Origin of the sequence: Xenorhabdus sp. SGI246 (assembly GCF_040838225.1) — a bacterium.
Taxonomy (GTDB): domain Bacteria; phylum Pseudomonadota; class Gammaproteobacteria; order Enterobacterales; family Enterobacteriaceae; genus Xenorhabdus; species Xenorhabdus indica.
The window spans coordinates 1-57,671 of the sequence record NZ_JBFPEZ010000067.1; the positions used below are offsets into that span (position 1 = coordinate 1).

Consider the following 57,671-nt stretch of genomic DNA (forward strand, 5'->3'; position numbering starts at 1 on the left):
CTTAAGCGAGCGGTATTACAGCCTAGCTGGGGGTTTTCTATATACAATAATCAGACGGCGGCTGTGCCGCTCTGGTGGGCGGTGGTGCACCGGTTATCCAAGGGGTTGACACAGGCGGCAGTCGCTTCCATTCCCTGCCGCCCAGATCTGCGGCAACTGCGCTTTGAAGTGCAGCATACCCGCATCAGTCACCCGGCACTGGCCGCAGAGTTGCAGGATTTTACCCACGATTGCTATGCGTTGGCGCTTTATCAGTGGAAACAACGTGATCAGGAACACACCACCGATCCGATTATCCTGAATGATATTGCTTGGCTGGGCAGCCGCACGTTTTTAGCCGGGGATCACCAGACGTTGCAACTCCGCATACCCCGGGTGGACTTTCCGTGGCGGGAGAGCCGGGACAATGGGCGGCCTTATACCGGGCCGAATGGTTACCCGACCTGTAAAGCCTGGTGGTCAACCGCTAAAACCGGCCTGAAAGACCGGGTACTGGCGCAGGCCGATCCGGGATTATGGTTACGCCTGTCTGCGACACTGAAAATAAATATTGGGGAAAAATACGCAAGCTTATCAGGAAGCGGTGATCCGCCGTCTGGTCAGTCCGGTGAATCTGACGATTTCTCAGGAGGGCTATGTCTACGCAGGCTATGGCGGCAATGCCGATCCCAGCTTGTTGGATGGCGCTAACCGCATCGGTACTTCCGCAGGGGCGTTGTTGGGGGGATTACTCAGTATGCCGATGTTCGATGCGGTACGCTAGGCTCTGTCGATGATGCAGGCGGTGATCCTGATGGCGCTGTATATCTTAATCCCGTTGATCCTGCTGTTTGCGGCGTATGAGTTTAAGACCGTCTTCACGCTGACGTTTGTGATTTTTGCGCTGAATTTCCTGACTTTCTGGTGGGAAACCGCCCGCTGGCTGGACAGCTATTTGCTGGAAGCCCTGTACGGCTCAGACACCCACAGCCTGTTTAATCTGGCGGGCATTCAGAATACCTCGGACGATTTAATTATGGAGCTGGTAATGGGGACGCTGTTTATCGTCCTGCCGATGGTCTGGCTGGGGGCATTAGCGTGGGCCGGTGTACGCATGGACGATATGGCAGGCATGATGAGTCAGGGTGTAGGGCAGGTCAGGCAATCAGCCGGGATGTTCGGACAGCTGGTGATGCAGAAGATGATGTCCAAAGGAAAGTAGGCAAACCGGGATAGGGCGAGAGCGTGAAAGCCTAAATTTCATTCAGATAGAGTCATACTCAAACAGTGTCGATAAAATGCTCATTAATCTGTTTAAGATAGCAGCTTGGGCTGGGTGATTTCTAATCTCATTTTGTTCATAAAATAATCTAACTTAGTCGATGGATAATAACTTATCTTTCATGCTCTCACTCTGTGAGTGTTACATTAGCAAATAAGTTTTAAATAACCTTTTTCAACCATATTTTGTGCCTTCTTTATTCTGTATCTAATATTTGAACGGATAGAGCTATCTGGATTCCATAAATTTTCGACAGGAATATCTTTAAATATTAAACTAGCTAATTCTCTCTGTGAGGCCCCTTTTTTTTTATAATCAAGAATATCCAGAAGGTCTAATTTAGAGTAGTCAATGTTTTTCTTACTTGATTTGCTGTCTAATATTTCTTCAATTTCGGATATTTTTGATTTTACGTTTTTTAATTTTGTACAAAGAGGAAAGAATAGCATTAAACTAATATTTTTCTCATGACTATAATTTTCAACAAAAAACTGAAAATATTTATTTCCCCTTGATATTTTTATGCAATGTTTATTATCTAATAATTTCATCACTACATAGCTAATGCTGTTGTCTATAAATAAATTTATTGCACTATTATTGTTACTTGAGGCTTGTACAATAAAGGCATTAATCCATTTCTCGCTGTATTTTGGAGACCAAAATATATAGGCAGGAATTGTATTTTTGGGGTCTGCATATTTTAATAATCCCCATTTTTTTTCTGCGACTTTATCAATAGGATGTTGTATTAAATAGTATTCTTGGTTACCTATTATGGAATGTGTTTTTTTCACTCTATCCCAATCTTCGATATATTTATCATTACGCCTTAAAAATTCCCAAGCCAGATCAAATATATCATTTCTATTACCAAATTTCATAATTCAACAATCCACATTTTGTTATGTTTATAGACAGGTGTGTTTTTATTTAAAATTAATTGTATCCATTGAGTTACTGTAACTTTCGGCCATTAATTGTTGCCTTTACATTAACTTATTGTGATTATTTTGTTGTGATTGATTAATTGATTGATTAATTATTTTGATGCTAATTAAATTAAATTAAACAAGGAAGGGTGAATTTTCTGAAACAAAATTTTCACCATTTCGAAGGAATTTCAGATTTGTGATAATAAATGAAAAGAGAGAATGAAGGGATATAACGTCCCCTCTTTATAATGGTTACTCAGCTATCAATCAGCCAATAAGGAAATGTCATGAATACTGGTATAACTCATCGCTGGTCGAAGTTTGTTAATAAAAAAAATGGTCGCTCGTTAATTATTCCAATAGATCATGGTTTAACTAGTGGGCCAATGGCGGGAATAAATAACTTCTCTGCCGTTGAGAGCTGGATAAATAGCTCACATATTGATGGTATCGTCGTTCATCCAGGCTTCTTATATCACCTTGTTAAGCATAATTTGTTACTCGGTACAGCTGTGTGTTTACAAATTAATGGTAATAGTCACCTAGCCCAAGACGCAAGTTTTAAGCCACTGCTGTCAAATGCAGATCTTGCTATGCAGTTAGGTGCCGATGCTATTAGCTTAGATTTACCCTTTAGTCAGCATAATACAGCCCAGAATTTAATCCAACTCGGTCAGGTTATGCAACACACCATACCCCGTGGTATACCAGTATTAGTGATGTTCAGTTTAATTGAGTCGGATTTGAGTGATAAAGAGTACGTGACACGTCACCGAAAATATATCAGAACTTTTAGTGAAATGGGGGTAACGGCACTTAAATTGCGTAAACCAGCCAGATCAGAACTGTTGTTCGAGATTACTGACGGTCTCACTCAGGATATTAACTTACTGTTTGCCGGGGGAGAGCCGAGCAGTGATGATGAAATCGTTGATTTTACCTCTGTCATTATGGCAGCAAAAGCGCAGGGATTGTGCATCGGGCGCAATGTTTTCCAGAGTGAGAATCCGGCACAGCTTTTGAATCGGCTGCAACAAGTGCTATCCACGCAGGAAGCTTATTCTCTGAATGGGGTTTTCTAAGGGGATAGTAATGACGACAATTATGACCGATGAACAACGAAAATCTTTACAACTAAATCCAACGTTGGGCGCGGGTAATTTCTTGCCTATTGCGCAGGCTTTTTATTCTGCAAACGACGAGGCAAGCATCATTATCCCTGAGGGAACACAAATCGCGGCTGAGGAACACGTCTATCAGTTAACCATTCAACAGCTTTATCAATTGGCTCTCCGCTGGGCTCGTTGGTATCAGGTCAGAGGCGTCAAACCTTTTGATGTGGTTGGGGTTTACTGTGGTGATGGCATTAATTACATTCTACATTATGCCGCTTTAAATGCGCTCGGAGCCGTACCCGCGTTGACCAACGGAGCAATGCCTATCGCTACCGCAGGCGCACACTTTTCTAATATTGGAGCGTGCCTCGTTGTCTCAGCAGGAAAGCAGGGAAGTGTCCTGAAAAATCATCTAAAAAAGCGGATTGAGGTGGTGATGATTGAAAAAGTCTCTTTAGCGTCAGAATTGCTGAAAGAAGCCGATTTTTATCAGCATGAAGTCGATTCTCCTGTCATGATCACGCACAGTTCTGGGACAACAGGGACACCGAAGGCTGTGATCCTGGCTCATCAACAGTGGTTTCACGGTATACGCGACTTATTGAACAAGCCTCAGGCGCAAGGCAGTGACTATTATCTGAATGCGCTACCGTCATCACATAATTCATCTATTGCGTTTCTGATCCACTGTGCGTTGAGTGGCAGCAAAATCGTTATGGCTTGTTCACGAGAGGGGCAGAATGTCGCGGAATTAATTGAGAAATGGCATCCTTCTACGGTGGTGGCTTTCCCTCAAACTTACGTAGAGCTGGCGACAAACTATGCAGAACGTTGTGATTTTTCTTCGGTGAACACGTGGATAAACAGCGGTGATGCAGCGCATGAACCACACATCCGCCGTTTGGTTCGTCAGGGATGGCACTATAGGGGAAAGGTCCGAGTGGAAGGATCCCAGTTTGTCGACGGGCTGGGTTCCTCAGAAATGGGGCACATCAGCATCCGAATTATCCATACGCCCTATACAAACAACTATGGCCGATGTGTTGGCCTACCACAAGAATGGGTGCAGGTACGCATTTTTCGAGCTGACGGGAGTGAAGCCACAGCAGGTGAAGTTGGTTGTTTAGGCATTAAATCTCCCAGTATTACGCCAGGGTATTGGAATAATTCAGCGTTAACTTACCAGAGCCGAATTAAAGGGTACTGGCTAACAGGTGACTTGGCTTACCAAGATGAGAATGGGTTGGTCTTCCACGTTGATCGTATTTCTGACGTAGTGATGACCTCTGGCGGCCCCTGTTATAGCTTGCTGAGTGAAGAAATTATTTTATCGAATTTTGCAGAACTGGAAGATTGTTCTATTGTGGGAGAGTCTTTTGATTCTAAATTTGCTCAGCCAGTGCTATTTGCCGTTGTACAGCCACAGGCTGAAGTAATAGATGAAGAGGCTTTACTACAACGTATCAACCAGTGTTTGACGGATAGAAAATTGGTTGAATTATCCCAACTGGTTCTTTTGCAGCACAGGGATATCCCGAAAGGAATAACCGGTAAGGTGCTCAAAAGGCAACTGCGCGACGAAATGCGGCGAATGCCATTATTGGCTAAGTTACGGCAGCATACGAGCGCTAACTGAATCAATTAGGAGATAAAAGAGTGCAGATTCAAACTTTTCACGCAGAAGGTAATTGGCAAGGAACCCTGGCTACCGGCAAGGGAATGTTAAATGTGGGGAGCTTAGCGAGCATTATTTCAGTTCCGCAGGATTTAGGTGGATTGGGGAAAGGAACCAACCCAGAAGATTTAATTGTCGGCGCTTCGACTTCTTGCTTTATTATTACATTGAGTGCTATTTTTCAATTTAATAAAATAGAGTATGAAAATATTAGTGTTAATAGTGAAGCTGATTTTTCCATTACTCCAATGGGACCTAAATTAAAAGAAATTAGACATTTTGTTTCTATTCAATCCTCTCATGATTTACCGCGTGAAACTGTGGATAAATATATTAAACAAGCTGAAAAAGGGTGTATGATTAGTATTGCACTAAGCGGTAATGTAGAGGTTACAGCTCAGCTAAATTAAATCATTGAAAAATTATTTTTATTATAAATTCTCTGCACATTTCAAATAAATGTGCAGCATTGGGTTTTACTATTTATTAATCATTAAAGGCCTTATTAGGTCAGGATTGCTCCTGAGGAAATTCTATGTCCAGTGAGTTGCATAATAATATTATTTTAGAGAATGGATTGAATGCGATAAATAAAGGAGTTTCCTTGCCTGCGTTATTTGAAAAAGTAACTCAGATATTCTCTCGGGAAGTGGCAATTTATTATGGTAATAAGGCACAAAATAAAGCGACATATAATGAAATTGCTTTGCTTATCCAAAAAGTCATTGTAAAAATTGAGCAGGCAGGATTACCTCCTGGATCGCATATTGGAGTGAATTGTAATAAATCCCCCCTATTATTTGCCAGCATGTTTGCGATTTGGCACTGCGGATACGTTTACACCCCGCTAGAACCCACTTGGCCTGCGGATTATCTTCGTCGGTTAGCGGAATATGCCGATGTGCGCTTGATTCTTCACGATACGGAAGATGGCAAAGTGCCTGCCTGGGCGGCGAATTCCACGGTGCTATCCGCCCATGACATTGAGGCTGTTAGCCAGTTTCAATATCAACCCTTAAATGAGGGAAATATTTCTGCTCCGGCGATCCTGATGTTTACCTCAGGGTCAACAGGGGAACCTAAAGGCGTACTCCACGCTCAGCATCAGGTACTTAATCGTTTAGCGTGGATGTGGTCTGAGCTAGAGCAGCATGCTCCTACTATTGCGGCATCCCGTTCATATATCAGTGTTATGCCATCCATGTGGGAGCTATTGGGGGCACTGTTACTGGGGCAGCCCACCATCATGCTTCCTCACGCATTGCTTAGCGATCCACACTCTTTAAAAGATTTTCTTGTTCAACGTCGTGTTAATTGGATCACGCTCACTCCATCGCTATTACGCTTGTTGCTTGCGGCCTGCGACAGACCATTACAGCGATCTGAATGTGCACTGGAGCTCATCACACTGGGGGGAGAAATTTATGATGCTTCGTTGATTGAACAGTGCCAACAATTGTTCCCCGACTGCCGGATTATAGAGGATTACGGTGCCACAGAAGTTAATACTATTGCAGCAGGTATCAGGCAGGCGGGAGAAGCATTAACGTTTAGAGCGATTAAGAATTTACGGGTGACGCTGTGTGATGACCTGTTGCAGGAGGTTGCTGACGGCGAAGTGGGAGAAATTTGCGTCAGCGGCATCGGTGTTGCTTTAAGTTATCACCGGCAAGAGCAGCGGACAGCCCGTGCGTTTCCCACTATCAACATCGATCAGCAGCCAGTACGTGTATACCGTACTGGCGATCTGGGCGTAAAGTTGCCTAACGGTGAGTTTCTTCTGAAAGGCAGGAAAGATGACCGTGTCAAAATTAATGGTCAATCGCTGGATCTGAGTGCCGTCGAGAATGAGCTTAAACGGTTGCCAGAAGTAAAAGATGCCGTTGTGTTGTATGACAAAACCCCTACTGGCTATGATCATCTCTATGCTTGGGTGGTCACCGCGAATTCGCTTGCCGATCCTCAGCACCAGAAGATAAGAGAGCTGCTACAGCAACGCGTACCGGCATTTATGCTGCCACATCACATTCAGCCGATCGAAACATTGCCCAGATTGAGCAACGGTAAAGTAGACCGACGGGCGTTAGCAGAGACGCTGAACAGGCAGACTGAGCCACAACAGCTGGGTAACACAACTGTCGAGCAGCGTGTGCTGGACTGCATTGAACATGTTTTGGGCTATCCTCTGGCCCAGCAGCAGCAGCGGGCAACTTGGACAGCAATGGGGGTTGATTCAATCTCAATCGTGGCGTTAGCCACGGCTATGAAACCACTGTTTGGCCCTGAGTTTTCTGCCATCGATCTCTATAACGCGCCTGATATCAAGACTCTTCTTGCCAGCCATGCAGCTAAATCCATGCATCCTGAGCAGTTATCGCCCGCAGTTGATGATGATATTGCCATTATCGGTATGGCAGGGCAGTTTCCCGGCGCAGATTCAATCACACAGTTTTGGCACAAAATATTGGCGGCAGCGGATGAAATTAGTGAAATTCCCGCAGAACGCTGGTTGCTAGACGAGAGTTTTTACTCTCCTGATGGAGTTGCCTCGCGGAGTAAATGGGGGGCATTCTTGGGTAATGCCTGGCAATTTGATGCTAATCGCTACGGTTTTACCGACGATGAAGCTTTGGGATTAGATCCCCAACACCGGCGCTGCTTTGCCTTACTGCGAATGCTGATGGAAGACGCCAGTTATAGCCGTGCAGCGTTGAAAGGCCATGCAGTAGGCATTTTTCTGGGACTTCGGGACTCTTTTTACCATCAGGTATTGCGTGATGCGGGCATCCATCAAGGACCTAACGCGTTCCTAGGAACGGATAACGCAATGCTGGCTGGGCGTTTAGCGCACTATCTAGGGACTCATGGTGCTGCTATGGTCGTCGATACCGCCTGTTCTTCTTCTCTGGTGGCACTGCATCTCGCCTGTCAAAGTTTACGGAGTGGTGAAAGCAGCATGGCAATATGCGGGGGTATTTCACTCACTCTGCATCCTGAATTTTATCTACAAACCAGCCAGTTAAACGTATTTTCACCTCGAGGCAAATGCCGACCGTTTGACGCACAGGCTGATGGTTTTGTCCACGGTGAAGGCGGGGCGTTGCTGCTACTGAAACCTCTCTATGCAGCGCGGCAGCAGGGGGATCATATTTGGGGGGTTATCAAAGGCAGCGTGGTTAACCATGATGGGCACTCTACCTCTGTTACTGCCCCGAATGGCAAGGCACAGGCAGACTTACTCGCTTCCCTGTATCAACAAACCGGTATTTCACCTGCAACGGTTGGATATGTAGAAACGCACGGTACTGGAACCCATTTGGGCGATCCAATAGAAGCCCGCGCGCTTATGCAGGTATTTGCCAGCACAGAGAGAACCCAGCCCTGTGTGTTAGGAACGCTGAAAGCCAACATCGGACATTTAACTGCTGCGGCAGGCATTGCTGGTGTCGTAAAGGCGACGCTCAGCGCTAAATTTGGCATTAAGCCGCCGTGCTCACACTTCAACGAGCTTAATCCTTTGATTGATTGTGGTTTTCTGCAAACATTCCAGTTGCCTGATACACCGATTCCATGGTCGGAGGCAACGCGTAGAGCCGCTGTGAGTGCGTTTGGCATGAGTGGTACTAATGCACATTGCTTAATTGAGTTTGTGCCAGTGCCCGATGATATCGCTCACGACAGTGAGGAGCGGATAGGCCGGCAAATTGTCATATCTGCAACTTCAGCATCGCGGTTAAATGAATATCTGGGTGCTTTGCAACAGGCATTACATGATGATGGAGGGAGGTTATCTGATATCGCGTGGACGCTGGCTCACCGTGAAATTGAACGCATCGGCTGGTATTTTAGTGCTGATAGTTTGGCGCATTTTCAGCAGATTATCAGTGAGCTGAAACAGAAACAACATCCGGGCAACGGTATTTGTACGCCAGCAGGTAAAATAGCGACATTTACCCAATCTGATCTGTTAACACAATTTGTTGCAGGCAAGCAATACCGTAAAGTTCCATTGCCTGTCAGTCAGGAATCCGGATCTCTGTACCGTCCACTGTTAGCCGTTAACAAAGGTGTGCCTGTTATTGAGGCGCGTTCTGCGTCAGTAGCGTCATACTCCGTTCAGCAGTTTATCAGCCACATGACTGGCTTAAAGGCAACGTCGTTAGAACAATCGATAACGTTTGCTCAGGCTGGCGTCGATTCACTGAAAATGCTGGCGTTGCAACAAGGTCTACAGCAGTATTTTGACTTGTCTGTCGATCTGTATACATTGATGAATGAAACGAGTATAGCCGATCTGCTGGCACAGCTTAGCCATTCTCATATTACGCCAGCGGTTACCGCATCTTGCTTATTACAAGCAGCACCAGATAACCGCTATCAACCTTTCCCCCTCACAGATTTGCAGGCTAGCCACGCATTCAGTCGCATGACGCAAAAGGGGCTGGATGGTATTGGCAGCATCGTCTGGCTGGAGTTTGCTGTTGCTAATTTAAATATTGATAAGCTGCAACACACTTGGCAACAACTGGTTGTGCGACACCCCATGCTGTCGGTAAGGATGTTGAAGTCAGGCAAACAGCAGATTGAACATCAGGTTCTCCCTGTGACGATCCCGGTGACGGCCTTACATCTTACGGGTCAGGATGTGGAAAGTTATCTGGATAGTGTGAACCAAAAAATGGCAACCCGCCGATTTGGTATTGACGACTTTCCGCGCTATGAACTTCAGGTAACGCAGGTTAATGCCGAGACGAATCTGGTCCATTTTTGTATGGATGCGGCCGTGATTGATGGCCATAGCGCCCAATTGCTGTTGGCTCAATGGTATGCGCTATACCATGACATGCCTCTCCAGCCTTTACCGGAGATTGACTTCCGCGATGTTGTTCTGCATCAGGCAGATAAAACAACGGATGAATACGCTCTGGCGCTACGCTACTGGAAGCAAAAACTGAGTGTAGCTTGGCGGCCTGCAGCCCTTCCTCCTGGGCAGGCAGAAGCTTCGGCTTCCCGGGTATTCAGGCTTACTCACCGCCTGACAGCGAAACGTTATCAGGAAGCCAGTCAGAAGTTGCACACCTCCCCGCAAAACCTGCTGTTTTTCCTGTTCTTGGACTGGCTCAGTCAATATCAGCAGGGGGAGACATTTGGTGTGATTATGACACTAAAAAACCGTCCGCCGTTGCATACAGATATTGAACAGGTAGTAGGGCCATTCACTTCCAGCAGTCTCTTTTTGGCAGAGGCATCTTCCGGTGATTTCGCCCGCTATGTCAGCCGATTGCACGATCAGTTAGAACAGGATCTGCGCCACTATCATGTCTCAGCAGTGGAAGCTTTACGCTCTCTCCCAGTCACGCAGGGGGTACTTCCCATCGTTTATTCCGGTATTACCCGCTATGGTGCTCAAGCGTCTTGGTACGATAACGTCGTGCATGAAAACATGGCAACTAGCGGGGTACGACTCCACTGCCACGTACTGGATCTGGGAGACAGCCTGCAACTGGCTTGGGATATCGACACCCGTGCTTTAAACCGTGAAGAAGCACTGCGTTATCTTCAGTCATGGGTCGATTTTATGGAAAGCCATTCTCTTTCTGTCACGGCTGAACGAGCTGTTCAACCGCCGTTGTCAGCGCGAGTTGAGTCCTTTCCGTTAACGCCGATGATGTCAAACTACCTGTATCAGCACATGGTACATCCTGGCGCACCGTCTTCCTGGGTTTTGCGCGTTTATCCGGTGTCAAGACTGAGCGTTCAGCAATGGCAGAGAGCACTGCGTCAGATGCATCGGGAGCATCCTATTCTTTCAACGCTAATGACGGCCAAGGGAATGGTGACACCTAATGCGGTGTCTGTAATACCGCCAGTCATACGGGTTGTGATAACGGATCAAGAGGCTACATCGTTAACCGCAGCCTGCCAGCAGCTGGAGCAGCGTTGGAACCAGAAATCCGATGAACCACATGCTGTTTGGCCCGGTTATCAGGTTTTCCTACTGGAATGGCGGGGGGAGAGCTATTTAGCTATTCGATTCCAATGCCTCTGGTTTGACGGATATGCCACTTTAAGCTTTTGTGATCGCCTTCTACAACTCACGTTATCAGACGATAAGCATGAAATTTCTGCTGAACGCGATACCGCCGTATTCCGCTATGCTCAACGGCGGCAGGAATTTTCACGTACCCGCAATGCTGATAGTGCACGGGAGTACTGGCAGGAAAAGCTTTCTGCCTGTTCTTCTTCCGAACGGATAAAGTTCGGCAGCGAGAAACAGACACAAATCATCACCTTTCCCCGCGTTGTGCTGGAACAGTACGCGGCAGGGAGAGCGCTGGATGCCTGCCTGATCGCTATGCTAAACCGAGCGCTACAAGATGAACCTGCGCTGAGGCCAATGCCGTTGCTGGTCGTGGACTATGTTCATCGCCAACTGAATACCCAATGGCACTCTGCGCTGGGTGATTTCAGTAGCTTTTGCGTGCTAACGCCCGAACAGCGAACCCAACAGGCTGAAGAGATAGCCACTGAGATGATGCGTGATCGCGGTTATAGTTTCCATCATCCTGTGGGAACTGGCGTTGCATTTCCGCTCGTCTTTACCAATGCGCTGAATTACGACGTCAAAACGGTAAATAACGTGCTGCCTGTTTACGTGAATTCCAATACTCAGGGGGTGTTGCTCGATTGTATCGCCTATTTTCAGGGCGACGATTTGTGTGTGGAGTGGACTTGGCCCACAGAAATAGGGATAGAGGTCAACTTCCCGCGGACACTAGCTCGTTTTAAATCAGCACTTATGAGGGAGTCTGAGATTTCACCGGAGACTCGTTCAGCCCTGCTGCGCTTTAATCCGTCCCCCCAGGCCTACGATCGTGAAGCCACAATGGTGTCACTGTTTGACGCTGCAGTAACACGCTATGGTGATGCAGTGGCACTTGTTGAGGATGAAAGCACATGTAGCTACCGTCAGTTACACAGCATGAGCTGCCGCTATGCCAGGTCGTTGCAACAGCTAAGCGGCATCGGTGCGGGAATGATAGTCGCTATTAAAATGGGGCGTACAAAGGAATTAGTCGCGATCCTGTATGCCATCCTGCGTCTGGGGGCAGTATTTGTGCCACTGAATGACAACGATGCGCTCGAAAGGCAGAAAAAAATGTTAGCACGCGCTCAGGCTGACTGTGTGATTGCTGATGCCGGATTGCTGGCTGATTTTCAGGACCAGAGCTGCCAATTAATCTCCGTAGAGTCTCTGCGTAAGACGGCACAGTGGCAGAGCGGTGACCCTATCGATCGCGCGCAGGCAGGTCATTTAGCTTACGTTATTTTTACCAGCGGCAGCACAGGGGAGCCAAAGGGCGTGATGGTGAAACATCGCCCGGTAACCAATCTGATCACGTGGCTACAGAAAGAATATGGTTTTTCCTCGCAGGATCGTGGCCTGTGGGTCAATGCCATCGGTTTTGACCTGTCAATTTTCGACATCTTTGGTTTGCTGGCGACGGGAGCCAGTTTAAGGCTGGTGAGTAATAAACAACGGCTGGACGCGCTCGCCATTCGCAACCTTTTATGTAATGAACCGATCACCTTCTGGAACTCCGCTCCAGCTTATTTACAGATGGTTTTCCCGTTTATCAGTAAGCCATCGGTAAGTCCCCTTGTCTCGCTGCGGCTGATTTTTCTCAGCGGTGACTGGATCCCTCTCAGTTTGGCACAGGGCATTTTAGACGTTTTACCGACGGCGGATCTGATTGCCTTAGGCGGGGCGACAGAAGCTACCGTCTGGTCCAATTCTTATCCGGTGACACACGTCGATCCACAATGGAGCAGTATTCCATATGGACGTCCTATGCCAAACAGCCGTTACTACATTCTGCGTGAGGATGGTGCTCCGTGTGATGTCGGGGAGCAGGGGCGTTTGTTTATCAGCGGAGAGTGTTTGAGTGAAGGCTACCTCAATGCCCCAGAGATCACGGCTAAATCGTTTGTAGCGGATCGGTTAACACCGGAACAGACAATGTACGACACTGGCGATCTGGCCCGCTACTTCCCTAATGGCGATATTGAGTTTCTGGGCCGAGCTGACACTCAAGTGAAACTGCGGGGCTACCGTGTTGAGCTGGGGGAAATCGCTGCAGTGATGAAACGCCATGGCTATATCGATCCTGTCATTATTCTTGAGCAAAGGGCATCTGGTCAGCAGCGGCTGCTAGCTTTTTGTCTGGGCAATGAGGGGGCAGATGAAGCCGGACTGCGCAATAGCCTACCGGCTTACATGTTACCGGATCTTATTCAAGTACTGAGCACCTTTCCGGTAACAGAAAACGGCAAGGTGGATCGCAAACAGTTGCTGCAATCAATACAACAATGAGGAGGGAATAACTGATGTTACAGGGAGATACAGTTCATAGCGAGCTTACCCGAATAGTAGCAGAAATCGTGGATATTGAGCCAGAACAGCTCGATCTTGATACCGGGCTAGGGCAGATAGGATTTAACTCTTTACATTATGCGCTACTGGCTGCGCAGCTTAGCGATATGTTGCGCAAGGATATCAGCCCGACTCAGCTATTTGATTTGCCCACGTTGAACAAGCTGGCTGACTATGTTACTCGCCATCAGATTTTGGCACGTCCTAACGAAATATCATCCCATGAAACGGTGACGCCGAGTTTGTTATTTGAGGAGACGGGTTCGGACGATACGGCGCTGGCTATTATTGGTATCCATTGCCGTATGCCACAGGCCGACGATCTGAACGCGTTTTGGCAAAATATTCTGGCAGGAAAGGAATGTATTGAGCCGATCCCCGCTAGCCGCTGGGACTGGCGCCGCTATTACGATATCCCAAACGGAGCACCCAACACCACCTACGCATATGAGGGTGGATTTATTCGGGGATTTGACCAGTTTGACGCGGAGTTTTTCCGCCTGACACCTCGCGAAGTGGATGTTATGGATCCTCGCCATCGTTTGGTCCTACAGGGGGTGTGGCATACTCTGGAGGATGCAGGTTATCGGCCGAAAGATCTGCGCGGAGAAAATATTGGCGTATTTATTGGTGCCAGCGGAGATGAATATGCCAACCTGCTCATTCAGGCCGGGCATCAGGTTGACAGTTATACGCTAACGGGTACAGGACGGGCATTTTTAAGTAACCGAATCAGCTATTGGTTTGACTGGCATGGGCCGAGCGAGGTCATTGATACGACCTGTTCCAGTTCATTGGTTGCGCTGAATAGCGCACACCGTGCCATTCTGGATGGCACCTGTCACAGCGCGATCGTTGGCGGTATGAGCATTTTAATGGATCCGTGGCCGCAGATTGCATTGTCACAGGTTAACGTGCTGTCTGAGGATAACCGCTGTAAAACGTTTGACAGCCGGGCAAATGGTTACGTTCGTAGCGAAGGTGTGGGCATTGTCATGGTTAAACGGCTAGCACAGGCTCAGAAGGACGGTGACTTCATCTACGCGGTAATCAAAGGCAGCGCGGTGAATCACGGTGGGCAAGCCAGTGCTATGACAGCACCTAGAACCAGCGCTCAGGCCAGCCTGATTAGCCAAACCTGGGAGGCTTATCAAGCAGATATACGGGGACTGGGGTATATCGAAACCCACGGGACAGGAACGCAGTTGGGTGACCCGATAGAAATAGAAGGGATCAAACAGGCTTTAGGTGAAATTACAGTCAGTCAGGGGGCTACACTTACCGCAGAGAGCATTGTTCTCGGCTCGGTCAAGGCCAACATAGGGCACTGCGAAGCTACCGCAGGTATGGCGGGTTTGCTGAAAGTCGTTATGTGCCTGCGTGAACGGGTACGTCCACCTTTGGCTGGGTTACAACAGATTAACGAAAGAATCGATCTGGCAGGTACGGCACTCATGCTTAACCGCCAGCCTTTGCCTTGGCCAGAACCGAAAGAAGCAGCTATACGGCGTACGGCAACTGTCAGCGCATTTGGTTTTGGTGGCGTGAACGCTTACGTGATTGTGGAGGAGTATCCGCAACCTGCCCTGCCGCAGCTTAATGTTCCCTTGGTGTTACCGCTGTCAGCCAGAAATGATGAACGGCTAGAGCAATACGTTATGCAACTCATAAACTGGCTAATGCAGCAGCCCGAAGAGCGTGTTCCTCATGCGTTGTTTACCTACCAGTCTGCTAGAGAAAACTTTGCCGTGCGTCAGGTATTCATGGCAGATAGCGTCTCTGGATTGCTGGTGGCGATGTGGGCGTTTATTAACGATAAAAAATCGGGACAGGTGAAAACGGGCGGTTATGGTGGCAGCACTCAACTGAGTGCATCGCAACAGGCCAGCATTACCGATTGGTTACAGGGAAAAGAAATAGACTGGACTGTGCTCTACCCAAGAGAGCTGCCGCAGCGTTTACCCGTGCCGGGTTATCCATTTAACGCTCAACATCACTGGCCAGAGGTGTTACATAACAGCCGCTACGGCAAACTGGATGGCGAACTACAGCAGGTAGCTGCGGATTGCTGGCAGATCAACCTGACCCATGATCAACCCTTTATCCGCGATCATTGCGTCAATGGTGTAACCATTCTGCCAGCGGCAGCGAGTGTCATGTTGCTGGAACAGCTAGCGAGTCAACATCTATCGCTACGCGGCATATTACATATCCATGCATTAACTTGGCTGACACCGATTCAGTTGGATGAAGTCATGCCGTTGCGCCTCTCTTTCCAAGTGACGGCCGTGTCTGGCACCTGCTGGCAGGTTGAGTGTAGTTCCCGACGTGGAGAAATAAAGCATTTTAGCGCGACATTGGAGAGCGAAAAATTTGCTGCCAACATCGACGGTCTGCAGCAGGGAGCACAACACTTTACTCAGAGCATGACCGCAGAGGAATGCTATCACCGACTGGCGCAATTGGGCTTATCGTTTGGCTCAAGCCTACAACCATTACAAAAAATTTGGCTTACCGCGAATGAAGCGTTGAGTGAGCTGAGATTGCCAGAACGGGAAATGCCTTATCTGGATCCAGTGTTACCCGTCGCCATGCTGGATGGCATGCTGCAAACTGCGCTGTTGCACCACGCCAGCCAGAGTAACATGCTCAGCGTGCCGTTTTCGATTGTCACAATTAAGATACTGGCTCCGCTCCCGGAGAATCTGTTTGTCCGTGTACGTCAGCATCAGCGTATGGGCTCTTCTCTGGTCTCTTATTCACTCACTGCGTTCAATCAGGCGGGTACTCCGTTGTTGGTCATGGAGGGCGCAGTTGGTCGTCCACTGACGAATCAAGCGCCAGCGCCAACAACCAGTACAGTGACTCGTTTTGCCCAGCGCTGGCAGGAGCAATCCGATGCTCTGCCGCAGGCAAACTATCCCGTACTGGCTCTCTATCAGCAGGGAGATGAGGTGGCAGAGCGCCTCTGTCAGCGCGGTTTAAGCTGGCCTCTTTCCTGGATGGAAGCAGACGATCAGAGTTGGATAAATGCGTTGCAGGCGCTTTCTACGGCCGAAGGCAAACGGGTGATGAATATTATTCTAAGCCGCCAGAATTGGTCGTTAGAGAGCGTGACCGCTTGGCTAGAACGTCTCTATTTCCTGTTGCAAGGGTTAGTGAAGGCTCGTCTGGCGGGGAAGATAGTGGTCAATCTGGTCTGGTTTAATGATCCGCAGAACGCTGCCAGTAGTTTGCTAACGGGGCTGGATGGTTTCGCTAAAGGCTTGAGCCATGAGTTTCCCCGTTATAGCGTCAATACCTTAGAGATCTATGGCGTTCACGGCGAAATGAGTGAGTCTCACTACCGCAAGATTGACCAACGTTTACGGCAAATCTCTGCTCTGGACAGGGCAACCTCTTGTCGGTTGGATTTGTTATCTGGGCGGCTACTAACCCGAGATCTGATACACCTTGCCGCTCTCCCTCTTTCTTCCACTGTACAGGTACGTCCATCAGGAGTGTATGTGATAAGCGGGGGTGCAGGGCGCATTGGCCTGTTTATTGCCAATTACCTCATGGTGCGTGGAGCAAACGTGCTGCTGCTGGGCAGAACAGCTGCCAATAGCGTCTTGCCTGAGTTACGTTCCACTTTGCCGGAAGGTGGCTGGGAATACCAATCGGTGGATGTCACTGACGCCGATGCTATACAGCGGGCTTTAGCTGATGCCAGAACGCGCTACTCCACGATTAATGGCGTTGTGCACTGTGCCGGATTACCGCCTGCTTCTTTACTGATCAACAAAACGGCCGAGGGCTACCGAAATATAGTGGAAGGTAAGCTCAAGGGCATTTACCACCTTGATAGGGCGACACAGCATGACTCGTTGGATTTCTTCGTTGCCTGTTCCTCTCTGGTGGCTCTGACCGGCCACGTTGGCGGTACAGATTATGCCTTAGCCAACCGTAGCGTAGAAGGATTTATAGAGCAGCGTCAAAAGCTACGGCAACTGGGGCAACGCAACGGGCATAGCGTCGCCATTGGGTGGCCAGCGTGGGCGGGGGGAATGGTCATTGATGAGAATGAGCTGGCCTTTATCCGTCGTAAGGGGTTTGTACCACTGGATGACCGGCAGGCGGCAGAGCTGGTAACGGCAGCCTTACAGCCTGATGCAGAAGAGATACAACTCGTTGCTTGCGGCGATCCCGGACTGTACCACCCGTTTATTCGTAGCCTGACTTTACCTGCTTTATTACCCGATCTCTCTATGAGCGCCTGATTTAAAGGAAAATAGACCATGCAATCGAAGAAAACTCTGTACCAACTGGTAAGAAGCGCTGTAGCGGCGGAAACGCAGCTACCCCTCGCCAGTCTGGATGATAATGCCGCGTTTGATAATTACGGTATAGAGTCAGTGATGAGCGTCGCCATTGTCAGAAGACTTGAAGATACACTTGGCGATCTCAGTAAATCCTTATTGTTTGAGTTTCCAAGCATTAAAACGTTAGCGGATTATTTGAGCGAAGAATTTGCCGAAAAGCTGCCAACAGAAAACATGGATGAACCGCAGTTAGTTATGCCAGCGGTAGCGATAACTGATACCCCTCAGCCAATAACGGAAGAAATAACACCTGTAGGCGGGATTGTGCCGCCAATATTGATGGCGCTAACGCCTCCTAATGAGACTGTTACAGTTGCTGTGCCCGAGGTGGCCTCTTTAACCTATAACGATGATGATATTGCGATTATTGGCTTGGCGGGACGCTTTCCACAGGCCGATGATGTTGAGGCTTTTTGGGAGAATTTGCTGGCCGGACGCGACTGTATTACTACTGTACCGGAACATCTCTGGAACTGGCGGGATTATTGGGATGAGCGTAAAGGTGTTAGCGGTAAATCCTATCTGAAGTGGGGGGGATTTTTATCGGATAACCGTACCTTTGATCCTCTATTTTTCGGCATCAGTAAGTTAGAAGCTGAAGGCATGGATCCACAGGAACGGGTATTCCTAGAGACGGTGCACCATACCTTTGAAGATGCGGGCTATAACCGAGAGAAACTGAAAGAGTATCGTGTGGGGCTCTATGTCGGCATCATGTGGGGACAGTATCAGTTGTACGGCGCGATGGATGCCAGTGCCGGAGCGTCCTATGCCTCGATCGCCAACCGCGCGTCGTACTTTTTTGATCTGCGTGGGCCGAGTATTGCGTTGGATACCATGTGTTCTGGTTCGATGACTTCGGTACATTTGGCCTGCGAAAGTTTATGGCGAGGTGAGTCGCAAATGGCGATTGCGGGGGGTGTTAATCTGACGACACATCCTAATAAATACTTCGTTTTAAGCAAAACAGGCTTTGCCTCACCTCAGGGGCGCTGTAAGCCATTTAGCGAAGAGGGGGATGGCTATGTTCCTTCAGAGGGAGTTGGTGCGCTTCTGCTGAAGCCGTTACGTCTCGCGGAACAGGAAGGTGATCGTATTTATGGAGTGATTAAAGCGTCCAGTATCAACCATGGCGGTAGGGTGAATGGTTTTACTGTCCCCAATGCACAGTCACAAGAGTCCTTGATAACTGATGCTCTGCGTCAGGGAAGGATTAACCCTGCGGATATCAGCTATGTTGAAGCCCATGCGGCAGGAACTGCTCTTGGAGATCCGATAGAAGTGCGGGGACTGACCTCCGCGTGGAGTCAACACACCGAAGATAAACAATTCTGTGCGATTGGTTCGGTGAAATCCAACGTTGGGCATATGGAATCGGCTGCTTCTTTTGGCAGTATTGTGAAAGTGTTGAAACAGTTCCAGCATAAAACGCTGGTTCCCTCTATCCATTTAGAACAGGTCAACACCAATATTCAGTTTGAAAAAACGCCCTTCTACTTACAGACGGAAGTCTCTCCTTGGCGTTCACAGTTGTTAGCGAGCAGCGAAGGACAGCGCGAAAAGCCCCGTATGGCAGCGATTAATGCTTTTGGTGCCGGAGGCGCGAATGCACACCTGATCCTTGAAGAATATACGGCATCAACGACGGCATACGTAGAACCAGATGAGCGGGTATTTATTTATTCGGCTCGTACCCCTGCTGCGCTGCAGGCACTATTACAATCTCACTTGACGTTTGTTCGGCAGTTAATGGTTCCACCGAATAGCGGACCGATAACCACGGGAGTATTAGCTTGTTTGTCCGCGTTAACGGGCATTAGCTCTGAGCTACTGGGGGATGAAGATCAGCTCGACACGCTGCTTAAGGGAGAGGAAATCCACCAGCAGTTCATCCAGACGCTGTATCAGCATTTTAACCGACTGATAACGGCTGACATGCTGAAACACTGCCATACCGTAGGTGATGCCGTGACAGTGATTGCTCAGCAGCTTCATCCAGAGTGTGTATTTACGCCACAGGACGAGGCAAGAAAGCTGGCTTCGATAGCTTGGACACTACAAAGTGGCCGAAATGCGATGGCGCGTCGTGTGGGGATAGTGGCAGATAGCTTAGAAAAGCTAGCGCAGCGGCTGGAACAGGCGTTGTCCGGGCAGGAAGATCCCGCTATTACCAGCGGGCATGTCCGAGATACGCGGGTAACTGCTGTGCGTAATGCGCAGGACAGAGAATATATCCGCATGTTATTGCAGCAGAATAAGTTAAATAGAGTCGCACAGCTATGGTGTCAGGGGGAGAATATCGACTGGCTGAGCAGCTATACACGGCGTCCAAATCTCACCGCGCTACCGCTATACCCGTTCGCGCGTGAAGTCTGTTGGGCAGAACAGGCTCATCCGTCGCCCGGTATGCAAAATACAGCTCCAGCGGCTTCATCTTCTCTACTGGCAGCGCTAAACCTGCGCGATTCTATCGGGCATGCAGGTGTGAATTTCTTTGTCGAGCCCCCACCCGTGTTAAAGCAGCAGAAACTTAACTGCTTGTTAGGCAAGATGTTGGAAAGCGGCGCTCTGCTTGGCGATGTCTATTCCCTACGGTTACAACATATTGACCGAGCGGTGTTAGAGCAACAGCTGGGTAAGCTAAGTCTTGCTCTGGAGCCTGAGAAGGATGGAAATATACGTCTGACGTGTTATGCCGAACATAATGTTCCTCTGGCTTTGGCAACGCTTACCGTTTCACCGCTCATTCCTGCTGATCGGCTGACGCTGGATGTAAGAAAGTTCCTGAATGGTAAAAATAGCGGTTCCAGTCTATATACCTGCCAGACTGGTAGTATCGATGGTATATACCAGCATGTTATCAGTGCTATTGCAGAGCAGAGCAGTTTAAACGCTCAGAGTGACTTATCAGGCCCTATCTTTAATCAGTTCCATTGTCTGCGTCCCCTTGAAAAAACAGGAAGTATTGTTCTTCGGCAGCGTGAGGAACGAGTAGCAGAAGTCTACGTCTTTAATGACCAGCATCAGCTTACACTGTGGGGAAGCGCTGGGGATGACATAAAGCCGAAGGTAGTACCGGAGGTTGAAAACGTTGAATCCTTATTGTATCGCCCCCGCTATCAGCCGATCAACATTGCAGGCTCGGTTCAGAGAACACTGCCGGCGGCGACACGTGTAGTAGTTTACCCCGCTGGATGTCCTTTTCCGCTGAAAGTTTATCTGGCAGAGGCGGGGCTGACGGACTGTTATTTTATCGCCTACTCTACAGGCCAAAGCACGCAGTTATTGAGCGACCAAGAGTGGCTATTAGATGCAGATAAGCCCACCGATATTCCGCTTTGTCTCCAGCATATCAACGGACTGGACGAGGTACTATTCTGGGGTATCGGATTATTGCAGGGTTCTGGTGTGAAGCCGGTATCAGCACGACAGGAATTGGCGCTTTTGCATCAACTCGCACAGGCAACGCGTGAGAATAACACGAAGCTGCGTATTTTTACCCGGCTCGCTGAGAACGTACAGCTGGATGAGGAAGCTGTGTCTAATTCGGGAGCGCTGTCCGGTTACTTCCGCAGTTTAGTAAGAGAATATCCAAAAGCCGAGTTAACCTTGCTGGATGGGGACTGGTCTGACCATAGCCCGGCTTTTAGCCAGCTATATACCAATCTGTATATAAACGGGAATTGGCTGGAGAATCGCGAACTGTTTTTACGTGGGGATCGTCTACTGCGGAGGGACATTGTACCGGTAGAAACGCTGTCTGCGGCGACTAAAGAGCCGTTCCGTCAGGGGGGCGTTTACCTGATGGTAGGTGGTGCCGGTGTGGTGGGGCAACAAATTAGCCGCTATCTGGCGGAGCATTACGGTGTCACACTCGTCTGGTTTGGCCGTTCACAACCCGATAAATTGCACTCACAGGCGATAGCGGATATCAACGCGCTGGGAGGACAATGCTATTACTACTGCGTAGATGTGCAGGACAGTGCTGCACTGGCAGAGGGTATTGCGTTAGCGGAAGCAGAGCATGGGATGTTCCATGGTGTTTTCCATCTGGCAATGACTCGGCAGATCCTGCGAATTAACCAGTTGGATAACGATACGTTACGGCAGCAAACGGCGGCGAAGCTGGATGGCAGTGATTCCCTGGTTGCGTTGTTCAAATCGCGCCAGCTGGATTTCCTGTTGCTGTTTTCGTCTGCTGAAGGATGGGTAGGCAGCGCTGGCTGGTCTACTTATGCGGCTGGGTGTGCTTATCAGAATCAGGCTGTGAACTACTGGCGCAGTCAGGGTGTTCCCGCTCATGTCATCAGTTGGGGATTCTGGGAGGGTGTGGAAGAAAATTTAGTAGCCATGTTGCAGAACAAGGGCATACGTTTTATTACCCCTGCCCGCGGCATTGAAATTATACGGCGGGTACTGAGTCACGATCTGCCTAACGTGATTGCGATAGATGCTAAACCTGAAGTGTTGCGCCAAATGGGGTTCAGTGTAATCCATGAAGAGGTGGCAACGACTCAGGCAATGGTGCTACCAGTTCCATCTGTTGAAGCACCTGCCAGACCAATCGTGAATGAAGGCGGAAAAACCCCTGAGCCATCGACGTTGGTGGACAGTTTAGTCACGCTGTTTGCTGATGTGCTGAAGTTGAGCGTTGAGGAGATCGATCCAGCCGAAGATATGCTTAACTATGGTGTGGATTCTCTGATTGTGCTGAATATTCAAACCGAGCTTGAAAATCGGGCAGGGAGTGTCGGTGTTGGTCTACTGTTGGAAAATCAGACCATCAATGATATCGCTCAGGTGATGTTACGTGATTACCCGCAAGAATCAGCCAGGTTAATGCAAGTGGCTCCTCAGGCTGAAAGTGTTAGCGTTAAGGCCACCGTAGCGGTAGCCAGCATGCGGGAGGAAAGTCCTCTAAATGATGCCCTGTGGCTGCGCAAAATGCCACTGGATGAGGGAGCTCGTTTTCTGATCCAGTATGGTGAGTATTATCAAAGTAAAACGCTGCGCAACGTTCAGCCAGTGACGATAGATCCTAATGAACCTATGGATGAAATGTTGTTGCACGGTGTAGTGAACACGGGTGAGGGCGAGATAGAGGTGTTCAGTTGCGGGCAAGGTGCGCCAGTGGTGCTGATGCCAGCCGTAGCGTTAACTGCTGCGACCTGGCTGCCGTTGCTACAGTCGGATTTACGTCACAAGTATCAGTTTATTATTCTGCATCCACCGGGCTATGGTATCAGTATGCCGATTGCCGACTCTAACATGGCGGGTACGGCCAGAAGCATGTTTGCGGCTTTAACCCAGTTGGGTATTGATCGTCCGTTCCATCTGGTTGGCTCTTGCCTAGGGTGTGCGGCCTCATTGCTGATGGCAAAAAATGAACCGCAACGCATTGCGTCATTGACGCTGGTGGGAGGATTCCACGATACCTCAGATTTGAACGTAGCCGATCCGTCAACGATGAGTGCGGCGGAGTTTGAGGCACTGGCAAGTTCAGCCGTGGCTACTTTGCGAGCGGATTTTCAGGCCATTATTGATGCCTTGGGCGAAAATGAGCAGGAGGCTATGCAACGTATTGAACAACGCCGGGATCTGTTACTGAATTCGCAGCACGTTAATTTCTTGGTGGCTCTGCGTTATCTGAATGAGATGATGTCCGTCTCGCTGTTACCTTGGTTGCCTGAAATCCATGTGCCGACTCACTGTGTTTTCGGTGATTTGGATAGGATTATCAATCCGCGTCATTCACACGATTTCAGCCAGGGTATTCAGGATGCGCGTCTGACCTGTATCCCCGGTTCAGCTCATTTCCCTTATCTTACTCATGACACGCAGTTTATTCCTGTGTTGGAGGCATTTGTGGATGAGCATGAACAGCAGTGGGTTGTTGTTGCAGAGACACGTAGGGAGGTTAGTGATGCAACAGCATAACATTGCGTCGGATTTACAGGATTCCTGGTCACTGGTGGGCGCGAAAGGTGCTTGGTCCGGCGAGCGTTACAAGGCCAGCCTGCGGGACCGGAGGCAGGTTTGGTATGACGGTAACCGTATTGAAGTGACGGAACATCCTGACTTCGTCAGCATGTTAAATCACCTGGCTGCCCTGTACGATCTGCAATATCAGCCGGAACTGCGTGAACAGATGTTATATACCTCACCATTAACGGGTAACCCGGTCAGCTACTCTTGGCTGGCACCGAGTACTCAGGAGGAACTATCTGCCAAATGGCGCAACAGCCATCTATGGATGGAGCACACGCTGGGTATGGTTCCGCGGGTGCCGGACTTTATGTCGAATGTGGTTGTGGGGCTGTATGACTTTCGCCACCATGCAGGCCAGGTTAATCCTCGCTTTAAGGAGAATATTAAACGTTATTACCTCTATTGCCGTGAAAATGACATTAGCCTCACTCACGCGATAGGCGACCCGCAGATTGATCGTTCAGCAACGCTGGAGGAGTGCCCGGAAAGTGGGTTGCGAGTGGTGGAGAAACGGGAAGATGGCATAGTCGTTAGAGGTGCTAAGAACTTGGCAACGCTCGCACCGTTTTGCCATGAGGCACTGATTTATATGTCGCCGTCCTACGCGCTGCGGAAACACAAGGATTACGTCGTCTGGTTTAGCGTAGCAATGGAAACACCAGGATTGCATATACTGTGCCGTGAGGCTCACGTTAAGCGGGGAAGCAGTCACCAGCATCTATTGAGTGAGCGGTTTGATGAACAAGATGCCATGCTGTTCTTTGATGATGTCTTCATTCCCAATGATCGTATTTTTTTACTTGAAGAAGCTGAAACGGCCTTTGAAGGGTTCTTCCGTTTAAACGCTTGGGCACTGTACGTCGGGCAGATCCGTTTTTATCACCGTCTGCGTACGTTCTTGGGGGTTGCGTCGCTGATTAGTCAGTCGATTGGCGTGAATGAGTTCAGGGAAATCCAGAATCAGCTCGGTGAACTCAGTGCGTATCTGGAACTTATCCGGCACTCTCTGATCGCCATGAATGTCGAAGCTAGAGTGACTGATTCCGGGTTATTGGCACCCGCTTCCACACTGGCACCGGATACATTTGCAGCGCAAATTAGCGGTCGTATCAATGAGATTGTACGGACGATTTCTGGGGCAGGGATAATCATGCAGCCATCACTTCGGGATCTGGAGACACCGGAGCTACGGCCGTTCCTCGAACGTTATATGCGAGGGAAGTCATGTAGCGTGGATTTTAAATCACGCCTGTTTCGCTTTGCCTGGGAAATGGTAGCGGATGCCTTTGGTAGCCGACAGGATATTTATGAGTTATGGAATCGAGGCGATGTTGTACGCAACCGTATCCATCTCTATAAAACGCTTGGCGCAAGAGAAGAGATTGAAAACCATATTAGGCAATTGCTCGATATCTATTAAATGAATATTGGGTGTTGCTAACGCGGCCTTTAGGGCCGCGTCTAAATAATATTTTAAAATATAGTGTAGGAGTTCGTTATGGATAATAAGTCATCTGTATTACCATTCTCTATTTGGAGTTTGGCGATTCCGATATTTATCGATATGTTATTATCATTTTCGATATTTTTTGTTGATTCGTTATTTTTGAGTCATGTTTCAACGACGATGGCCGCGTCGGTTGGCGCTATTATTCCCATCTTTGTTATTTTTGTCCTGTTATTTATGATGATGGCTCAGGGAGCAATTAACGTAGGTGGGCAAATTATTGGTTCTGGTAAATTAGAAAAGCTTAATCTTAATTGGAGTGGCATTCTAATTATTAATGCATCCTCAGGCGGAATTGTCTTTTTAGTATTATTTTTCGGTTCTTTTCCCTTAGCTGAGGCTATAGGGTTAAAGAATAATGAAGTGCTGTTTGCCGGTGAGTATCTTAAATATATTTCTATTGCACTATGGTTTATGGCAATCAAGTTTTCACTCAGTGCTATTTGCATGGCTCAGGGAAAAACACAATATAACTTATACGCTGGAATAATTGCAAATGGGTTAAATGTTATTTTAAATTTAGTCTTTGTTATTTATTTCAAACTAGGACTGATGGGGGTTATTTTTGCCACTATTATTTCTCAGGCAGTTGTGTGCTTATATTATTTTCTGCTAGTGACGCAGAAATTACAGGCCAGATTTCCACTGAAGGCGTTATTTGCTCAGCCGGCAGCAATATTAAAACCGATCTTGGCGATTGGTGTTCCTGCCGCCGTTCAGCCGATTACCGTTGAAGCAGGCATGCTGGTATTGTCTATATTTACCATTAGCCTAGGCGAAACAGCAATGGCGTCGCGGATATTCGTGATGAATCTGCTGACTTTGACAATTTGCTGGTCTTCCGCCATGTCAATTGCTAACCAGATCATGATCTCTCATCTCTATGGAGCCAAGCAGTATGATCTCATTAAGCAACAGGTAGACCGCAATTTACGGTTAGCAATGCTGGGGAGTCTGCTTGCCATCGTGTTAATCCTACTGTGCGGTAAACCTCTATTGGGGCTGTTCACCAGTAATGTAGATATCATTAATACGGGGATGGTATTGCTCGTTTTATGTGTTGCTATTGAACCTTTTCGCAGCGCCGCTATGGTGATCTCATATAGCCTGAAAGCGACAGGAGATGCCAATTTTCCGGCTTGGGTAGCAGTAGGCAGTACATGGTATATTGCGGTGCCTCTGGGTTATTTTTTAGGCATTAACTTATCGTTGGGCATTGCGGGATTATGGATTGGATTACTGTGTGATGAGGTGTTTAGGAGTGCAATGAATAACGCTCGTTGGCTGTCTGGGAAATGGAAGGCTTCTCACTTGAAATATTTAGAAACTAAGTAAATAAGGAATATTACATGAATATTTTACGTATTTTTTTTGGCTTATTTTTAATCTTTTTTGGTTTAAATCACCAGTTTCACTTTTTCCCTGAACCACCGTGGCCGGTTGACGCAATGAATTTTTTGTCGGCATTACGTGCAACGGGATATATGAATGAGATTATTATGCTTACCGATGTTATCGCTGGCGCTTTGTTAGTTATTAATATATTGACGCCGTTAGCATTGTTATTAAGTGCCAGTATTTTGGCGCATTCATTACTCTTTCATTTTTTTCTTGCACCTGAAACGGTGTTATTTGCTGCGATAGGTGCCGGTATTAATATGGTGCTGATATATGTTCATCGCAAACGTTTTTATCCGCTGTTTATCGTTCAGTAATCTACATTTTATTAAATAAGGAATATTATTATGGCAATTGATGTTGTTAATGTGACTACGCGCGCTGTGGAAAAAAGCAGTAAAGGTGAATATCGTAGTAATAATCTATTACCTTTACTTTGGTATGATATGACTGCTGTTGAAAAAGAAGATGAAGAGGCTAAGTCAGTAGCTGATCGCATTTTTCATCAATATTATTCAGGGTATTTAATTAATTTTTCACAAGCAGACGCATTTTTAAGTAAAAAATATTTTCGCCATGAGGTTGCAATAAAAATAGAAAAATTAGAAGAGCTTAATGAGCTATTTAAGAAGTTAGAGAAAACGCCAAATGAGAAACTAATCATTCTTAGCAAGAATAATGAAATATTACAGTTGGCAAAGAGTAAAAATATAAAAACCTGCTTTTATATTTTTGTAAATGATAAAGCAACTTTGCATCAGGCGATTGCTTTCGGTCAGCAACATTCTTATGTACTAATTAAATTCAAAGATCCCACCAATATTCCTCTAGAGCTGGTGATTGCTGAACTACAACACACCAAGACCGTGGTAATTAAAGAAATTGATGATCATGAACACGTTGATGATGTCGTTAATTCTATGAGTACGATGGAATTTGGCGTGGAGGGAGTTCTGTTCACCCCGCTGAAGAGTAGTACTGTTGATCGTATGTTTAAACGTGTTGAGGAAGTATTTATGGGCCAGCTTACGTTGGAACCGGCAGAAATCTTTGAAACACGTCCGGTTGGCGATGGTATCCGTGGCTGCATCGACCTTTCCCTGATGTTTAATGAAGATGAGGGCATTTTAGTCGGATCAACCTCACAAGGTGGATTTCTCTGCTGTCCGGAAGTCTTTGAGATGCCCTACATGAATAAACGGGAGTTCCGCATCAATGCAGGAGGGGTTCATAGCTACGTGTTTACCAACGGCAACCGCACGCAATACATTTCAGAGCTACGCAGCGGCGATAGCGCGATGGTTGTCGATATGAAAGGCCAGACCAAACCTATCCCTGTTGGGCGAGTGAAGTTGGAAAAACGCCCGCTACGCATTATCCGTGCTCGCTTTGCCAGCGGTGAGGAGATCAGCATTTTGATGCAGGATGACTGGCACGTACGAATTTTCTCTGATCAAGGCAAGCCTCTGCATCTCACCGACCTTAAACCCGGCGTCAAGGTGAAAGCCTATAAAGCGAATTCAGGCCGCCACGTCGGGGTGCCGGTGAGTGAGTTTATCGAAGAAGTCTAAGCTCTGTATCCCGCCGTAGTGAACTACGGCGGTAGATAACTAAAAATTCTTATTAATGGAGAAGAATAATGTCTACGTCTCATGCTTGGGCTGGGCTGTCTCGTCACGCTCAAAACGAACAAATGAAAATGGTGGTATTTCCCTTTGCGGGAGGCAATGCCACGGCATTTCATTCTTGGCTGCGGGATTTGCCGGGGCATGATTGGCTTTCCCTCGATATTTTGCAGTTGCCGGGGCGTGCTGACAGGGCCAGCGAAGCTTTACTGACTGATTTTAATGAGATAGTTGAAGATATTTTCCCTGATCTCGTCCGGCTGGCAAGTGAAAGGCCGCTATTGATGATGGGCTACAGCATGGGGGCTTGTCTGGCTTATGAACTAACGCTGCGGTTGGAGCAACGTTGTGGGGTATCTCCGGTTGGATTGCTGCTGGCGGCGCGTAAAGCACCCGCTTTTCATTCTGTAACAGAAGGGCGGCGGCATTTTGACCAAGAACGAATGCGCCAAGAAGTCCGCCAGTTAGGGGGAACACCGGAGGCAGTACTGCGCAATCCTGAGGTTTTTGAGCACTTTTATAAGGTGTTATCTGCGGATTTTCAAGCGCTAGAAAGCTACCGACCCGCTCTTAATTCTATGGTACAGGCTCCGATCGCTGTGATAGGGGGAATCGACGATCCGGAAACGGATATCGGGCAACTCTATGCCTGGCAGCGCCATACCCACAGCTCATTTGATTTACACATGCTGAAAGGCGGACATTTTTTTATTCAAACCGAAAAACAGGCGTTGTTAAGGTTGCTTCACCATTACGCGGTCATTTTCAAAGATCGTTTTTAATAGAGGAATGAAAATCAATGTTGACCATTATGTTTCCAGGGCAGGGTTCACAATTTAAAGGTATGGGGGCAGAGTTGTTTGCTCGCTACCCGCGTCAGGTAAAGGAAGCCAGTGAAGTTGCAGGCTACGATCTGGCTGAACTGTGCAACGAAGGAGGCAAACGTTTAACGCAGACGGAGTTTGCCCAAGTTGCCCTATTTGTTGTTAACGCGTTAAGCCATCTTGAAGCTAAGGATAAAGGGATAAAAGCGGATTTTTTGCTGGGGCACTCTTTAGGCGAGTTTAATGCGCTGTTTGCTGCGGGTGTGTTTGACTTCGCCACGGGGGTTGCGGTGGTAAAAAAACGTGCTGAATTAATGGCCAGTGTTCGGGATGGTGGAACGATGGCGGCGATTTTGAATGTTGAACGCTCGGCTGTGCAGCAACTGATTGAACAGTACTCTGGTGTTTATATTGCAAATGAGAACTCACCGGAGCAAACGGTGATTTCCGGTAATAATACGGCTATGCGCGGTATTGAACAGGCAATATTACAACAGGGAACGGGTAAATACGTTCCTTTAGCCGTATCTGGCCCGTTTCATACGCCGCTGATGGCAGAAATCAGTGCTGCGTTTGAGGAGTATCTCGGGCAGTTTCACTTTAACCCACCGTCAATCCCCGTGATTGCTAATGCAACCAGCCAGCTTTATAGGGCAACAAGTATAACGGAGAACTTAGTCAGACAACTGACTGAGCCTGTTCATTGGCAGTCATGCATTGAATTTGTTTACCGGCAGGGGCCCATGCTCTTTATCGAATTAGGGGCAAAAACAGTTCTATCTAAATTTATGGGCTCACTCTTTGATGCTTATTCATCACTGTCTGACGATATTTAGGAAATTTTTATGATCAATATTATCAAGCGCGCTTCTATTCCAGAAATTAACTCCATTTTTATTGCAGGGAAAGAGCACAAAATCGGCGCAGTTCAGCCTTTAGCGCATAGCGCTATTTTTCGTCATTTTAGAAAAGATAACGAACCACTTAGCATTAGTTTTACACGTCTTGAAAAGGGTGAAACACATCAGGTGCATCAGCACAGTGTAGATAGTATGGTTATCGTTATGGCTGGTAAGGCAACGCTGCTGGGGGATGCTACCGATAAGATTGAAACGGGTGATGTAGTCTGTATTCCTGCCGGGTGCTGGCACGGCTTTTGTTGCGATCTCGGCGAGCCGTTAGATGCTTTATCCGTGCAGTATGAACCGTTGGCTCTGTTTGAAAAAGAGGCTGATATTGTGTTTACTCCTCAGTTAACTCCTTATCAAGCGCTGCTAAATTTTAACGAGCAGTGGTGCGCAAAGGTGGAAAAGACACTGTTCTTTTCGCTATTTAGAGAAGGGCAGATCCAAACTGAACACCACATGACTCTCTTTAAAACCCGTCTGAGGCAGTGGTCTGAAATTTTCCAGTACATCATGTATGCGCGCCAATCTACCGTGGTGGATCCTACGTTTCGATCTTTATTTCTTGAACATTTTCAAGAAGAGTTAGGCCATGACGAATTATTACCTAAGAGCCAAGAATGGGATGCTAAAATTGATTCATATGGTAATTGGTTTGTGTTAAAAATGTTCCAGCTTGATAATGTGGAAAAATTGGCTGTCGTTCATCTGGTGCTAGAAAAGTGTGCAGATGCCTTCCATTGGTTGGCTAAGAATACTTCTGAGCAGCCTGGTGAGTATATAGAAGCGCATGCAACGTTAGATCACGGGCACGCTTTGCTGGGGAGTGAACTCTATCAAGATATCACTCACCAACGCAGCATTGAATTACAGGCAATCTGCGAACAGGCGTGGCAGGTTATGCAGCTGCTCTTGGATCGAATTGCGACTTTAACACTGGAGGCAATTGAACAAGACGAGGCTGTTTCGGCGTAGTTAAAACAGTGAGGAAGAGGCGTGAGTAAGCTATATCAGGGGATGAGTCAAGAAGAGTTTGACGGTGGTTATTTTTATGCTACAGAGCTTAAGGCGTTTGCTAAAACTTTGGGCATTACCGTGGGTAATCTGAAAAAAAATGAGCTTGAATTGCACATTAAGGCACATTTATTTGGTTATTCTGGAGAGCTTCCCGTTGCCGTTCCTAATAGAAAGAATAGTGCAGCCCGTGATTTACTCACGCTGGATACCCCCGTGGTTAACTATGTTAGTGACAAAAAGACCAAATCATTTTTACTGGCCGCCGTTAAGCAACAGTTTGGCGCATTAGCGGATAAATCCGGCCAATGGTACTGGCTTAATAGCTGGCGTAAGCAATGCATTATTGATGGAAAAACAATTACTTATGGTGATTTAGTGGTCCACCTGGCTAACCTGAAAAAAACGCAGGGGAGGTTACCGCAAATCCCATCAGCCAGAATGAATAACTTTATCAGTGATTACATCTCAGACAGTGAAAACCAAGGAAGTGGTAAGAATGAAGCTCTACAGGCATGGTTTGAGCTGAAAGCGAGTCCTTTACCCAAAACGTACCAAGCTTATAAAGATGCTAAGGCTTTATTAGCAAAATAAAAGGAGATTGTTAAGATGAAAATTGTTGATTGCCCAGCTCTGTCTTTAGTAGGGGTATCTACGCGTACAAAAAATGCTCATGAAATGGATGCTGGGACAGCGAAAATTATGCCACTTTGGCAACATTTCTATCAGGATATCTATCCTAAGCGGTTGTCAGGCGATATTGTCTATGGCGTTTATTCTAACTATGAATCTGGTGCAAGCGGGCTGTTTGACGTTATTGCCGGAGTAAAAGAGCATGAAAATGACAACAGTCTGGCAGATTATTCATTTAATAAGATCGAGCTGGCAGCAGGCCGGTATGTCATTTTCTCTGGTTTGGCGGGTGAGGATAATCCCGTTTTCCAACTATGGCAGCAGGTATGGCAATATTTTGAACAACCCGACTGCTTACATCAGCGTAGCTGGAAGACGGACTATGAAGTCTTTCACCAAGATGGGAAGATAGAGTTATTTATAGGGGTAGAATAATTATGATGTATTTATTAGGGGCTGTCCATTTCATTGTTAGATACTGAATCCCGGCATTCGCTCCTGCCCCTATCGTGCCGGTTGTCAGCATCATTTTACCTACGCCATCACCAAATACAGGTGCCACAGCTCTACCTACCCAAGGCGCAGCAATCATCACCGCGGCAGTCTTTGCACGCGGAATATTATTGCTTTTCTGTATCGCTTCGTAGTTATCAGTGACCGGACTAAGTTTATTAAGACTCTCTGCTGCCATCTTTTGATAAAACGAGTAACAATCCGAGGATTGTTGAAGTTTGATTAACTCATCTCGTTCTCGTATCAGATGCTCTTTAGTGACTCGAGTTTCTAACGCTTTCTGTTGTTGGTCGTTGTCAGCTCTATCACGCCCCTCAATTAAACGGTCTTTCTCTTTATCCGTAGAAGCTACTTCGTATTTTTCTTGCCATGATGTGATTTGTTTGGCGGTCAAATAGTTATTCTCAACAGCACCCCAGCTTGCATTTAAAGGGGAACTGGCTGGAAGAAGCCGGGTTTGCCACCGGGCAGGCAGTGAACGTCACCGTTGAATGGGGGCAGTTGATTATCCGGCTTGTTGAGAAGAACTGACAGCTAAAAAGGAAGATCCCAGCCAATGCGCTGGGATCTAAATTTAATTTAAAAGAGATTTTGTTACATTACCTGTATCAAAAAACTCCTTAAATATCCTTACAACTAAATCAAAGTCTCTTATGAGCTGACGAGTTGACCAATAATCACCTAATATATCAATTTGTTGATCAACAACTTTACGATCGTAATAAGAACGAACATTGTATTCATCCTCAAATATTTCACCTAGCATAATTAGATAATAACCTGCCTCTGTTCTGAGCTGTAACATTTCAGGATCACCTACATTATCACTAACATCTAATGTTAGGGTTCCAGATCTACCCTTTAAAGCTATCAAGGTATGCTCAACAAAAGCCCAATCAGGGCTGTTATCCATTCCACCCTTTCCATTTAAAGTCCAACTCATGGAGAAGTTCATTGTGATTTTTTCTCCTTGAGAGATTTCATTCCTGGCTCCCAATAAAAAGTTTTTCCAGTACTTTCTTCCTGTACTGTCAGTGACTTCAATTTAGCTTTATCAGCCATAGCAGCAATATCTCCTCGGCAATAACCGCAGATAGGTTCTTTTAATACTTTCATGTCCATATCCCGCCCTATCGTTATGCCATCTTCGAACGCTTGCTGGATTGTTCCAACTTCTGCATGCGCAGATGCCATATTTCCGTTAGGGAGACTTTTATTAGGGTTATTCTCCACTTTGGCTTGAATCCTATCATTAATTAACGTAGGTCTACTCTTATCACCCAGATAATAATCTGGTCTGTTTCCTTGATTTGTATCTTTAAAGATTTTTCCAGTTTCTTTATCAAGTAGCTCAGCCTCAACTTTAGGGATAGATGTATGCGCTTTTTTATCTAAGACTCTGCTGTTTTCTTGGATTACTAATTTATCCGGTGAAACAATGCCTTTTGTTGGCTGAGTAACCGCTTTATTCGCCGCTGCTCCGCCAAAGATAGCCAGAGAACCCAGTCCCATATTGATAGCACCCTCACCATACTGGCCATCAATCATTTGACCGATACCCGTACCAGCTTGGTGTGCACCGCCTGCCCTGATTGGATGCTATACATCTTCAGGTAACTCAGTGCGTCGTTATACGCTTTCGCATCTGCTGCTGTCGCAACAAAAGCCCCGCCCTTAACCAGCGTCTGAATAGCATTAGCAGCTTCCGTGCGCGTGAAACCATATTTTGTCTGCAATTCAAAACCATATTGGTCGAGTAAGGTCGCTAGCTGCTGTTTCTCCCCATCGTTTAACTGACCATTGCGGTATTGCTCCAAGAGCACATTGCTGGCTTTATCTTCATTGGTCAGCCTGACGATATCTTGTGAGGCTTGCAGCAGGTTTTTACCCGCCTTTTGATCATCCAGTGCCTTACCCAGCGCATCACTCTTGGTTGGCGCCAAGAAGTTATTCTCCACTATAATATAGCTATTGAGTCAAGTAGTTTAAAGGAGGGCTTACAATGCACATATCGTTACCACACTGGATTTGTGAGGAAGATATGCAACTGTTTGCTACACGGCTAAAGGAAGCCAGAGAAGCCCGGAAGATGACACAAGCGAGATTAGCTGAACTGCTTAATGTTGATCGCCGAGTTTATAACCGCTGGGAACGTGGTGCTTCCGTTCCTCAACTGGATGCCGTCGTCAGGATCGCTCAGGTATTACAAAGCAGTCTGGATTCACTGGGCGGACTCGAACCCATGACGCCACCACAGATACATAATCCGCGTTTACAGGCAATTGTCACTCAGATGGATTCATTATCCGATGAAGATCAGCAGGCGCTGATTGTGTTAATGGACAGTTTGCTTAAACGTTCGAAGATGATGCAGTTACTGACATCGTAGAAAGGATTTGCTACAGGAAAGACGATTTTTATGAGTACCGTGTTACCAGACGGCCATTCGGTAACACGGCTAACCGCGATTGTAATGCAGATTTAGCGATTTCAAAAGCCCGGCGCAGCTATAAGGTGGGGTATGCCAGCACCCGCCACGAAGACCACAGCACCGGTATGACCCGTTATTACAGCCAGCATCCCAGCCTGCACCTAAAAGGCAACTGGCTGGAAGAAGCGGGCTTTGCGACCGGGCAGCCGGTGAACATCACCGTTGAACGGGGGCAGCTGATTATCCGGCTGGTTGAGAATGATTGACCGCTAAAAGGAGATCCCAGCGCTTGGCTGGGATCAGTATTTATTGATTACCACCACTTAGGGTAATCATTAAATGCCTCGTACAATGCACATTTCGACTCATCGGTTAGCTTTTCTCTTCCTTTTGCTGATGTGATATAGCCATCTAGATTTTCTTTGGCACATGACCATTCAAGTAAGTCCTGAACAGGGTTTAATAGCAATTCAAAAGCCCCATTCATATCTTTAAGACGAGCTATATCATTTCTACGTAAGTTGTCGATAAATGAGTCAAAATATTGACATTCTATCCATAGCTGCATATTCACGTCTAAACTATATCCAAATTTATCTACTCGGATTATAAGATTAAATTTCATTGACGGTACATGCTCATCAAGCTCTATTACATCTAATGTAATGTTTATAGGGTTTTTAATTTCTATATCCATTTAATGTGCTCCTACATAACGGGCATGGATGATCGTTGGCAACTCAGTTGCTGTTCGTGGTGGTTTAATTTCTAGTTGCCAGCCATCTACAGTAATTCTCTCACCATATGGCATTTTATTTTTTGTGGCAGTATTTACAGCAGATTGGAAACTTCTTAGTTCTTGTTGACTAGCCAGTCTCACGGCTTCAGGCGTATGCGTAACAGCTTTTGATGCTGCGTACTCCACCATATGTTCGGTAGCATTTCCATGTACCCATACTTTCTTCCCGTTCGGTAATGACATTTCAAAAGATTTAGGAATTACGGATCCAGGATACATTGGCTGGGTGCCTTTAATGGAATCGAAAACAGTTCCTGTTGACAACTCACTATTCTTCGCAACATTTTCTGTTTTTCCATTCGACAATGACTTCCCATCAAACTTACCAACCGGATGCTCAACATTCGTCACCGTACCCTGATCCTTCGGACTAAATTTCCCTTCTCCTACTTTCCATTGTGGTGATGAACCTTCTGCTTTGCTACCCGTAACAGGATTTTTAGCCAGCGCCAAGAATGCTTTAGCCGCCACATATTGCATCACCTTCGCTTCACTGGTCGGGATACCGCTGGCCACAATTTCAGCGGCTTTCTCCGGCGTCATTTTCTCATTGGACATCACCACATCCAACGGGACACCGAAGAAGTTCCCCCACGCCACAATCAACCCTCTGGCTGGATCTTGACCTTCAGGGTGCGTACCTCTCGCTTGTTTTGCCAACGCTTCCGACAATTCATCCGGGGTTGCCCCTTCCCTGAGCATTTGCATGGCGAGTGAACTCTGTGCCCGACCGTAATCCGCCATGCCTTTTGGCAAACTCAACGCATTATTCTCAATCGCATTCTTCGCTGTCTGCGCTCCGGAAATACCACCAGCGGTTGAATCTGTTGCCAACCCAGCAGTTAACCCACCAGCTAAGGTAGATAATGCACTGACTGTTTGCCGTTGTTCTTCACTTAACCGATCAATATCCTCCGGTGTTTTAGCACCATAGAGTTGTTCAGCAACAATCGGAGCCATTAGTTCTCCAGCCGCTGCACCTGCACCGCCCGCTAAGGCGTTTCCACCATTTGCTTTTGCGATGACAGCACCCAAAACAGCATGGGCCATTGCATTCGCGGCTTTATTCACTTCTCGGGTCTTCGGATCTGTAGTCTTATCCTTAATAACTTCAGCCAGATAAGGAGATGCACCGCCTGCAATTGCTGCTGCGATATCGCCACCTGCTAAGCCCTGTATTGCAGCTGTCGCAGCCATCATAGCTTTATTCAGATCACTGCCTGTTCCCCATTTTTTCTGTTCATCCTTATAGGCCTGAGTTTCACGGAGCTGTTCATAATATTCAAGCCGTTCTTTTTCTGGAGCCTCTTTAGCTGGCTCAGATTTTCCATTCTTAGCCATTTCAGCTTTAGCTGCCTGAAGAGAACGAATATTACCTTCTGTGCGAGCAATGTCTATCGCTTGACTACCGATTTCTCCGATCAAGCGGCTTTGTTCGATACGTTTCTGCTCTTTCTCTTTGTTAAAGATTGGGCTAAGAGCCTGATTTGCATGTTCAACATCACGGCTCAAGTCAGCAATATTTTGCTGCTGATTTTCAGTATCACGAACAATTAATGTGCCTTCACTAACTGCAGCCTGTGTTGTGGAATTGGCATGTCCCTCACTCACTCCGCCAACCGGCATTCCCATTGCTACATTTTTCAGGCCTCCTGAATTAGTACCGCCAACAGGGCTGCCACTTGGTGCTGCTACCGGGGATTTCGCATTATTGGCAAAGTTACCACTCACGCTAAAACCTGCGCTTTGGTGTTCAACTTTATAATCCGCTTTGTTTTCAATATTACTAAAACCAAGGGTACCGGTTTCCAGTCGGTTTTTATCTGCCGTGGCAGTACTGCCAATTACGGCACCATCCAACTGGGTATGTTCACCTACGTTGACATCAAAACCGCCTTTGCCTGCAAAGATCCCCGTTTGTTCTTGCACCGAGTCATAATTGCTGTGCATTTTCTCACGGCTGACATTGACACTACCTGAGCCACTCATTGTGCCATAAGTAAAACTACCCGATGCACTTGCATTAACTTGCTTCGCATCATAACGATCGCTGTCCTGCTGGCTTTGCATCGTCAGATTGCGGCCAACATCTGCTTTAACCGTTTCACCTGTTATCTGTGCTCCAGTCAGATTTGCATCCCGATCACTGTGAAGATTAACGGTGTTACCAGCATTGACGGTAGTTTCGATGTAATTCGTGCCTGTTCCTTTCTCAAAACCCCGACCTTTGTTCACGTTAGCTGAGAATTGGATCCCCGTAGAACCACCGGCAACAATACCAACGCCGATGCTACCACCACTACTTTTATTCTTGCTATCCTGCAACTGGCTGTTTTCAGCAGAGACCAAATTGACATCCCGGTTAGCGGACAGATTGATATCTTGACCTGCCTGTAGCTTCCCTCCCTGCACAGTAATATCGCCATCAAGCCCTTTCTCGCCTGAGCCTGTCGCCGTGATGGAAAGATTGTTTCCTGTTGTCAAATTGCTACCCTGCGCAAAATTTTGCTGCAGTTTTTGCTCGGATTTAGAAGATTGCGTTTCCAGGGAAACTTTGATACCAAAAGCACTGTCTTGCGATGGATCATTGCCCTGCGCTTCAGCCAGTCGTGCTGCCTGCATAGCCTGTATACCACTTAATGCAACTTTAGTACCTTTCAGTGCTGCAAGGCGGCTATCCTGCTCTTTATCCTCATTAAACTCCTGAGCTGTTTCTACCGCAGTGTTAATCGCGCTGCCTACAGTACCCGCCAACGATACCTTAAGTCCCGTTTTCTTCTGTTCTACGGATTGTGATTGATTAAGCTGGCTTTTGCTTGCCGTAATACTGACTTCCTGTCCTTTCAGAGACATATCTTTGCCGGCAATCAGCTCACTTCCATGCACTGAAAGGTCTCGGCCCGCAGTGATACTCAGGTTACCCTCACTGCTACCTATCACACTGCCTTTTTCGTTGCTCCCATCACTATCGGCAGTAGCCTTATCCTTGCTCTGACCAAACATCACACTAACGCCTTTGGATTTTACCCGGCCCGTTTTCTTCTCTTCATTCAAATGAACAGAAGATTGAGACTCTTCAGCAGTGGTTATAGTGACATCACGCTTCGCTGCCAGTTCGACATCATAAGTACCTGCAATATTACTGCCTTGTACTCCAATATCCCGGCCAGCTTGTACAGTTATTTGATCACCACTGAGTGTACTGGATTTAGCAGATTGTTGATTTGCCTGATCGTAAGTTTTCTCCTTGTTTTTTACAGACTTATTCGTATTAAGAGAACTTTCCGTCAGCTTAGATTCATGAGAATCACTATTTTGCTGATGGGTCAGAAGGAAATCACGCCCAGTCTCAACTTTGACTGTTTCTCCGCTGACATGTGTACCTGCCAGAGTTGTATCCCGCCCACTGTTCAGTGTGATGGTTTTACCACTCTCTACGGATGTTTCAGTCCACGTCGTCCCGTTATCTTTCTCAGAACCTTTACTACGGTTAGCCTTATAATTAGCATTTACCATAGAGGTACCGCTCAAACCAAAGTTGACACTGGCACCGAATTGCTTGCCACTGCTGCTCTTTTCTTTATCCGTTTTGTAGGTATTCTCTGCCCCAGCCAGAGAAATGTCTTTCTCTGCCTGCAAGGTCGTATTGCCACCCGCTTTAAGCTGACTGCCGATAATATCCAGATTTCCTGCTTCAAGGTTTTCTCCCTGACCTGTAGCAGTAATAGATAAGTTATCTCCGGCAGTAAGAGCAGAACCTACAGTCGTATCCGACTCTTTATGAGTACGGGATGAGTTCTTTTGTTTGCCAATAGTGGCTTGGAAAGTAACAGATGGTAATATCGGGTCTTTACCTTCAAGAAGATTTTCTTCTAGTTTGTCATGCGCAGCCTGAGTCACACTCAGCGCTGACTTAACATCATAGAGTGCAGATACCCGGTCGTTATCCCTTTGTTTATCCTGTTCCGCAATAGCTTTGACAGCCGTAGTCAGACTGCCTCCTGAACTCCCAATAGACAGTGTTAGTCCTTTGCTCTTCTGTTCAAAAGTTTCATCATGAGTTAGTTTGTTACGTCCAGCTTCAATCTGTACATTACTGCCACTTACTGTCAGATCTTTTCCGGCAATCAATTCACTGCCATGTACTTTAACTTCTTGCCCTGCAGCAACAGTAAGATTACCTTGGCTACTACCAATGACGCTGCCTTTCTCGCTCGCTCCATCACTGTCAGAGGTGCTTTTCTGACTATTTTTACCCAGAGTAAAGCCAAATCCACCCGCTTTCATCAGGCCAGATTTTTTCTCTTGCTTCATATGCTGTTCTGTGAGCGATTCTGCTGCTGCTGTTACCTGAACATTTCGGCCAGCAGCCAGTGCAACATCTTCTGTACCCGCGATATTGCTACCTTCAACCCGCAAATCCTGCCCAGCTTTCACTGTGACTTTATTTCCACTCAGTGTTGTACTCAGAGCTTGATTCTGATGAATTTCATCATGGGTTTTCGTTGATTCGGATGAGAGGAAACTTTTATCTTTACGGTAATGATGTTCAGTCATCGAACGTTGAGTTTCACCGGACTCCAATGTCACGTTCCGCCCAGCCTGAACATGCAAATCACCACCTGTAACAACGTCAGAAGCTTTCACTTTCAGGTCATTGCCAGCTAATAACTGCATAGAACCTTCACTGTGCAATGTGCTACCAACATCAGTTTTTTCATGCTGATGCAGATAATTTTTGCTGTCCCAGTCATGATTGCGGGTTATTTCTGTGGTAACAGTATTGATACTCAGATCATTACCCGCGCTCAGAGTTGTTTCTCCGTTTTTACCCTTATTAACAATCTCACTGGCAGTCAGAGTCAGGTTATTGTTTGCACGTAGAGTCAATTCACCTTGATCATTGGTAACATAAATGCCTGCAGTACGGTCAATCCACTGGTCAGTACCTTGACTGCCTACAGTTGTTACACTGGTCAGGTTATTACCCGCCAGTAGTTTCACACTGTCATTTCCTCGGATTTTCCCGCCCTGATTATTGATATCGGTGCGAGCTTGTACTTCTATCCGATTACCTCTTATTTCTCCCCGGTTTTGCACATTTTCAGCAGTGAGCTGAGTCACTTCTCTACCTGAAATTTGTCCACTATTAGTAACATCCTGCAAGGCATTTGCCAGTACTCGTTGCCCTGTTAGCAATGCTCCATCACCCGTTAGTTCACCCTGTTTCACCCGCGCATAGACCTGCGGTACTACAACAGTTTGAACTGAACCATTCGGCAGAGTGACTTGACGGTTTTCCAACCAGACCATATCGTCTGTTAACAATGTCATTTGCGAAGATGTCAGAGCAACACCCGGTGTTAATCCATAGCGTTTACCAAAAGCGACACCGGAATTCATCAGCGCCTTAAATTGCTCTTCGTCACTGTTGTAATTGTCAAGATAGCGATGCCCTGTCAACTGGACTATCTGATCACGTATTAACCGCTGCTCATAGAAGCCATCCCCCAAACGCTTATGCATGTTATCAGGGTTGTTGCTCCATTGTTGCTGCATATAATCCGTACTTAACCAAGTTTTATTGTCGGTAAAACGACGATCAGTTTCGATCAAGGGCTTATTGGCATTATCGAGATTTAGAGTAAATAAACTGTTATCCGGTAAATGAGTATCCACCTGAATACGGCGAATCTCTGATTCTTGCCCAGGCAGTACATTCTGAACAGGTATCGTCTGTATTTTATTTGGATTATCCAGATCTACTAGGCTTGGCAAATCAGTAGGTTTTATCAGATCTAACTGATTTAATGAATTCCCTACTTTTACTGGCTCTAATACGTTTGTTACATCTGCCACTTTCACCGTTTCTAATGCATTCTTTGCATCAGCAACTTTCACAGAATATAATGTATTTGTCGCATCAGCCACTTTCACGGATTCTAACGCATTTGTTGTATTAGCGACTTTGATGGTTTCTAACGTATTTGTGGCATCCATCAATTTGACAGAATCTAACGTATTCGCTGTATCCGACACTTTGGTTGGTTTTAACGAATTTGTCTTATCGGTGACTTTTACTGGCTCTAACGTATTGGTTGCATCCGTCACTTTCACGGATTCTAATACATTTGCCGAACTCGCCACTTTGACAGGATCTAGCGTATTGGTTGCATCAACCACGTTAGCAGGATCCAATGTATTTGTTGCATCAACCATTTTGACAGGATCTAACGAGTTTGTTATTCCCGCTACTTTGACGAGTTCTAACGAATTTGTCGCGTCCGCTATCTTAATAGATTCTAACGAGTTTGTTGCATTCGCTACTTTAATCGGTTCTAACGAATTTGTTGCGTTCGCTACTTTGACTGTTTCTAACGCATTTGTCGCATCCGTTGCTTTGATCAAGACTGACGGATTTGACATATCTACGTTTAAGTTTCCACCTTGTGTAACAATATGACCTGCTTCTATTGGCTTATCGGTTAATGACAAAGATTGGCGCGCATCTGGTGAACTACCAACGCCGGTACTATTAGTGTTAGCCTGATATTCCATCAGATGTAAAGGTAATGTGGTAACTTCTGGAGTCGGGGCGTAGTTGCTATGGCTAACGCTGCTCGATTTCTTTTTACCCATCCGTCTTTTTTTAGGTTCTTGATGCCACCAACTATCGCCTACATCCGTAGTGATACGTTGTCCAGTCGCTTCCAGATTGTCCAACTTGCTTACAGTTGACTGTAAATCACCACCCGCTACTATGCGGCTGTTTTCATTGGTATATTGATAACCCATTAAAGTCAGATTCTTACCTGACATAATGGTAGCGGACTCTTTATTCACTACCTGAGTTTCAGACGTTATATGGTCATATTTGAATTCAGCGAAGTTTTTGTAAAAATCATCAGGTGTCCATAGCTTATGTTCACGTCCATACTCGTAACGAACACCTTTATCAGTAGCATTATAAGTTGTACTAGCACCACTTCCCTTAAATTGATGGCGATGCTCACGTTCAACTTCTACAGGCTTATCAGATAATTTTAGATGAATATCTTTATTTTCCAGCAGAGCGGCTCTGATAAACGCGTTATCGCCCGCTTCAATAGACGCGCTGTAGTTATTTATCCTTCCCGCTTGCCCTGTAGCCTGATAGTTTTCATCCAAACGGCTACCGATTTTCAAATCACCCGCACTGTAAATCAATGCATGATCTTGGTTTAACAACAGATCATCAACACCGATATCTGCCCGATCACGGGCAGCAATAACAGCGCTTTTATCTTTCTCTTTCAGGTTTTTCAGCGTTTCAGCTTTTATTGCTACATGATCGCCATAAATCCGCCCTGTACCTGAGTTGGTCATTACCGAGCTATCGACATGAGTCAACTCGCCATCTATTAGTCCCTTATTCAGCATGTTATCGGCTTTGACATGGGTATTAACTGCGCTAATTTCTGCCGTTTCAGTATTGATGATTTGTGGAGCTTCTATCTTCAGCGTATGACCAGAGAGAATCTGCTTATTGTTTGTGATTTCCATGCCTGAATCTAAGTTCAGATCACCATCAGCAGCAATAATATTGTTGTTAGTGAACGACTTGCTTAAACTGATGGACAGATCACCTTGCGACAAAATTTTCCCATCTCCACTCAAACTGTTCGCTTTGATCTGCTCCTGTTTGCCTGCAATCAAGGTTCCATCAAGATTATTAATTTTGAGTGATTTTCCATTTTCATCTGTGATTGTCAGGCGGTCGGTACTGCTAATCAGCCCTTGGTTATTATCGACTAAATTCCGAACATGTAGTTTCTGCTCAGAGGTTGTACGAATTGCACCTGCTGTGTTATCGAGTTCCTCTACTGTTAAATTCAAGCTATTCGCTTCGATGCCTTTATCTTTTGTGCCCAGAGTTGAACCATTGAACATGGTTTTTGCATTAATAGACGATGCTTTTCCACCACGGATAAGACCATCGTTATTGCTGATTTGCTCTGCCACAACCAATGACATATCACCTACCGATTGCAGTTGACCTTGCTGGTTATCCAGTAAGTGAGTTTTGATATTGGTTGTACCCAGCGAGAGGAGCGTTCCTTGCTGGTTGATGAGTGATTGATCACCTGTATCAATAACCAGTCCGGTTCCACCCTGAATATTCCCATGTTGGTTATCTACTGTACCTGTATGTAAAGCAGTCAAACCATCGGCAGCTAACGAACCCTGTTTATTGGTGAGTAGCTGCCCTTGTGTATCTACAGTGAGATCCGCTGCGGATTGTATCTTACCCTCAGTATTGTTCAGGACTTTACTGTGCAGATTAACACCATTGTTACCTGCTATCTGGCCTTTTGTATTATCAAGGTTACCGGTTTCCAATTTAGCTTGGGCGTTTACAATGATGGTTCCTTGTTGGTTATCCAAGTCACCACTGCGTAATGTGGCAGCACCCTCTGCTGCTAATTTGCCTTGGGTATTCGTGAATTCTTTGCCTTGTGTGTCAACGCTGATATCCATCGCTGAAAGTAACTGCCCTTCCGTGTTATTCACAGCTTGGCTGGTAATTTTCAACCCTTCGTTACCCGCTATTTGCCCTTTTGTATTGTTGATATCACCAGTTTTCAGTGTTGTTTTAGCATTCGCAGTAATTTCGCCTTGTTGGTTAATCAGTGTCTTATCATGCGTATCTACAGTGAGATCAGCGACAGACAATAACTTACCTTCGGAGGTATCCAGCATCTGGCTGCTAATTTCCAGCCCTTTATCACCAGCAATTTGACCTTTTCTATTATTAATATCGCCCGTTTTTAATGTCGTTTTACTATTAGAAGCAATCACACCCTGCTCATTAATCAGCGACTGATTTTCCGTACTGACAGTCAAATCGCCGGCAGACAGTAACTTACCTTCCGTGTTATTCAGTGTCTGGCTGGTAATTGCTAGTCCATTATCACCAGCAATTTGGCCTTTCGTGTTATTGATATCTCCTGTTGTTAACACGGTCAGAGCATCAGCAGAAATGACACCTTGCTGATTAGTTAGTTTTTGCCCCTGCGTATCGACAGTTAGGTCTTCCGTAGACAGTAATTTACCTTCGGTGTTATCCAGCCCCTGACTGGTAATTACCAGTCCTTTGTTGCTCGCGATTTGACCTTTTGTATTGCTAATCTCACCAGTTGATAGCGCAACTTTGCTATTGGAAGCAATCACACCTTGCTGGTTAGTGAGTGTTTGTCCATTCGTATCTATGGACAGATCGGCGGCAGATAATAACTTACCTGAGGTACTATTCAGCGCTTGACTGGTAACTGCCAATCCTTTATCACCAGAAATTTCACCCTGGATATTGTTGATTTTTTCAGCCGTTAATGTGGTCTTAGCATTAGATGCGATGACTCCTTGTTGACTAATCAGTACATGACCTTGTGTATTTACCGTCAAGTCGGCCACAGACTGCAATTTGCCTTCTGTGTTATCCAAAGTCTGACTAGTAATTACCAGTCCTCCATTACCCGCAATTTGACCTTTCGTATTACTGATATCACCGGTTGTCAGTGTCGTTTTACCATTGGAGGCAATCACACCTTGCTGGTTGGTGAGTTTTTGTTTATGCGTATCCACAGTCAGATCGGCAGAAGATAGCAATTTTCCTGCGGTAGTATCCAAAGCCTGACTGTTAATCACCAATCCTTTATTGCCGATGATTTGGCCTTCAGTATTGTTTAGCGCTCCCGTCGTCAGTGTCGTTTTGGTGTCAGCTGAAATCAGACCTTTCTGAGCATTGATAAGCTGTTTCCCTTGCGTATCTACAGTTAAATCGGTAGCAGACTGCAATTTTCCGGTGGTGTTATCCAGTTCCTGACTGGTGATTGCCAGACTATCATTGCTGGAAATTTGACCATTTATATTACTGATATCACCAGTTGTTAGTGTGATTTTGCTATTGGAGCCAATTACACCTTGTTGATTAGTGAGTTTTTGTCCTTTTGTATCTATGGTCAGATCGGCAGTAGACAGTAATTTCCCTTTAGTGGTATTCAGTGCCTGACCAATAATTGCCAGCCCTTTATCGCCTGAGATTTCACCTTGGATATTATTGAGTTCACCCGTCGTTAGTATGGTTTTTGCATTAGATGCAATCATTCCCTGCAGGTTAATCAACGCCTTATCCTGCGTATTCACGGTCAGATCAGCCGCAGATTGGATTTTCCCTTCAGAGTTATCCAATGCCTGACTGGTAATTTCCAGCCCTTCGTTGCCTGCAATTTGACCTTTCGTGTTACTGATATCACCAGCTTTCAGTATGGCCTTCGTGTTAGAAGCAATCATACCTTGTTGGTTAATGAGTTTTTGATCCTGCGTATCGACAGTCAGATCGGCAGTAGATTGTAATTTCCCTTTAGTGTTATCCAGAGACTGACTGGTAATTCCCAGCCCTTCATTGCCTACGATTTCACCTTCAGTATTATTGATAATACCTGTTGTTAGCGTGGTTTTAGCATCTGATGCAATCAAGCCTTTCTGAGCATTGATAAGCTGTTGTCCTTGCGTATCGACAGTCAGATCGGCAGTAGATTGTAATTTCCCTGTGGTGTTATCCAGTGCCTGGCTAGTAATTGTTAACCCTTTATCGCCGGAAATTTCACCCTGAATATTGTTGATATTGCCAGTTACCAATGTGGTTTTGGCATTAGATGCTATGGCCCCTTGCTGGTTAATCAGCGTATCGCCCTGCGTATTTACTGCCAACTCGGCTGCAGACTGCAATTTCCCTTCGGTGTTATCCAGTGCCTGACTGGTAATATCCAGTCCTTCGTTACCCGCAATTTGACCTTTTATATTGCTGGTCTCACCGGTTTTCAGTGTTGCTTTACCATTGGAAACAATCACACCTTGTTGGTTGGTGAGTTTTTGTTCATGTGTATCCACAGTCAAATCAGCAGCAGACAGTAATTTTCCGGCAGTAGTATCCAACGCCTGACTGTTAATCGTCAGCCCTTTATTGCCAGAAATTTTTCCGTCAGTATTATTTATAATCCCTGTTGTTAATATGGTTTTGGTATCTGATGCAACCAGACTGTGTTGAACATTGGTAAGTTGTTGCCCTTGCGTATCTATAGTCAGGTCAGCAGCAGACAATAATTTCCCAGTGCTGTTATCCACTGACTGGCTGGTAATCGTCAGCCCCTCATTACCGGAGATTTGACCGTCGATATTGTTGATATCACCGGTTGTCAGGGTAGTTTTGCTATTAGACGCAATCACGCCTTGCTGGTTGGTAAGTTTTTGCCCTTTTGTATCTACGGTTAGATTATTGGCAGACAGTAATTTTCCTTCGGTGGTATTCAGTGCCTGACTGCTAATCTCCAGCCCTTTATCACCTGAAATTTCACCTTGGGTATTATTGAGTTCACCAGTGATCAATGTGGTCTTGGCATTAGATGCGATAACTCCGTGTTGGTTAACCAGCGTATGATCCTGCGTATTCACCGTTAATGCTGCTGCAGATTGTAATTGACCTTCGGTGTTATTCAACGCCTGACTGGTTATTGTCAGACCTTCATTACCAGCGATTTGACCTTTTGTATTGTTAATATCACCGGCTTTCAATGTGGCTTTAGTATCGGAAATAATCACACCTTGTTGATTGGTGAGTTTCTCTCCTTTCGTATCTACGCTCAGATCGGCTGCAGACAGTAATTTCCCACTAGATGTATCCAATGCCTGACTGGTAATGTCCAGTCCTTTACTGCCAATGATTTGGCCTTCAGTATTGTTGATAGCTCCCGTTGTCAGTGTGGTTTTGGCATCGGATGAAATTAAACCTTTTTGAGCATTAGTTAGCTCTTTTCCTTGCGTATCGACAATTAAATCAGCAGCAGACAGTAATTTCCCAGCGCTGTTATCCAGCGTTTTGCTAGTGATTGTCAGTATCTCATTACTGGAAATTTGACCGTTGATATTATTGATATCTCCGGTTGTCAGTGTAGTTTTGCTATTAGAAGCAATCACACCTTTTTGATTGGTGAGTTTTTGCCCTTTTGTATCTACAGACAGATCAGTCGCAGACAGTAATTTTCCTTCGGTAGTATTCAGTACCTGACTGGTAATCGTCAGCCCTTTATCACCTGAAATTTCACCTTGGATATTATTGAGTTCACCAGTTGTTAGTACGGTTTTAGCATTGGAAGCAATCATTCCCTGCTGGTTAATCAGTGCCTTGTCCTGTGTATCCACAGTCAAATCAACAGCAGACTGTAATTTACCTTCGGAGTTATCCAGTGACCGACTGGTAATTGCCAGTCCTTCATTGCCTGCAATTTGGCCTTTCTTAGTGTTGATATCACCTGTTTTTAGTGTGGCTTTGCCATTGGAAACAATCACACCTTGCTGGTTAATCAGTGTCTGGTCTTGCGTATCTACGATCAGGTCAGCAGCAGATTGTAATTTTCCTTTGGTGTTATTTAATGCCTGACTGGTAATTTTCAGTTCTTGATTACCAGCGATTTGGCCTTCAGTATTATCAAGAGCTCCCGTTGTCAGCGTGGTCTTAGCATCTGCTGCAATCAAACCTTTCTGGGCATTGATAAGCTGTTGCCCTTGCGTATCAACATTTAAATCAGCAGCTGATAACAATTTTCCTGCGGTGTTATCCAGAGCCTGACTGGTGATTGTCAGCCCCTCATTACCTGAAATTTGTCCGTCAATATTGTTAATATTACCGGTTGCCAGTGTGGTTTTATTAGAGGCAATCACACCCTGTTGATTGGTGAGTTTTTCTCCCTTAGTATCGATAGTTAGTTCAGCAGTAGACAGCATTTTTCCGGCGGAGTTATCCAGTCCTTTACTGTTAATCTCCAGCCCTTTATCACCAGAAATTTCACCTTGGGTATTATTGACTTCACCAGCAGTCAACATGGTCTTGGCATTAGACGCAATGACCCCATGCTTATTGGTAAGCAATTGATCCTGAGTATTAACTGTTAAGTCTGCAGTAGACTGTAATTTACCTGCGGTGTTGTCTAAGGCCTGACTGGTAATTTCCAGTCCTTTATTGCCACCAATTTGGCTTTCAGTATTATTGATAATACCTGTTATCAGCTTAGTTTTAGCATCAGCTGCAATCAGACCTTTCTGAGCATTAGTAAGCTGTTTTCCCTGCGTATCTACCGTCAGATCAGCAGCAGATAATAATTTCCCAGTCGTGTTATCCACTGTCTGACTGGTAATTGTCAGCCCTTCATTACCAGAAATTTGACCATTGATATTGTTGATATCACCGGTTGTCAGTGAGGTTTTACTATTGGAGGCAATCATACCTTGTTGATTGGTGAGTTTTTGCCCTTTCGTATTTACAGTCAGATCAGAGGCAGACAATAATTTTCCTTCGGTAGAATTTAGTGCCTGACTGTTAATATCTAACCCTTGATCACCGGAAATTTCACCTTGGGTATTATTGATTTCACCAGTTTTCAGTGTCGTTTTACTATTAGAGGCCATCAGGCCTTGCTGATTAACCAGCACTTGATCCTGTGTATCTACCGTTAATTCAGCAGCTGATTGTAATTTACCTGAGGTGTTATCTACCGCCTGACTGGTAATTTTCAAACCTTTATTACCAGCTATTTGGCCTTCGATATTATTGAGAGCTCCCGTTATCAGCGTGGTTTTGGCATCAGCTGCAATCAAACCTTGCTTGTCATTAGTAAGCTGTTTTCCCTGCGTATCTACCGTCAGATCAGCAGCAGACAATAATTTCCCAGTCGTGTTATCCATTGCCTGACTGGTAATTGTTAACCCTTCATTACCAGAAATTTGACCATTGATATTACTGATATCACCGGTTGTCAGTGTAGTTTTGCTGTTGGAGGCAATCACACCTTGCTGGTTTGTGAGTTTTTCTCCTTTCGTGTCTATGGTCAGATCAGCAGCAGACAGTAATTTTCCTTCGGTAGAATTTAGCGCCTGACTGGTAATTGTCAGCCCTGTATCACCGGAAATTTCACCTTGGGTATTATTGATATTACCCGTTTTCAGTGTTGTTCTACTGTTAGAGGTAATTACGCCCCTCTGATTAATTAGCTCTTGATCCTGTGTATCTACAGTTAATTCCGCCGTAGACTGTAATTTGCCTGCGGTGTTATCTACTGCCTGGCTGGTAATTTCCAGTTCTGTATTACCGGAAATACGACCATCTATATTGTTGATATCACCGGTTGTCAGTGTAGTTTTGCGGTTAGAGGCAATCACACCTTGTTGGTTAGTGAGTTTATGCCCTTTTGTATCTACGATCAGATCAGCAGCAGACAGTAATTTCCCTTCAGTGGTGTTTAGTTCCTGACTGGTAATTTCCAGCCCTGTATCACCTAAGATTTCACCCTGAGTATTATTGATATTACCGGTTTTCAGTTTTGTTTTACGATTGGAGGCAATCACGCCTTTCTGGTTAATCAGCGTTTGATCTTGCGTATTCACAGTCAATTCTGCTGCTGACTGCAATTTACCTTCAGTGTTATCCAAAGACTGACTAGTAATTGTTACTCCTTCATTACCCGCGATTTGACCTTCTGTATTGTTGATAGTACCGGTTATCAGCGTGGTTTTGGCATCAGCTGCAATCAAGCCTTTTTGGGCATTGATAAGCTGTTGCCCTTGTGTATCTACGATCAAATTAGCGGTAGTCAGTAATTTCCCAGCAGTGCTATCTACTGCCTGACTGGTAATGGTCAGCCCTGTATTTCCAGCAATATGACCATTTATGTTGTTAATATCACCCGTTTTTAGTGTGGTTTTAGTATCGGAAGCAATCAGCCCCTTCTGAGCATTAATAAGCTGTTGCTCTTGTGTATCTATAGACAGATCCGCCGCAGCCAGCAATTGTCCAGACGTGTTATCAATTGCTTGACTGGTAATTGTTAGTTCCGCATTACTGGAAATTTCACCATTGATGTTATTGATATCGCCGGTTGTCAATATCATTTTGTTGTCGGAAACAATCATACCATGCTGATTGGTGAGTTTCTGTCCTTTCGTGTCTATGGTTAGATCAGTAGTAGACAGTAATTTTCCTTCGGCGGAATTCAACTCCTGACTGGTAATATTTAGTCCTTTATCACCAGAGATTTGACCTTCTGTATTATTGATCTCACCGGTTTTTAGTGTCGTTTTGCCATTGGAGGCAATTACGCCTTTTTTGTTGGTGAGCTTCTGTCCTTTTGTATCTACGGTCAAATCAACAGCAGAGAGTAATTTTCCTTCAGTGGTCTTTAGTGCCTGGCTCGTAATCTCCAATCCTTTATCACCAACAACTTGACCTTGCGTATTGTCGATATCACCAGTCGTCAAAGTAACTTTGTTATTAGATGCAATTACACCTTGTTGGTTAGCTAGCGCTTGAGCTTGCGTATCTACGGTTAATTCGGCTGCTGACTGTAATTTTCCTTTAGTGTTATTCAGAAATTGGCTAGTAATCGTCACCCCTTTATCACCAGCAATTTGGCCTTGCGTATTGTCGATATCACCAGTCGTCAAAGTAACTTTGCTATTAGAGGCAATCACACCTTGTTGGCTAATGAGTTTTTGACCTTGGGTATTAATTGTCAATTCTGCTGAAGACTGCAATTTACCTAGAGTGTTGTCTATTGCCTGGCTGTTAATTGTTAATCCTGCATTACCAGCGAGTTGGCCTTCAGTATTATTGATAGCACCGGTTGTAAGCATGGTTTTAGCGTCGGATGCAATCACACCTTTCTCAGCATTAATAAGCTGTTTTCCCTGCGTATCGACACTTAAATCGGCCTCAGACAGCAAATCACCTGCGGTGTTATCTAGTGCTTGGCTGGTAATAGACAACCCATCATCACCGATGATTCGGCCTTTCTTATTATTAATATCACCTGTTTTCAGCGTCGTTTTACTATTGGATGCAATGACACCTTGCTGGTTAATCAACTCCTGACCCTGAGTATCCACCATCAATTCAGCCACAGACTGCAATTTACCTTCAGTGCTATCCAACGATTGACTGGTAATAGACAACCCTTTATCGCCAGCAATTTGGCCTTGCCTATTGTTGATAGCACCAGTTTTCAATGTAGTTTTGCTATTTGAAGCAATCACGCCTTGCTGGTTCATCAGCGCATGATCCTGAGTATTCACTGACAACTCAGCCACAGATTGCAATTTACCAGACGTGTTGTTCAACATTTGGCTGGTAATGTTTAGTCCTTCATTACCGGCAATTTGACCTTCCGTATTGTTGATATTACCGGTTACCAGAGTAGTTTTGGTTCTGGTGGCGATCTTACCTTTCTGGTTATTCAGTGACCCTGCGTTTATATTCAGATCACCACTACTCAGCAACGTACCTCCAGTGTTATCCAGAATATCATGCGTCAGTTGTAGGGGAGTGTTCCCTGTTTGCTGGATAATTCCTTCCTGATTTTCCAGAACAGGTGCTTTCAGGTTCAGTGTTTCTGCAGATAATTTGCCGCTGTTATTCTTCCACTGTGTAGAGGTATCCAGATTTAGTTCATCTTTGGCTGCCAATGTTCCGTGAGAGGTATCTACACCGGCTTGTATAGCCGTCAGTGTAATATTACTGGCATAAGTTTTACTGTGTTGTAAATCGACGCTGCTACCAGTTACCTGTAGATTTCCGCCCGCCAGATTTTTGCCATTAGCGACTACTTCATGGTGACCATTCAGTACCAGGTTACCGGTTCCTGTGGCTTTTCCATTATCATCAATACCTGCTGCAAGTGTACTTTGAGTTGTGCTATTGATACTATCGGCATTAAGCGTAGTATGCCCGGTAGCTGAAATCACTCCACTATTTTCAATAGTACCGTCCACATTAAGTGTGACATCACCTGCTTGTGCGCCTATTTCACCAGCATTACGCACTACCGCAAACTGTGATTTATCCTTGGTGTGCTCCAGAGACGAACTAGTGATTGTTATCCCATCTTTGGCAACAATTTGACCTTTTTCATTCTTCAAATCACCTGTGCGCAAGTTCAATGTTTGGCCACTAACAATTTGTCCAGATTTAAACGAAGTTTCAGATTTCCCTTCATCTTCCTCAACAATTTCAATGGAGTTATTTGTTAGTTCTTGGCCATGCGTATCTATTGATACATTTGCTGCAGATAACAATTCACCGGCTGTATTATTAAGAGTTTGACTGTTTACTGTCAGTCCACTATTCGCAATAATACGGCCTTCTTTATTATTGATATTGCCCGTTACTAATGTTGCTTGTGAATTAGCAGCAATCTTACCTTGTTGATTATTCAGTACCCCGACATCCATATTCAAGTCACTAGCACTCAGCAACTTGCCTTCAGTATTATCCAAGGAGTTTTGCGTTAATTGCAGGGGGGTACTTCCTGTTTGCTGGATAGTTCCTTTCTTATTTTCCAAAACAGGTGTTTTCAGGTTCAGTGTTTCCCCAGACAATTTTCCACTGTTATTCTTCCATTGTGTGGGAGCATCCAAGTTCAATTCATGTTTGGCAACCAATGTCCCATTAGAGGTATCTATATCAGTTTGCGTGGCTGTCAGTGTAATATTGCTGGCATAAGTTTTGCTATGTTGTAAATCAACTCTACTACTGGTTACCTGTAGATTTCCGCCCGCCAGATTTTTACCATTAGATATCACTTCTTGACGACCATTCAGCGCCAGATTGCCGGTACCGGTGGCTTTTCCATCATCATCAATACCAGCTGCTAGTGCTCCTTGGGTAGCACCTTTGATACTATCTGCATTCAGTGTGGTATTTCCGGAGGCTGCTATTGTTCCACTATTATGCAGAACCTGCCCGGTATTCAGCTCCATATCTGCTTTTGCCAATACTTTTCCTGAATTATTGACATCTTCATGGTTAGAGAGTTGTAATGCGTTTTGGCTATACAACATCCCGCTGTTTTCAATTTTACCGTCCGCACTGATCGTTACATTACCTGCTAATGCACCAATTGTGCCTGCATTACGAACCCCTACACCTTTTTCCGTACCACGCAGAGTAATTGCATTAGCATACATACCACCTACGGCAGCAACATCTAGAGCAAACTGTGGTTTATTCGTATTATCATCAGACTTAGTTGTTATCGCCTGTATATCACTGCTGACTTTATTCTGCCCTGTCACTATGCTTAGATCATTAGCATATAGTTTGGCATTGACGTTAACAGCATCAGCAATCAATTCGGTATAAGCGGTATTTTGTGCATTCATACCATTGCCTTCTACCGTCAGTTGCCCTCGATCAACATTGAAGCCTTTCAATTGACCTTTTTCCGTAATAGCCTTTCCCGCCACCAGAGTCGCTTTATAAGAATTAATAAAGCCACACCCGCTACAAGTTATTCCTGCTGGGTTAGCGATCACGACATGTGCTCGACCTCCGGCAACTTCCAAAAATCCATTCAATCGGCTGGTATTACCGCTGTTTACCTCATTGAGGATAATTTTGGCCTGACCTTTTGCTAGCCATGGGTTTGCCGTTACCATTCCCGCCAGATTAGTCTGGGTATTTTTGTAACTATTATTGAGGATTGCACCCCGCGTCCCCACATCAAACTGACTGTATTGGTTGCGTGAAATCCCCTGGGAATTTGGTGTCTGAATATTGATTTGCGGCAAACCGTTGGCTGTTACCAGCACGGTTGGTTGCTGATTACCCGGTGCATTACGGTCAGCCACAATGTTAGAGTTTGTCTGTGCGGAAACTGTAACTAGTCCAGAAGCCAAATAAAGCGAAAATGATAGAGCAGAAAGACTGAATAAACGCGAACTTACTGTTTTCGTTTTTTGTGTTCGACGAGTAGTGCTTCCTTGCCCACTTTGAGCAATCTCTGCCACTACCATCAGCATTTGGCGAGCTTTGTTAAAAATAATACGATATAAATGTTTGTTCATAATCAGACAACCTAAATCAGTAGTTCCAGTTCACGCTAAAGTTCACATTAGTACGGTCGGTCTTAAATCCATCCGGTTTGGAGAATGGGGTACTGACGGCAAAGTCATAGCTAATATTGGCGAAATTCAGATTGCAGCGTATACCTGCTACACCGCCAGCCAGATGGCGGCCAATTAATGGATTACCATCCATACCACGACCGCCAACCTCACCATAGTCCGCTCCAAGATAGAACTCCTGTGAAGGTAATGGTGTCTTCCAGGCTAAAGTGTTCTGGATAAACCAGCCCCGATCAGCACTTAAAGAGCGCTCACCGTCAAAGCCCCGGACAGTCCAGTGGTTGCCTATAGTGAATTGATCCTGTGGTGTCAGTTGTGTATTACTCATCTGACGCAAATATTTCGCCTGATAACGGAATGACTGGTTTCTGATACTGAACGGTACTTCAAGATCTGCTGACCATTGGAGAATTTTGGAAAGTGCTGTTGCATGATCGTTACCTGACCGCCACTCTTCAAACGCCGGTTGAGCCCCGAACCAACGAGTACCACGCTGATAGCTGACACCAACATCTAATGTTGTTGTTCCAAAATAATGGCGATGATCCAGCTCTAGCTTCCAATCAGTCGTATTGCGTTCTTGGCTATCTACTTTGGCGTTACCAATAAAATTTTTACTTTGGCGCAGCCTGATTTCATAGATAGCAGTAGTTTTGGATGAGGCATTCCGATGCAGTATGCGACTTAGCTAGGTAGTAAAGCTATTTCCTTCACCACGATATAATTCATCCCCGGTACCATATAATGGTACGGTTTGTGCATAGGTATAATGGCTACCGGTAACTCTAAACTGCCAATAACCAAAGGGTACAGAATAGTGAGCACTGTAATTTTTTGTGCTTTTTTTCCCGGCAAAACCGAGGTCACGACTCGCTGTCACGTAAAACAGATCACTTAATGATGCTGGATTATCCAGGGCTAACATCACTCCCCCCTGATAACGCCCGGTACTTTTATTGCCGCTATCATCTATCCAAGCACCTACCCGCCAGTAACGAGATTGCTGGCGGTGAATCACAACATCACTTTCTCCCGGCTTTGCGGCGGGAACCAATTCCATTTTAGCCTGCACTGTAGGGAGGCGTTGAAGGTTTTCCAATCCCTGCTCAATATCGCGCAGATCAAATAAATCTCCGTTATGGGCAGGAATTGCTGTATATAACGTAGCGTAATGATTTGATTCTGGAGTTTTGGTAATTTGATGAATTTTACCGGCCAACACAACTAGTTTCAGTTTACCTTCGCGCAAATCCTGTTGAGGAGCTAGTACGCGACTGGTAACCCAACTGTGGCTGATCAAGCGATCTTGCATATACCCATCAATTGATTGATACCTTGTGCCCCTAAGCATTGTCCGTTGGCTTGATCCGCCAAGTGTTGCAGAGGCAGCCAGTGAGGAAGGTCTTCTTGGCCGGATAATGTCACTTGATGAATGACAAAACAGGGAAATTCTTTGGGAAATTTCAAATTGGAAGCAGACAGAGTGTCATCCGAAAGTTTAACTGTTGGTGCTTTTGCTTCCAAACGTTGTTCTAATGCCTGTTGTTGCTGTTGCTGTTGCTGATATTGCTGTTGTTTCTGTTGTTGAGTAAGAGATTGGTTATCTGCATGTGCAGGCTGAATAGTAAATACAGCCCGTCCTGCCAATCCTATGAGCATATTGCTAGAAGTTACCTTTACCATAATTATTATTTAGTAATGTTTAATATTTTTTATTTTTCAGGAAGAAATAAGAAGGGCGGTATTATAGATTAAGTTGCACTATTTTCAATATAATAGGCTGTTTTTTATGTAAAAAATTTTTTAGATTAATTAACTAAAAAAATATAAAAATACGTTATTTAATTAAAATTAACAAAGCTATTTTAGATAAAACCAAGTATTTCCAACCAAATTATGGGATGATCTAAAACAAAATATCATGCAATAACTAAAGGAAACCTCTAAAAACTCTCTCATGCAAAAATAAGGTCAATGTTATCCCCATCCGTAATAACATTGACCTTATTGAATGTGATGCTTTCTTATTTTTTCAAGGATTAAAAGGCATAACTGACTGATTTTATAAAATAAACCAAACGTTGCAAGTCATAGCAGGTCACCATTAACATCATTCTGAAATTAGCCCGCAATTGGCCTATCGTCCGGATGAATTTTTCGCCCATCAGGGTGAAGGCGCCGAAGATATGTTCTACCCGTGCCCGGGGGGGGGGCGCGATCTTCTTGTTGCGTCCTTTCTGGCAGGTTGATAATGGATGATTTCGTGACGCTTTTCTCTGAATATGCACACGATAGCCTTGTGCCTTCAGCGCCTGCTCACGCTGATGGCTGGCATACCCCTTGTCAGCATAAATATCCCGGCTCGTATTGGCTCTGTCCAAAACGGCTTCAAAATAGTGGCTGTCATGGACAGAGGCGGTGCCTGTGGCGGCCTGACGAATGACTTTGTACTTCACATCGACATTAATCGTGAGCTTGTAGCCAAAATAATTTTTTCCGTGTTTTTTCGTCCATGACATGGATAACGAAATGACGGCACTTTCCCGTCAGCAAGCAGGGGATGGGCACTTGCTGACTATTCCCGGTGTCGGTCCCCTGATTGCGGCGGCTTTCGTAAGTGACGTCAACGCATCCCAATTTGCTAATGGTCGGCAACTGTCAGCCTGGTGTGGTTTAGTCCCCCGGCAACACAATGTGGCGCCATGAAAGTGGTGGTTGCTTTAGCTAACAAGCTGACCCGAATTATCTGGCGTATTCTGACGGATAAGGTTGATTATAATATGAAAAAAGCTTTTGCTATCCATTAATTGAATTAAGTAAATCGAAACAGACGCTTTAACCGAGTTTGCAAACACTGATGAAAAAACGGCTATCGGCCCTGCAATAACCTGAGTAAAATCCAGGTAGACACATACCGATGAGGGATGATAAGGAAACAGGGTGCGGATGACATCATGGCGCGGGCAAATAAGTCCTTTATGACGCCGGATATATGGTAGCAAACCGTATCGACTCAATGCTTGCACAACCGGGGGCGTCCATATAGGGTTTTACGGTTTCAAATTACACTTGATTGTTAACCATCAGGGCGAAATTCTGGCACTTAAAGTGACTCTAGGTAATTTTCACTAACAACATGTCGAGTCTGAATGCCTGCACGGCCAAAGATCCAAGCGTCCGAGGTGTCCTGCTCTTCAGCCAGCATAGCATTGGTTACGATATTTTCCGGCAGGTAGGAGCCCAGACCAGAAAGAACGGCAGCACGT

General features: G+C 45.7%; 25 protein-coding genes and 6 pseudogenes. 21 read left to right on the forward strand and 10 right to left on the reverse strand.

All coding sequences use genetic code 11. The features are described 5' to 3' along the window. A pseudogene (locus tag ABLA85_RS15030) lies at positions 1-1,201 on the forward strand (conjugal transfer protein TraG N-terminal domain-containing protein); the annotation flags it as partial. A gap of 206 nt (positions 1,202-1,407) precedes the next feature. Here ABLA85_RS15030 and ABLA85_RS15035 read toward each other — a convergent pair. Continuing rightward, positions 1,408-2,145: a DUF2285 domain-containing protein gene (locus ABLA85_RS15035; protein ID WP_367965212.1), complete on the reverse strand. Its 738-nt coding sequence runs from the start codon at positions 2,143-2,145 to the stop codon at positions 1,408-1,410. Positions 2,146-2,483: 338 nt separating this feature from the next. Here ABLA85_RS15035 and ABLA85_RS15040 point away from each other — a divergent pair, with 338 nt between their 5' ends. The 15 genes from ABLA85_RS15040 (at position 2,484) to ABLA85_RS15110 (ending at position 32,110) form a co-directional block, all read left to right on the forward strand. Then, positions 2,484-3,278 carry a class I fructose-bisphosphate aldolase gene (locus ABLA85_RS15040; protein WP_367965213.1) on the forward strand — a complete coding sequence of 265 codons (795 nt, stop codon included), beginning with the start codon at positions 2,484-2,486 and terminating at the stop codon, positions 3,276-3,278. A 10-nt stretch (positions 3,279-3,288) separates the two neighbouring features. After that, positions 3,289-4,947 (forward strand): class I adenylate-forming enzyme family protein, encoded by a 1,659-nt coding sequence (locus ABLA85_RS15045; RefSeq protein WP_367965214.1) that lies wholly within the window; start codon positions 3,289-3,291, stop codon positions 4,945-4,947. Positions 4,948-4,967: 20 nt separating this feature from the next. Further along, entirely contained in the window at positions 4,968-5,396 is a 429-nt protein-coding gene (locus ABLA85_RS15050; protein WP_367965215.1) for an OsmC family protein, read from the forward strand. 125 nt (positions 5,397-5,521) lie between these two features. After that, positions 5,522-13,360 carry an amino acid adenylation domain-containing protein gene (locus tag ABLA85_RS15055; protein WP_367965216.1) on the forward strand — a complete coding sequence of 2,613 codons (7,839 nt, stop codon included), beginning with the start codon at positions 5,522-5,524 and terminating at the stop codon, positions 13,358-13,360. A 14-nt stretch (positions 13,361-13,374) separates the two neighbouring features. Beyond that, on the forward strand, positions 13,375-17,679 hold the full coding sequence (locus ABLA85_RS15060; protein ID WP_367965217.1) for an SDR family NAD(P)-dependent oxidoreductase: 4,305 nt from the start codon (positions 13,375-13,377) through the stop codon (positions 17,677-17,679). An 18-nt stretch (positions 17,680-17,697) separates the two neighbouring features. Continuing rightward, complete coding sequence (locus ABLA85_RS15065; protein ID WP_367965218.1) at positions 17,698-23,718, forward strand: alpha/beta fold hydrolase; 6,021 nt, start codon at positions 17,698-17,700, stop codon at positions 23,716-23,718. Then, positions 23,651-25,189 (forward strand): 4-hydroxyphenylacetate 3-hydroxylase family protein, encoded by a 1,539-nt coding sequence (locus tag ABLA85_RS15070; RefSeq protein WP_367965219.1) that lies wholly within the window; start codon positions 23,651-23,653, stop codon positions 25,187-25,189. The genes ABLA85_RS15065 and ABLA85_RS15070 overlap by 68 nt, the downstream gene beginning before the upstream one ends. A gap of 78 nt (positions 25,190-25,267) precedes the next feature. Beyond that, positions 25,268-26,611, forward strand: coding sequence for an MATE family efflux transporter (locus ABLA85_RS15075; RefSeq protein WP_367965220.1), 1,344 nt, complete (start codon positions 25,268-25,270; stop codon positions 26,609-26,611). 14 nt (positions 26,612-26,625) lie between these two features. Beyond that, positions 26,626-26,991: a hypothetical protein gene (locus tag ABLA85_RS15080; RefSeq protein ID WP_367965221.1), complete on the forward strand. Its 366-nt coding sequence runs from the start codon at positions 26,626-26,628 to the stop codon at positions 26,989-26,991. Between the two features lie 30 nt (positions 26,992-27,021). Further along, a complete protein-coding gene (locus ABLA85_RS15085) occupies positions 27,022-28,245 on the forward strand; it encodes a 3-dehydroquinate synthase II (protein WP_367965222.1) in 1,224 nt (407 codons plus the stop codon). 68 nt (positions 28,246-28,313) lie between these two features. Further along, positions 28,314-29,081, forward strand: a complete 768-nt coding sequence (locus ABLA85_RS15090) for a thioesterase II family protein (RefSeq protein ID WP_367965223.1) — start codon at positions 28,314-28,316, stop codon at positions 29,079-29,081. A 17-nt stretch (positions 29,082-29,098) separates the two neighbouring features. Beyond that, on the forward strand, positions 29,099-29,959 hold the full coding sequence (gene fabD / locus ABLA85_RS15095; RefSeq protein ID WP_367965224.1) for an ACP S-malonyltransferase: 861 nt from the start codon (positions 29,099-29,101) through the stop codon (positions 29,957-29,959). Positions 29,960-29,968: 9 nt separating this feature from the next. After that, the gene (locus tag ABLA85_RS15100) at positions 29,969-31,003 is read left to right on the forward strand and encodes a cupin domain-containing protein (RefSeq protein WP_367965225.1); all 1,035 of its coding nucleotides are present in this window, start codon (positions 29,969-29,971) and stop codon (positions 31,001-31,003) included. A 21-nt stretch (positions 31,004-31,024) separates the two neighbouring features. After that, positions 31,025-31,636 (forward strand): hypothetical protein, encoded by a 612-nt coding sequence (locus ABLA85_RS15105; protein WP_047680481.1) that lies wholly within the window; start codon positions 31,025-31,027, stop codon positions 31,634-31,636. A 15-nt stretch (positions 31,637-31,651) separates the two neighbouring features. After that, positions 31,652-32,110 (forward strand): GyrI-like domain-containing protein, encoded by a 459-nt coding sequence (locus tag ABLA85_RS15110; protein ID WP_367965226.1) that lies wholly within the window; start codon positions 31,652-31,654, stop codon positions 32,108-32,110. On the opposite strand, the gene ABLA85_RS15115 is transcribed toward ABLA85_RS15110, so the two are convergent. Further along, complete coding sequence (locus ABLA85_RS15115; protein ID WP_367965227.1) at positions 32,094-32,582, reverse strand: hypothetical protein; 489 nt, start codon at positions 32,580-32,582, stop codon at positions 32,094-32,096. The two genes, ABLA85_RS15110 and ABLA85_RS15115, sit on opposite strands and share 17 nt — an antisense overlap. A gap of 5 nt (positions 32,583-32,587) precedes the next feature. Between ABLA85_RS15115 and ABLA85_RS15120 the strand changes: the two are divergent. Further along, a pseudogene (locus ABLA85_RS15120) lies at positions 32,588-32,719 on the forward strand (SymE family type I addiction module toxin); the annotation flags it as partial. A 43-nt stretch (positions 32,720-32,762) separates the two neighbouring features. On the opposite strand, the gene ABLA85_RS15125 reads toward ABLA85_RS15120, so the two are convergent. Genes ABLA85_RS15125 through ABLA85_RS15135 form a run of 3 tightly spaced genes read right to left on the reverse strand, consistent with a single transcriptional unit; the run spans position 32,763 to position 34,131 of the window. After that, complete coding sequence (locus tag ABLA85_RS15125) at positions 32,763-33,131, reverse strand: hypothetical protein (protein ID WP_367965228.1); 369 nt, start codon at positions 33,129-33,131, stop codon at positions 32,763-32,765. Between the two features lie 8 nt (positions 33,132-33,139). Continuing rightward, the gene (locus tag ABLA85_RS15130) at positions 33,140-33,736 is read right to left on the reverse strand and encodes a hypothetical protein (protein ID WP_367965229.1); all 597 of its coding nucleotides are present in this window, start codon (positions 33,734-33,736) and stop codon (positions 33,140-33,142) included. Continuing rightward, the gene (locus ABLA85_RS15135; RefSeq protein ID WP_367965230.1) at positions 33,733-34,131 is read right to left on the reverse strand and encodes a hypothetical protein; all 399 of its coding nucleotides are present in this window, start codon (positions 34,129-34,131) and stop codon (positions 33,733-33,735) included. Before ABLA85_RS15135 ends, ABLA85_RS15130 begins: the two co-directional genes overlap by 4 nt. A 59-nt stretch (positions 34,132-34,190) precedes the next feature. On the opposite strand from ABLA85_RS15135, the gene ABLA85_RS15140 reads away from it, so the two are divergent. Then, complete coding sequence (locus tag ABLA85_RS15140) at positions 34,191-34,577, forward strand: helix-turn-helix transcriptional regulator (RefSeq protein ID WP_367965231.1); 387 nt, start codon at positions 34,191-34,193, stop codon at positions 34,575-34,577. Positions 34,578-34,702: 125 nt separating this feature from the next. Next, the gene (locus ABLA85_RS15145; RefSeq protein WP_367965232.1) at positions 34,703-34,885 is read left to right on the forward strand and encodes a SymE family type I addiction module toxin; all 183 of its coding nucleotides are present in this window, start codon (positions 34,703-34,705) and stop codon (positions 34,883-34,885) included. Between the two features lie 47 nt (positions 34,886-34,932). Here ABLA85_RS15145 and ABLA85_RS15150 read toward each other — a convergent pair whose 3' ends face one another. The 5 genes and pseudogenes from ABLA85_RS15150 to ABLA85_RS15170 form a co-directional block, all read right to left on the reverse strand. Continuing rightward, positions 34,933-35,316 carry a hypothetical protein gene (locus ABLA85_RS15150; protein ID WP_367965233.1) on the reverse strand — a complete coding sequence of 128 codons (384 nt, stop codon included), beginning with the start codon at positions 35,314-35,316 and terminating at the stop codon, positions 34,933-34,935. Then, positions 35,317-54,345: a hemagglutinin repeat-containing protein gene (locus ABLA85_RS15155; RefSeq protein ID WP_367965234.1), complete on the reverse strand. Its 19,029-nt coding sequence runs from the start codon at positions 54,343-54,345 to the stop codon at positions 35,317-35,319. It abuts the gene before it with no gap. Between the two features lie 16 nt (positions 54,346-54,361). Further along, positions 54,362-55,756 (reverse strand): annotated as a pseudogene (locus ABLA85_RS15160) (ShlB/FhaC/HecB family hemolysin secretion/activation protein). After that, positions 55,702-56,064 carry a POTRA domain-containing protein gene (locus ABLA85_RS15165; RefSeq protein ID WP_367965235.1) on the reverse strand — a complete coding sequence of 121 codons (363 nt, stop codon included), beginning with the start codon at positions 56,062-56,064 and terminating at the stop codon, positions 55,702-55,704. The pseudogene ABLA85_RS15160 and the gene ABLA85_RS15165 overlap by 55 nt, the downstream one beginning before the upstream one ends. 380 nt (positions 56,065-56,444) lie before the next feature. Continuing rightward, a pseudogene (locus ABLA85_RS15170) lies at positions 56,445-56,921 on the reverse strand (transposase); the annotation flags it as partial. A 61-nt stretch (positions 56,922-56,982) separates the two neighbouring features. Between ABLA85_RS15170 and ABLA85_RS15175 the strand changes: the two are divergent. Together ABLA85_RS15175 and ABLA85_RS15180 are read left to right on the forward strand one after the other, a co-directional pair. Beyond that, positions 56,983-57,099 (forward strand): annotated as a pseudogene (locus ABLA85_RS15175) (transposase); the annotation flags it as partial. A gap of 294 nt (positions 57,100-57,393) precedes the next feature. Then, positions 57,394-57,528 (forward strand): annotated as a pseudogene (locus ABLA85_RS15180) (transposase); the annotation flags it as partial. Positions 57,529-57,671: the final 143 nt, after the last annotated feature.

Bases quoted from the DNA above. Each gene is read 5' to 3' on its own strand.
- ABLA85_RS15150 (WP_367965233.1), bottom strand. From the start codon at position 35,316: ATGGATATAGAAATTAAAAACCCTATAAACATTACATTAGATGTAATA.
- ABLA85_RS15035 (WP_367965212.1), bottom strand. From the start codon at position 2,145: ATGAAATTTGGTAATAGAAATGATATATTTGATCTGGCTTGGGAATTT.
- ABLA85_RS15065 (WP_367965218.1), top strand. From the start codon at position 17,698: ATGCAATCGAAGAAAACTCTGTACCAACTGGTAAGAAGCGCTGTAGCG.
- ABLA85_RS15125 (WP_367965228.1), bottom strand. From the start codon at position 33,131: ATGAGTTGGACTTTAAATGGAAAGGGTGGAATGGATAACAGCCCTGAT.
- fabD (WP_367965224.1), top strand. From the start codon at position 29,099: ATGTTGACCATTATGTTTCCAGGGCAGGGTTCACAATTTAAAGGTATG.
- ABLA85_RS15060 (WP_367965217.1), top strand. From the start codon at position 13,375: ATGTTACAGGGAGATACAGTTCATAGCGAGCTTACCCGAATAGTAGCA.
- ABLA85_RS15155 (WP_367965234.1), bottom strand. From the start codon at position 54,345: ATGAACAAACATTTATATCGTATTATTTTTAACAAAGCTCGCCAAATG.
- ABLA85_RS15140 (WP_367965231.1), top strand. From the start codon at position 34,191: ATGCACATATCGTTACCACACTGGATTTGTGAGGAAGATATGCAACTG.
- ABLA85_RS15130 (WP_367965229.1), bottom strand. From the start codon at position 33,736: ATGATTGATGGCCAGTATGGTGAGGGTGCTATCAATATGGGACTGGGT.
- ABLA85_RS15040 (WP_367965213.1), top strand. From the start codon at position 2,484: ATGAATACTGGTATAACTCATCGCTGGTCGAAGTTTGTTAATAAAAAA.
- ABLA85_RS15085 (WP_367965222.1), top strand. From the start codon at position 27,022: ATGGCAATTGATGTTGTTAATGTGACTACGCGCGCTGTGGAAAAAAGC.
- ABLA85_RS15080 (WP_367965221.1), top strand. From the start codon at position 26,626: ATGAATATTTTACGTATTTTTTTTGGCTTATTTTTAATCTTTTTTGGT.
- ABLA85_RS15070 (WP_367965219.1), top strand. From the start codon at position 23,651: ATGAGCATGAACAGCAGTGGGTTGTTGTTGCAGAGACACGTAGGGAGG.
- ABLA85_RS15110 (WP_367965226.1), top strand. From the start codon at position 31,652: ATGAAAATTGTTGATTGCCCAGCTCTGTCTTTAGTAGGGGTATCTACG.
- ABLA85_RS15090 (WP_367965223.1), top strand. From the start codon at position 28,314: ATGTCTACGTCTCATGCTTGGGCTGGGCTGTCTCGTCACGCTCAAAAC.
- ABLA85_RS15165 (WP_367965235.1), bottom strand. From the start codon at position 56,064: ATGCTCATAGGATTGGCAGGACGGGCTGTATTTACTATTCAGCCTGCA.
- ABLA85_RS15045 (WP_367965214.1), top strand. From the start codon at position 3,289: ATGACGACAATTATGACCGATGAACAACGAAAATCTTTACAACTAAAT.
- ABLA85_RS15055 (WP_367965216.1), top strand. From the start codon at position 5,522: ATGTCCAGTGAGTTGCATAATAATATTATTTTAGAGAATGGATTGAAT.
- ABLA85_RS15075 (WP_367965220.1), top strand. From the start codon at position 25,268: ATGGATAATAAGTCATCTGTATTACCATTCTCTATTTGGAGTTTGGCG.
- ABLA85_RS15100 (WP_367965225.1), top strand. From the start codon at position 29,969: ATGATCAATATTATCAAGCGCGCTTCTATTCCAGAAATTAACTCCATT.